This is a genomic window from Streptomyces sp. NPDC047085 (assembly GCF_040643735.1).
Lineage (GTDB): Bacteria > Actinomycetota > Actinomycetes > Streptomycetales > Streptomycetaceae > Streptomyces.
This window is the reverse complement of record NZ_JBEYUW010000001.1, coordinates 311,198-368,868: the sequence shown is the minus strand read 5'-3', so window position 1 is coordinate 368,868 and position 57,671 is coordinate 311,198. Positions and strand designations below refer to the sequence as shown.

General features: G+C 70.7%; 44 protein-coding genes and 2 tRNA genes (2 of these 46 running past the window's edge). 16 read left to right on the top strand and 30 right to left on the bottom strand.

From position 1 onward, the window contains the following. The 3 genes from ABZ865_RS01415 to ABZ865_RS01405 form a co-directional block, all read right to left on the bottom strand. Window positions 1-2,475, bottom strand: the 5' portion of a protein-coding gene (locus ABZ865_RS01415; protein ID WP_361222259.1) for an Rne/Rng family ribonuclease. Its footprint begins 1,872 nt before the window's first position; only the first 2,475 of its 4,347 coding nucleotides appear in the window; the start codon lies at window positions 2,473-2,475; its stop codon lies beyond the left edge, outside the window. Between the two features lie 262 nt (window positions 2,476-2,737). Continuing rightward, complete coding sequence (locus tag ABZ865_RS01410; protein ID WP_361222257.1) at window positions 2,738-3,523, bottom strand: TIGR03936 family radical SAM-associated protein; 786 nt, start codon at window positions 3,521-3,523, stop codon at window positions 2,738-2,740. A 48-nt stretch (window positions 3,524-3,571) separates the two neighbouring features. Beyond that, window positions 3,572-4,645: a hypothetical protein gene (locus ABZ865_RS01405; protein WP_361222255.1), complete on the bottom strand. Its 1,074-nt coding sequence runs from the start codon at window positions 4,643-4,645 to the stop codon at window positions 3,572-3,574. A 275-nt stretch (window positions 4,646-4,920) separates the two neighbouring features. Between ABZ865_RS01405 and ABZ865_RS01400 the strand changes: the two genes are divergently transcribed. After that, window positions 4,921-5,832, top strand: a complete 912-nt coding sequence (locus ABZ865_RS01400) for a hypothetical protein (protein WP_361222253.1) — start codon at window positions 4,921-4,923, stop codon at window positions 5,830-5,832. 111 nt (window positions 5,833-5,943) lie between these two features. Here the strand turns inward: ABZ865_RS01400 and ABZ865_RS01395 are convergent, their stop codons facing one another. Next, window positions 5,944-7,377: a glycosyltransferase family 39 protein gene (locus tag ABZ865_RS01395; RefSeq protein ID WP_361222251.1), complete on the bottom strand. Its 1,434-nt coding sequence runs from the start codon at window positions 7,375-7,377 to the stop codon at window positions 5,944-5,946. Window positions 7,378-7,643: 266 nt separating this feature from the next. Between ABZ865_RS01395 and ABZ865_RS01390 the strand changes: the two genes are divergently transcribed. Next, window positions 7,644-8,771 carry a glycosyltransferase gene (locus tag ABZ865_RS01390; protein ID WP_361222250.1) on the top strand — a complete coding sequence of 376 codons (1,128 nt, stop codon included), beginning with the start codon at window positions 7,644-7,646 and terminating at the stop codon, window positions 8,769-8,771. Window positions 8,772-8,804: 33 nt separating this feature from the next. On the opposite strand, the gene ABZ865_RS01385 is transcribed toward ABZ865_RS01390, so the two are convergent. Next, entirely contained in the window at window positions 8,805-11,453 is a 2,649-nt protein-coding gene (locus tag ABZ865_RS01385; RefSeq protein ID WP_361222248.1) for an amino acid permease, read from the bottom strand. A 45-nt stretch (window positions 11,454-11,498) separates the two neighbouring features. After that, window positions 11,499-13,073, bottom strand: a complete 1,575-nt coding sequence (locus ABZ865_RS01380) for a DUF1254 domain-containing protein (RefSeq protein WP_361222246.1) — start codon at window positions 13,071-13,073, stop codon at window positions 11,499-11,501. Between the two features lie 290 nt (window positions 13,074-13,363). Between ABZ865_RS01380 and ABZ865_RS01375 the strand changes: the two genes are divergently transcribed. Beyond that, window positions 13,364-13,834, top strand: a complete 471-nt coding sequence (locus tag ABZ865_RS01375; RefSeq protein WP_361222244.1) for a VOC family protein — start codon at window positions 13,364-13,366, stop codon at window positions 13,832-13,834. Window positions 13,835-14,422: 588 nt separating this feature from the next. Here ABZ865_RS01375 and ABZ865_RS01370 read toward each other — a convergent pair. Beyond that, window positions 14,423-15,031, bottom strand: coding sequence for a helix-turn-helix domain-containing protein (locus ABZ865_RS01370; protein WP_361222241.1), 609 nt, complete (start codon window positions 15,029-15,031; stop codon window positions 14,423-14,425). Window positions 15,032-15,159: 128 nt separating this feature from the next. Here ABZ865_RS01370 and ABZ865_RS01365 point away from each other — a divergent pair, with 128 nt between their 5' ends. After that, a complete protein-coding gene (locus ABZ865_RS01365; RefSeq protein WP_361222239.1) occupies window positions 15,160-15,921 on the top strand; it encodes an SDR family NAD(P)-dependent oxidoreductase in 762 nt (253 codons plus the stop codon). Between the two features lie 251 nt (window positions 15,922-16,172). Continuing rightward, a complete protein-coding gene (locus ABZ865_RS01360; protein ID WP_361222237.1) occupies window positions 16,173-16,556 on the top strand; it encodes a PPOX class F420-dependent oxidoreductase in 384 nt (127 codons plus the stop codon). Between the two features lie 60 nt (window positions 16,557-16,616). On the opposite strand, the gene ABZ865_RS01355 is transcribed toward ABZ865_RS01360, so the two are convergent. The 11 genes from ABZ865_RS01355 to ABZ865_RS01305 form a co-directional block, all read right to left on the bottom strand. Further along, on the bottom strand, window positions 16,617-18,578 hold the full coding sequence (locus tag ABZ865_RS01355) for a TIGR03960 family B12-binding radical SAM protein (protein WP_361222235.1): 1,962 nt from the start codon (window positions 18,576-18,578) through the stop codon (window positions 16,617-16,619). Window positions 18,579-18,648: 70 nt separating this feature from the next. Beyond that, window positions 18,649-20,148, bottom strand: a complete 1,500-nt coding sequence (locus ABZ865_RS01350; protein ID WP_361222233.1) for a CYTH and CHAD domain-containing protein — start codon at window positions 20,146-20,148, stop codon at window positions 18,649-18,651. Between the two features lie 157 nt (window positions 20,149-20,305). Next, window positions 20,306-21,502, bottom strand: coding sequence for a rod shape-determining protein RodA (gene rodA, locus ABZ865_RS01345; RefSeq protein WP_361222232.1), 1,197 nt, complete (start codon window positions 21,500-21,502; stop codon window positions 20,306-20,308). Continuing rightward, entirely contained in the window at window positions 21,499-23,760 is a 2,262-nt protein-coding gene (gene mrdA / locus ABZ865_RS01340; protein WP_361222230.1) for a penicillin-binding protein 2, read from the bottom strand. The genes rodA and mrdA overlap by 4 nt, the downstream gene beginning before the upstream one ends. 140 nt (window positions 23,761-23,900) lie before the next feature. Then, window positions 23,901-24,578 carry a rod shape-determining protein MreD gene (gene mreD / locus ABZ865_RS01335; RefSeq protein WP_361222228.1) on the bottom strand — a complete coding sequence of 226 codons (678 nt, stop codon included), beginning with the start codon at window positions 24,576-24,578 and terminating at the stop codon, window positions 23,901-23,903. Window positions 24,579-24,591: 13 nt separating this feature from the next. Next, window positions 24,592-25,545 (bottom strand): rod shape-determining protein MreC, encoded by a 954-nt coding sequence (gene mreC, locus ABZ865_RS01330; protein ID WP_361222226.1) that lies wholly within the window; start codon window positions 25,543-25,545, stop codon window positions 24,592-24,594. A gap of 159 nt (window positions 25,546-25,704) precedes the next feature. Continuing rightward, a complete protein-coding gene (locus ABZ865_RS01325; RefSeq protein WP_020940056.1) occupies window positions 25,705-26,724 on the bottom strand; it encodes a rod shape-determining protein in 1,020 nt (339 codons plus the stop codon). A 415-nt stretch (window positions 26,725-27,139) separates the two neighbouring features. Next, window positions 27,140-27,553, bottom strand: a complete 414-nt coding sequence (ndk, locus tag ABZ865_RS01320) for a nucleoside-diphosphate kinase (protein WP_361222224.1) — start codon at window positions 27,551-27,553, stop codon at window positions 27,140-27,142. A 63-nt stretch (window positions 27,554-27,616) separates the two neighbouring features. After that, window positions 27,617-27,976 carry a DUF4233 domain-containing protein gene (locus ABZ865_RS01315; RefSeq protein WP_361222223.1) on the bottom strand — a complete coding sequence of 120 codons (360 nt, stop codon included), beginning with the start codon at window positions 27,974-27,976 and terminating at the stop codon, window positions 27,617-27,619. A 10-nt stretch (window positions 27,977-27,986) separates the two neighbouring features. Then, a complete protein-coding gene (locus tag ABZ865_RS01310) occupies window positions 27,987-29,501 on the bottom strand; it encodes a folylpolyglutamate synthase/dihydrofolate synthase family protein (RefSeq protein WP_361222221.1) in 1,515 nt (504 codons plus the stop codon). Window positions 29,502-29,591: 90 nt separating this feature from the next. Further along, on the bottom strand, window positions 29,592-32,216 hold the full coding sequence (locus tag ABZ865_RS01305; RefSeq protein WP_361222219.1) for a valine--tRNA ligase: 2,625 nt from the start codon (window positions 32,214-32,216) through the stop codon (window positions 29,592-29,594). A gap of 137 nt (window positions 32,217-32,353) precedes the next feature. Here ABZ865_RS01305 and ABZ865_RS01300 point away from each other — a divergent pair, with 137 nt between their 5' ends. After that, window positions 32,354-33,337, top strand: coding sequence for a hypothetical protein (locus ABZ865_RS01300; protein WP_361222217.1), 984 nt, complete (start codon window positions 32,354-32,356; stop codon window positions 33,335-33,337). Between the two features lie 73 nt (window positions 33,338-33,410). Here the strand turns inward: ABZ865_RS01300 and clpX are convergent, their stop codons facing one another. From clpX to ABZ865_RS01275, 5 genes are all read right to left on the bottom strand, one after another. Beyond that, window positions 33,411-34,697 (bottom strand): ATP-dependent Clp protease ATP-binding subunit ClpX, encoded by a 1,287-nt coding sequence (gene clpX, locus ABZ865_RS01295; RefSeq protein WP_361222215.1) that lies wholly within the window; start codon window positions 34,695-34,697, stop codon window positions 33,411-33,413. 170 nt (window positions 34,698-34,867) lie between these two features. Continuing rightward, window positions 34,868-35,533, bottom strand: coding sequence for an ATP-dependent Clp protease proteolytic subunit (locus ABZ865_RS01290; protein ID WP_361224291.1), 666 nt, complete (start codon window positions 35,531-35,533; stop codon window positions 34,868-34,870). A 70-nt stretch (window positions 35,534-35,603) separates the two neighbouring features. Beyond that, a complete protein-coding gene (locus ABZ865_RS01285; RefSeq protein WP_361224288.1) occupies window positions 35,604-36,209 on the bottom strand; it encodes an ATP-dependent Clp protease proteolytic subunit in 606 nt (201 codons plus the stop codon). A 292-nt stretch (window positions 36,210-36,501) separates the two neighbouring features. After that, the gene (tig, locus tag ABZ865_RS01280) at window positions 36,502-37,890 is read right to left on the bottom strand and encodes a trigger factor (RefSeq protein WP_361222213.1); all 1,389 of its coding nucleotides are present in this window, start codon (window positions 37,888-37,890) and stop codon (window positions 36,502-36,504) included. A gap of 190 nt (window positions 37,891-38,080) precedes the next feature. Beyond that, window positions 38,081-38,157 (bottom strand) — tRNA-Pro (locus tag ABZ865_RS01275). 174 nt (window positions 38,158-38,331) lie between these two features. Here ABZ865_RS01275 and ABZ865_RS01270 point away from each other — a divergent pair. Next, a tRNA-Gly gene (locus ABZ865_RS01270) sits at window positions 38,332-38,402 on the top strand. 126 nt (window positions 38,403-38,528) lie between these two features. Here the strand turns inward: ABZ865_RS01270 and ABZ865_RS01265 are convergent. Then, window positions 38,529-38,723, bottom strand: coding sequence for a hypothetical protein (locus tag ABZ865_RS01265; protein ID WP_361222211.1), 195 nt, complete (start codon window positions 38,721-38,723; stop codon window positions 38,529-38,531). Between the two features lie 436 nt (window positions 38,724-39,159). On the opposite strand from ABZ865_RS01265, the gene ABZ865_RS01260 reads away from it, so the two are divergent. Beyond that, window positions 39,160-40,371: an acyltransferase family protein gene (locus ABZ865_RS01260; protein WP_361224285.1), complete on the top strand. Its 1,212-nt coding sequence runs from the start codon at window positions 39,160-39,162 to the stop codon at window positions 40,369-40,371. Window positions 40,372-40,383: 12 nt separating this feature from the next. Here the strand turns inward: ABZ865_RS01260 and ABZ865_RS01255 are convergent, their stop codons facing one another. Next, a complete protein-coding gene (locus ABZ865_RS01255) occupies window positions 40,384-40,869 on the bottom strand; it encodes an HD domain-containing protein (RefSeq protein WP_361222210.1) in 486 nt (161 codons plus the stop codon). A gap of 12 nt (window positions 40,870-40,881) precedes the next feature. Beyond that, window positions 40,882-42,060: a PP2C family protein-serine/threonine phosphatase gene (locus tag ABZ865_RS01250; protein ID WP_361222208.1), complete on the bottom strand. Its 1,179-nt coding sequence runs from the start codon at window positions 42,058-42,060 to the stop codon at window positions 40,882-40,884. 175 nt (window positions 42,061-42,235) lie between these two features. Here ABZ865_RS01250 and ABZ865_RS01245 point away from each other — a divergent pair, with 175 nt between their 5' ends. Beyond that, window positions 42,236-43,477 (top strand): GNAT family N-acetyltransferase, encoded by a 1,242-nt coding sequence (locus tag ABZ865_RS01245; protein ID WP_361222207.1) that lies wholly within the window; start codon window positions 42,236-42,238, stop codon window positions 43,475-43,477. 219 nt (window positions 43,478-43,696) lie between these two features. Here the strand turns inward: ABZ865_RS01245 and ABZ865_RS01240 are convergent, their stop codons facing one another. Both ABZ865_RS01240 and ABZ865_RS01235 read right to left on the bottom strand, forming a co-directional pair. After that, a complete protein-coding gene (locus ABZ865_RS01240) occupies window positions 43,697-44,383 on the bottom strand; it encodes a helix-turn-helix domain-containing protein (RefSeq protein ID WP_361222205.1) in 687 nt (228 codons plus the stop codon). 94 nt (window positions 44,384-44,477) lie between these two features. Continuing rightward, window positions 44,478-45,413: an AraC family transcriptional regulator gene (locus tag ABZ865_RS01235; protein WP_361222203.1), complete on the bottom strand. Its 936-nt coding sequence runs from the start codon at window positions 45,411-45,413 to the stop codon at window positions 44,478-44,480. A gap of 93 nt (window positions 45,414-45,506) precedes the next feature. On the opposite strand from ABZ865_RS01235, the gene ABZ865_RS01230 reads away from it, so the two are divergent. Then, the gene (locus ABZ865_RS01230) at window positions 45,507-46,385 is read left to right on the top strand and encodes an NAD(P)H-binding protein (RefSeq protein WP_361224282.1); all 879 of its coding nucleotides are present in this window, start codon (window positions 45,507-45,509) and stop codon (window positions 46,383-46,385) included. Between the two features lie 62 nt (window positions 46,386-46,447). On the opposite strand, the gene ABZ865_RS01225 is transcribed toward ABZ865_RS01230, so the two are convergent. Further along, the gene (locus tag ABZ865_RS01225) at window positions 46,448-47,629 is read right to left on the bottom strand and encodes a YihY/virulence factor BrkB family protein (protein WP_361222201.1); all 1,182 of its coding nucleotides are present in this window, start codon (window positions 47,627-47,629) and stop codon (window positions 46,448-46,450) included. Window positions 47,630-47,760: 131 nt separating this feature from the next. On the opposite strand from ABZ865_RS01225, the gene ABZ865_RS01220 reads away from it, so the two are divergent. The 4 genes from ABZ865_RS01220 (at window position 47,761) to ABZ865_RS01205 (ending at window position 53,257) form a co-directional block, all read left to right on the top strand. Then, on the top strand, window positions 47,761-49,398 hold the full coding sequence (locus ABZ865_RS01220) for an acyl-CoA dehydrogenase family protein (protein ID WP_361222199.1): 1,638 nt from the start codon (window positions 47,761-47,763) through the stop codon (window positions 49,396-49,398). Between the two features lie 444 nt (window positions 49,399-49,842). Then, window positions 49,843-51,117 carry a GAF domain-containing protein gene (locus ABZ865_RS01215; protein ID WP_361222197.1) on the top strand — a complete coding sequence of 425 codons (1,275 nt, stop codon included), beginning with the start codon at window positions 49,843-49,845 and terminating at the stop codon, window positions 51,115-51,117. A gap of 157 nt (window positions 51,118-51,274) precedes the next feature. Further along, window positions 51,275-52,612 carry a hypothetical protein gene (locus ABZ865_RS01210; protein ID WP_361222195.1) on the top strand — a complete coding sequence of 446 codons (1,338 nt, stop codon included), beginning with the start codon at window positions 51,275-51,277 and terminating at the stop codon, window positions 52,610-52,612. 78 nt (window positions 52,613-52,690) lie between these two features. After that, window positions 52,691-53,257: a GNAT family N-acetyltransferase gene (locus tag ABZ865_RS01205; RefSeq protein WP_361222193.1), complete on the top strand. Its 567-nt coding sequence runs from the start codon at window positions 52,691-52,693 to the stop codon at window positions 53,255-53,257. Here ABZ865_RS01205 and ABZ865_RS01200 read toward each other — a convergent pair. Beyond that, window positions 53,170-56,178, bottom strand: coding sequence for an NACHT domain-containing protein (locus ABZ865_RS01200; protein WP_361222191.1), 3,009 nt, complete (start codon window positions 56,176-56,178; stop codon window positions 53,170-53,172). The two genes, ABZ865_RS01205 and ABZ865_RS01200, sit on opposite strands and share 88 nt — an antisense overlap. A 207-nt stretch (window positions 56,179-56,385) precedes the next feature. Between ABZ865_RS01200 and ABZ865_RS01195 the strand changes: the two genes are divergently transcribed. Further along, entirely contained in the window at window positions 56,386-56,469 is an 84-nt protein-coding gene (locus tag ABZ865_RS01195; protein ID WP_309486338.1) for a putative leader peptide, read from the top strand. A 134-nt stretch (window positions 56,470-56,603) separates the two neighbouring features. Next, window positions 56,604-57,671, top strand: the 5' portion of a protein-coding gene (locus ABZ865_RS01190) for a nitrite/sulfite reductase (RefSeq protein ID WP_361222189.1). It continues 633 nt past the right edge of the window; the window shows 1,068 of its 1,701 coding nt (coding positions 1-1,068); it begins with the start codon at window positions 56,604-56,606; its stop codon lies off the right edge, out of view.

Below are 57,671 nucleotides of genomic sequence, written 5' to 3'. Positions count from 1 at the left end.
CGCGCGCTCGGTGTCGGGCAGCTTGCGGCTGATGCCGGTCATGGAGCCCTCGGGGACGTACACGAGGTAACGGCCCGGCAGGGAGACCTGGCTGGTCAGACGGGCGCCCTTGTGACCGATCGGGTCCTTCGTCACCTGGACGAGCACCGACTGGCCGGACTTCAGGGCGGACTCGATACGGCGCGGGCCGTTGGCCATGCCCAGCGCCTCGAAGTTGACCTCACCGGCGTACAGGACGGCGTTGCGGCCCTTGCCGATGTCGATGAAGGCGGCCTCCATCGACGGCAGCACGTTCTGGACCTTGCCCAGGTAGACGTTGCCGACGTACGAGGTGGCCTGCTCCTTGTTGACGTAATGCTCGACGAGCACGCCGTCCTCGAGGACGCCGATCTGGGTGCGCTCGCCGTGCTGGCGCACGACCATCACGCGCTCGACGGCCTCGCGGCGGGCCAGGAACTCGGCCTCGGTGATGATCGGGACGCGACGGCGGCCCTGCTCACGGCCTTCCCGGCGGCGCTGCTTCTTCGCCTCCAGACGGGTCGAGCCCTTGATGGACTGCACCTCGTCGGACGGCTCGGCGGGCTTGCGGGGCTCGCGGACCTTGACGACCGTGCGCTCCGGGTCGCCCTCACCGGGCTCGGTGTCGACGCCGGTGTCACCGGCACGACGACGGCGACGACGACGGCGACGGCTGCCGGCGGAGCCGGCCTCGTCGCGCGCCTCCTCGGCGTCCTCTTCCTCCTGCTCGGCGGTGTCCTCGGCGTCCTGCTCGGCCTGCTCGGCGGCCAGCTCCTCGGCCTCGGCGTCCGCGCCCTCACCGGCCTCGCCCTCGGCGACGTCACCCCGGCGACGGCGACGGCCGCCCCGGCGACGACGGCGGCGGGCGCCGGACTCCTCCGAGCCCTCGGCCTCCTCGCCCTCGGCGCCTTCCTCGTCCTCCTCCGGCTCCTCGGCCTCGGCGGCCTCAGCCTCAGCGGCCTGCGGCTCCTCGGCGAAGGCGGCACCCCGGCGGCGACGGCGACGGCGGGCGCCGCTCTCGGCGCGCTCCTCCGCGTACGCCTCGGTCTCCTCGGCCTCTTCGGCCTCCTCCGGCTCCTCCGCCTCGGCGGCCTCGGCGGCGGCCTGGGCCGCGGCCCGCTCCGGGGTCTGGAACATCGGCTCGGTGAACACCGGCGCCTGGAACACGGCCACGGCGGGGCGTGCCGGCCGGCGCGGCGACTCGGCCTCGGCGGCCTCGGCCGGCGCGGCGGCGCGCTGCGCGGGCTCGGAGAAGCCACCGGCGGCCTGTCGCACGACGCGACGGCGGCGACGTGGCGCCGCGCCCTCGGCGGGGGCCTCGGCAGCGGGTGCCTGCGGCGCCTGAGCGGCCTCGGCGGCTTCCGCGGTCTCGGCTACCACGGCGGCCTGCTCGTCGGCCTTGGCCTCGGTGGTGGCGGGTGCCTCGGCCGTCTCGCTCGCGGGAGCGCCGGCGGGCGCGGAGACGCGGCGCGTGGCCCGGCGGCGGGTACGGCGCGGCGCGGCCTCTTCGGCAGCCTCGACGGCCTCGGCAGCTACGGGCTCCGCCACGGCCTCGGCCACGGAAGCGGCCTCGGCCTCGGCTTCGGCGGCAGCCGGTACGACGGATTCGGCGGCAGCCGGGGTTCCGGCGGGCGCGGTCGCGCGACGGGTGGCCCGGCGACGCGTACGACCGGCCGGCGCGGCCTCCGCCTCGACGGCGGGAACGGCTTCTGCGGCCTCAGCGGCCTCTGCGGCTTCCTCGGCGACCGGGGTCTCCTCGGCAGCCGCGACCTCCGGCGCCTCGGCGGCCTCCGGCGCACCGGCCGGGGCGGAGGCACGCCGGGTGGCGCGGCGACGCGGACGGCTCGGGGCCTCGGCCTCGGCGACCACCTCGGCCTCGGCCTGCACGGCCGCCGCCTCCGGCTGCTCCACCTTCTCCTCGGCCTTCTCCTCCGGGCTCTCGGCCGAGGCCGAAGCCGGGGTTCCGGCGGGTGCGGACACCCGGCGCGTGGCCCGGCGGCGGGTACGGCGGGGAGCGGCTTCCTCGGCGGCCTCAGCGGCCTCCGCCTCAGCAGCCTCAGTGGCCTCAGCCTCAGCAGGCTCGACAGTCTCGGCGGGCTCGACGGCGGCGGTCGTCGCCGGAACGACCGTTTCCGCGGCCTCCGCGGACGCGGGCGAACCGGTCGGCGCGGCGGCGCGGCGGGTGGCCCGGCGGCGGGTGCGGCCTGCGGGTGCGGGCTCCTCGGCGGCGGGTGCCGCCACGGCCGCGCCCTCGGCCTGGGCCTTCTCCTCGGCGACGAGGACCTCGTCGTCCGGCGCGGCGGCCGGTATGGCCGGCGCGGTGACCTCGGCGGCCGCCGACGCCTCGGCGGGCGGGCCCGCCGGGCGGGATGCGGCACGGCGACGCCTGCGCGGCGGCAGGGTGTCGCTGGGCGTGTTCAGTTCGGAACCCTCGTTGGGTTCGATCGGCTCGAGCATGCGGGCGTTTCTCCCGTCAGGCTCCCGGGCGCCGCGCCTGGTCCGGCGCCGGTCACGATGGACCGTCCGCCGTTGACGTCCGCGGCCCGCGCGATGCGCGATGGCCGCCGTCCGGGGCGCGGGCGCCACACGGGAGCACTCTGTGTCCTGTCTCGCCGGTTCCGTACGCCTTGTCGGTACGGCCTGGCGAAAGTCTTCTGGTCGGTGCGCTGCCCGACCCAGGTGGCTCCCGAGTACGAGGGCGGCGCTACGACGTCCGTCCTTACGCGGCACCTTCCGGCGTCGGCGCCGCCGCGGCGGCGGCCGGTACGGCCTCCTGGGCCTCGGCTGCCTCGCGGTCGGGCGCGAGCGGGTCGGTCACCGTGCCGGTCTCTTCATCGAGCAGCCCCTGCGCCAGCCTGGTCACCGCTGCGGGGACCGGCGGCGCCAGGTCGGCCACGGCGCGGAGACCGGACAGGACGTCGTCGGGTCGCACGGCAGGCGTCACGTGCCGAACAACCAGCCGCAGTATCGCACAGGGCTGGTCGGTCGGCCTATCAGCCTGCGAACTGTGCGCTCTCAGGCATTCCAGGGATGCGACGGCCGAGCGGGCGTCGAAGGTGCGGACGCCGTTCTTGGTCATGCGCTGGACCTCGACGGTGTCGGCCTTGGTGAAGGCCTCCACCGCACGCTCGGCGTCGACCGGGTCGACACCGTCCAGCCGCAGCTCCCACACGGACGCCGTGAGCCGGTCGGCGAGGCCCGAGGTCCGTGCCTCGACCGCGTCGACGATGTCGAGCCCGGCGGGCAGCGACTCGTCGAGGAGGACGCGCAGGGTCTCGGGGTCGCGCGACGCGGTCAGCGCGATCTCCAGGTACTCCGCCTCACTGCCCGTGCCGGTGGGTGCGGCATTGGCGTACGACACCTTCGGGTGCGGCGTGAATCCGGCCGAGTACGCCATGGGCACCTCGGCACGGCGCAGCGCACGCTCGAAGGCGCGCTGGAAGTCACGGTGGCTGGTGAACCGGAGGCGGCCGCGCTTGGTGTAGCGCAGTCGGATGCGCTGCACCGCGGGTGCGGGCGGCGGGCCTTCGGGCTGTCGCTTGCCCAGTGTCGTTCAGTCCTTCGTGAGAGCGGTCGTACTGCTACCAAGAGTACGTGTCTCGCGCCCCGAGGGTTCCCCTCGGTCCACCGCGACCGGCTGCCGGGGCTCGCCGAAGAGCACCCTCCTGAAGTCGGCGCGGGCCTGCCGTACGGTGTCGCGGGCGGTGGCCAGCGCCTGCCGTACGACCCGGCCCACCCCGCGCACGGCCTCGGCGGACGGCCGCAGGACGTAGTCCCGTACGACGTGTCCGACAGGGGTCAGGACCGTGCGGTACACCCAGCGCAGCGGCTCCACGAAGACCCACCGGAAGAGGGTCGCCAGCGCCCGCCCGACGGCAAGGGAGATCCGTCCGGCGATCCGCCAGGCGTGCCCGAGGGCCTCCCCGATCTCCCGCACGACGACGGCGAGGGCCCGGCCGACGGGTGCGAGCACCCAGCGCCACAGGGCGAGGGCGGGCAGGACGAACAGGACACGGGCCGTCCAGTACAGGACCACGCCGATCCCGGTGACGACGGCACCGACGAACCACGCCACGGCCCGCCCGACAGGGACGAGGACCCAGTCATACACCCATCGCGCGGGCACGACGACCAGATACCGCACCAGCCAGGCGACGGCGGCGGCGAACAGGAGGCCAACACCCTTCAGCAGCCAGGCGATCCCCCGTCCGATCGGCGCGAGCACGCGCGCGTACAACCCCTCCAGGCCCGCCCCGACCCCGCGCGCGAGCCAGGCGAGTCCGTGTCCGACCGGGGCCAGTACATACATGTACAGCAACCGCAGCGGTACGACGAGGAGGACGTGACCGAGCCATCCGAGCGCCTTCCCGACGGGTACGACGACATACCGCCACAGTGCGACGAACGGCCGGACGAACACCGCCCGGCCGAGCCACGACAACGCGCGCCCCACCGGCCGCAACACGGTGCCGTACAGGAACCGGCCGACGACGACCAGCGCGTCCCACACCATCCGCACCGGCACCACCAGCACAAGTACGACGATACGTATGGGAATGCGGAGCGCAACGACCAGGCACCCCTCCGGTTCCGGCCGCCGCGGCTCGGGCGTCTTCTCGAACTCCATGTCCACGTAGACGCCTCGGTCCCCCGTCCGGATCCAATACCGCAGCTTCCTGGCGCGTTCGCCCTCGAACGGCCGCGCCGCGCACAGTCCCGGACATGACCCCAAAGAGATGCCGCAGAATGACAAATGAGCCACCAGAGGGCACCAATTAGTCCAATATGTGGATAAAAAAGGCGTGTTTCGACCAACTTGACCGCTCAACCCGTCGCTCAAGCGTCAAGCTCGCAATCGGATTCGGGAGTTCGCCCGGACCTGTTGACGCAAGGAGCACGCAGATGAGTCCTGAGTACAGGACGACTTCGCCACTCGGGCCGCTGGCACGAGAGCGGTTCAAGAAGGCCGGCATGGTGGCCTCGCTCACACTGGTCCTCGCCACCGGCGTGGTCAGCCCCGCCGCGATGGCAGCGGACGTCATGCACGGCCGCGCTGCCGTGACGAGCCGCGGTGGCGGCGGCGACGACCGCTGCAAGGAGGAGAACAACCAGCACAAGTCGGTCTCTGGCAAGGGCGGCGGCAAGAACGAGTGCAAGGGTGCGACCGGCGCCACCGGAGCCACCGGGGCGACCGGCCCGAGGGGCAACACCGGCGCGACCGGGGCGACCGGCGCCACCGGAGCCACCGGGGCGACCGGTGCGACCGGTGCGACGGGCGAGGCCGGCACTCCCGGGGCGACCGGCGCCACGGGCAACACCGGCGCCACCGGAGCCACCGGAGCGACGGGCGAGCCCGGCAAGGGCGGCGAGCCCGGCGCCACCGGGGCGACGGGCAACACCGGCGCCACCGGTGCCACGGGCAACACGGGCGCGACAGGGCCGTGCACCGACATCGACGCACAGCAGGACTCGGGCAACTTCGAACTCCGCGCCGCACTGACCCCCTCCGGCACGACGTTCGCGGGCATCCGGGACCTCCGAGGCAGCGACCCGATCCACGCCCTGCGTTGGACGGACATCAGCACCGGTGTGGCGGGTTACCCCCAGGGCCTCGCCTGTGGGGTCTCCATCAACGCGCACGACATGGGCTCTGGTATGACCGATCCCGAGACCGGCACTCACAGCCCCGTCCACATCGACGTCATCACGACCACGGGGGCTGTCTACGAGCGGACCTGTGACGTGAGCACCATGGACCACCCTGCCACCATCACCTGCACCGGCCCCTGGCTACTCACGGTCCAGCAGCCCTAACCAGGGTGTCGCGGCCGGCTCGCACGGAATGAGGCAAGCCGACCGGCACACCACATGAGGGGCGTCCGGTCTGTCACGGACCGGACGCCCCTCGCGTCATCTTCAGGGAAGTCAGCTCTTCTGCCTGCTGTCCCTGCCGCCCCCGCGCACGAGCAGGCTCACCGTCATCCCCGTCACCGGCCGGCTCATGGAAACCGTGTACCGGCTCTGCAAGGCCATCGACTCCCCGGGATCGAGGGCGTTGAAGGGAAAGTCGGTGCCCTGCGTCACCAGCCAGATGCGCCGCTCGTCCTTGAGGCACTGGACCGGGACGGAGCACTGGAGCGGGTAGAGCTCGTTGATCTCGGCGGGGGTCCTGGCCAGGAAGACATCACGCATCTTCAAGTCGCTCGGCAGGTAGTACTGGACTCCGCCGTCGAGCTTCCAGGTGTTCGCACGGTCGTAGATGACAGCGTCCCCGGGCCGGTAGCCGCTCGCGATCACCTCCGCCGCCGCCGCGTAGTCGAGCGGCACCGGGACGTCGTGCTCGAACGGCTGTCGCATCTGCTTCTGATCGGGCAGCGCGAGGACGGCCAGCGCCGCTAGGAGGGCCGCGGTCGCCTTCCAGGACCGGCACACCCGTGCGAGACCCGCGCCGGCCAGGAGCACCCAGGCCGGGAGGGTGAAGAGGACGTAGACCTGGCGGTAGTAGGAGACCGCGCCTTGGGAGGCGGCCCAGACGAGGACGGCGGGCAGCAGGGCCCAGGCTCCGCACAGGAACAGCGGAGCCCTGCGCGGCGAGCGGGCGAAGAGCGCCAGGGCGATCAGCGCTCCGGCGCACAGGGTGGACGCGCAGACGTCATGCAGGAGGGACAGCAGGTCCCAGCCGCCGGGCTTCGGGACCCACCACAGCTGCCGTTGGACCTGGGAGCGGCCGAGCAGGGCGACGGGGGTCACGCAGGCACCGACCGCCATGAGGGCAAGGGCGGACTTCCACCACAGGGAGCGGTTCTGTCGCGCGTGGGCGGCGAGCATGCAGGCGTGGGCGAGTACGACGGACAGCGCGATCAGGTGGAGGAGTCCGACGAAGGTCAGCGCGAGGGAGTAGGCGGCCCATCGCCACAAGCCGCTCGGTTTGTCCAGCACCCGCAGCAGCAGGAGCGTGGCGAGGGCGACGGCGAGGACCACCAGCGCGTAGCTTCGGGCTTCCTGGCCGTAGCGGCTCACCGCCGGCACGAACGCGAAGAGAAGTCCGGCGAGAATTCCGGCACGATATCCGAAGAGCCGGTTCCCGATGAGACCGACGACGGACGCGGCTGCGGAAACGGCCAATACCGTGGGGAGCCGCATGGAAACGACAGAATCCCCGAAGATGCCCACCCACATGTGCATCAGCAAGTAATACGTGCCGTGCACGGCATCGACGTTCTGAAGGGTGGCGAGAATCTGGCCGGTGCTGCGGTTCACCATGTCCCAGGTGACCAGTTCGTCACGGCCCAGCAGAGAGCCGGCCATTCCGAACCCGCTCACCACGAAGGTGACGGCGAACGGCCACAGCCACAGCACCGCCGGGCGCCTTTCGGACTCGGGCGCCGCGACACTCCTCGTTTCCTCGCGAGGCGGCGGCAACTGCGCGGTGATTACCATAAAAATCTCCGATGTTCTGCGGCAGGAACGGCCCCACTTATACACAGACACCGAGAGCCGGGACGACAAGCGCTGGAAATCGTCACCTGTATGGATGCCGAGACGCAGGTGGCGCTGCTTGTGCCGACCTTGACGAAACTGTAAATTCAGCGACCGATCCTTTTCATCACAGAAAAGAAGACGTCATGAAAACGGTCTGCCTTAATATGATTGTCAAGGACGAGGCACATGTGATCCGGCGCTGCCTCGAATCCGTGCGGCCACTGATCGACACCTGGGTGATCCTTGATACGGGCTCGACCGACGGGACCCAGGACGTCATCCGCGAAACCCTTGCCGACCTGCCCGGAGAGCTGCACGAAAGCCCCTGGAAGGGCTTCGATCTGAGCCGCACCGAGGCGATCGACCTGGCGCGCGATCGCGCGGACTACCTCTTGTTCATCGACGCCGACGACGTGATGGACACCGACGCCGGCTTCACCATGCCGGAGCTCTCGCACGACTGCTACGACTTCGAAGTGCGCCACGGTCCCATCGTCCACTGGCGCTCGACGATGGTGTCGACCCGCCTGCCCTGGCGATACGTCGGCGTGCTGCACGAATACCTGGAGTGCGGTACTCAGTTCAGCCGGGCGACCTTCGAGGGCGCGCGCATGGTCATCATGGGCGGCGGCGGCCGCCTCCAGGGCAGTCAGCGGGAGAAGTACCTCCGCGATGCCGCCATCCTCAAGGACGGCCTCGCCAAGGAGCCCGGCAACGCCCGTTACGTCTTCTACCTCGCCCAGAGCTGGCGCGACGCCGGCGAACCCGCGAAGGCGCTCACCCAGTACGACCGGCGCGCCGACATGGGCGGCTTCGCCGAGGAGGTGTTCTGCGCCCGGCTCTACGCGGCCCGGCTCGCGATGGAACTCAAGCGCCGAGCACCCGAAGTCATGGCGCGTTTCCTGGATGCGCACGAGTGCCGGCCCACCCGGGCCGAACCGCTCGGCGAGCTGGCGCGCCTGTGCCGGGTGAACGGAGAGCGCTGGCCGCTCGCCTACATGTTCGCGCGGCGCGCGGCCGAGCTCCCGCAGCCGAACGACATCCTGTTCGTCGAGCACGCCTGGTACGAGTGGCGGGCCCTGGACGAGCTGGCGGTGTCTTCCTACTGGATGGGCGAGTACCGCGAGTCACTGGAGTGCTGCGAGAAGCTGCTGGACGGCGGCAAGCTGCCCGACGCCCACCGCGAGCGCGTCATCGCCAACAGGGACTTCGCGCGGTCCAAGCTGCGGCTGACCGCGGGAGCGAACGCGCACCCGCTCGTCACCACCTGACCCGCCTCCGGCGCCGCCACGGCCCGGGGGCTGCTACCGCCCGTTCGCCGGCGGGACGTCCTGCTCGGTCCAGATGGTCTTGCCGGTGGACGTGTAGCGGGTGCCCCAGTGGTGGGTCATCTGGGCGATGATGAACAGGCCCCGGCCTCCCTCGTCGTCGCTCGCCGCGTGCCGCAGGTTGGGCGTGGTGTGGCCGGTGTCGGACACCTCGCAGATCAGCGTCTGGTCGCGGATCAGGCGTACCTGGATCGGGCCGCCGACGTAGCGGATGGCGTTGGTGACCAGTTCGCTGACGATGAGCTCGGTGGTGAACACCAGGTCGTCCAGCTCCCAGTCGCCGAGCTGCTTGCTGACGGCGGTGCGGATGGTGGCCACGCCAGCCGGGTCCGGGGACAGCTCCCACTGGGCGAACCGGTTCCGGTCGAGCAGGCGGGTGCGGACCAGGAGCAGCGTCGCGTCCTCGTCCACCGCCCCCGGCAGCAGGGTGGCCACCGCCCGGTCGCACAGATCGTCCAGGGAACGTCCACCGTCCGCGAGGACCGGTGAGAGCTTCGCGAGCCCGGCCTCACGGTCGTCGGCCGCCTGGAGGAGGCCACCGGTGAACAGGGCGACGAGGCTGCCCGGCGCAAGCTCCAGTTCCGTGCCCTGGTAGGGCAGACCGCCGACGCCCAGCGCCGGGCCGGGGGGCAGCGCCGGATAGTCGACGACGCCGGTGCGCGGATCGACCACCGCCGGCGTCAGCTCCCCGGCCCGCGCCATGCTGCACTTCCCCGAGATGGGGTCGTACACCGCGTACAGGCAGGTCACCCCCATGGCGTCGTCGACCCACGGCCTCAGATGACCCGGGCCGTGACCGGCACCGCCCTCGTGCGCCGTCTGCTCGACCAGGTCGTCCAGGCGGGACAGGAGCTCGTCCGGGCTCAGGTCCAACCGGGCCAGGACGCGCACACCCGTGCGCAGGCGACCCATGGTGGCGACGGCGCGCAGGCCGTGACCGAGCACGTCCCCGACGACCAGGCCGACCCGGCTGCCCGACAGAGGGATGACGTCGTACCAGTCGCCGCCCACCCCGGAGCCGCTGTCGGCGGGCAGGTAGCGGCTCGCCGACTCGACGGAGGCATGCCGCGGCAGGCAGCCCGGGAGCAGGCTCCGCTGAAGTTTGAGGGCCACACTGTGACCGCGGGTGACCAGCGGCATCAGCAGGAAACCGATCAGCAGGGCGCCCAGGCCCAGGACGGTGACGCCGCCCGTCCTTCCGATCAGCGGCAGGTCGACACTGGTCGTGCCGTACCGGGGGTCCGCGTAGACGACGAAGGTGGCGTACAGGAACAGCGCGAGCATGATCAGCCCGCCCAGCGCCGGCAGCACGCCCTTGAAGACCAGGTCCCGGGTGCTGCGGGTGAGGAACTTGCGGTGGTACCAGACGCAGGCGAAGCCGGTCAGCCCGTACTGGAACGCGATCGCGAGACCGACCGATTCGACCGAGTCGGCCAGGATGTTCTGGCTGAACGACGACAGCAGGACCAGCAGGGCGATCGAGGCGGCGCCCATGCCGACGGTCCCCCAGGTCGGAGTGAGGAACCTGCGGTGGACCCGGGCGAACCGGGCGGGGACGGCCTTGTGGACCGCCATGGAGAAGACGGTCCTGGCCAGGGGCAGGATGGTGGTCTGGGCGGAGGCCGCCGCGGAGGTCAGCACCATCAGCACCAGCAGTCTCGTCAGCAGCAGCCCCGTGCCGCCGGGCCCGAACACTGCCTGGCCCAGCACGGAGAACACGTCGTCCGAGTTGTCCGGGTTGCCGAGCCCGATGCCCGACGTGCCGACACCCGCGAACGCCTGCGCCGACGTGGACACCAGCCCGTACATGACCAGGAGCAGCACGATGGACAGGACCGCGGCGCGCCCGGGGACGCGCGCGCTGTCGATGGTCTCCTCGTTGACCGAGAACGCGGTGTCCCAGCCCCAGTAGAGGAAGACCCCCGCGAGGAGGCCGGAAGTCAGGGCCGTCATCGAGGGCACCTCGAAGGGGTTGAACCAGGAGGCGGTGACGTGGATCGCCGTCGGGGGAGGGTGGGTGTAGACCCTGACCAGCGCGGCGACGGCGAAAAGGACCAGCACCACCACTTCCAGGCACAGCAGCCAGCGCTGCACGGTCGCCGAGACCTCGATGCCGACATAGCAGATCGCGGTCAGCACGGCGATCCAGACGACGCCCGCCACGGTGACCCACAGCCGGTTCTCCCCCAGTTCGTCCAGGCCCACCAACCGGAAGCCGTAGATGGCGGCGATCTCGGCGAGGTTCGCCATGACGAGGACGTCGGCGACGACGATGCCCCAACCGCCCATCCAGCCGGTGCGCGGTCCGAAGGTGCGGGTGGTCCAGGCGAACGTGGTCCCGCAGTCGGCGTTGCTCGCGTTGAGCTCCCGGAAGGCGTACGCGACCAGCAGCATCGGGACGAACGCCAGCATGGTGACGATCGGCGCCTGCAGTCCGACTCCGGCCACGATGATGCCCAGCGTGGCGGCGAGGCTGTACGCCGGGCCGGTGGAGGCGAGGCCCATGACGACCGAGGAGAACAAGCCCAGGGCGTCGTTCTTGAGCCCCTTCCGGCCGGGCCCTGTGCCCGGAGCGGGGCGACCGGCCGAGACGGCACTGCCGAAGAGCCTCACACTTGATTCCAACGCCGGGCCGCTCCCTCTCGCAACAGCGCGGGGGCCGCGGGCAGGTCAGGGGAGTCTGCGTACGACGGGGGGTTCCCAGCTGCCGTCGAGTGCCTCGGGGCGGGGCGCGTACAGGCGCATGGTGATGCCGAGGGGGCCCGTGGGGGCGGGAAGCCAGTTCGCCTGGCGGTCGGGACCGGGGTCGGTGTGGCTGATGAGGATGTCGAGGGAGCCGTCGGCGTTGTGGCTCAGCCGGTCGCGGTCGCCGAGGGCGAAGCGGTTCAGCTCGTTCGCGGTCTGGAAACCGGTGGCGTCGTACATGGTGACCGACCAGAAGGCGGAGACGGGGGGCAGCGCGTCGGCGTCGAAGTGCAGCACGTAGTCGCGCTCGCCCACCAGGGGCTCTCCGTCCGCGTCGACCGCGAGAACGGGATAGACGGCGTCCTCGGGCGGGTTGGCGCCGAGCCCCGCCACGGTGACGACGGCTCGCCGGAAGTAGTCGTTGCCGTAGACGCCGATGCTCTCGTCGATGATGGACCAGCCGTTCACCCGCCGGCCCATGGAGGTGCGGGCGGCCAGAATCTGTTCCAGGGCTTCGGTGGCGCCCGCCTGGATATCGCCGAGTTGCTGCTGTGTGAAGCCGCTGTACTCGAAGGGTCGTCCGGGGACGAGACCGAGATCGGCGATACGGGCCAGGACGGAGAAGTCCGTGGCGTGCGGCGGGTGCACGCTCATCAGTTCGGCACCGCGGCGGAAGAACTCGACGGCGCTGAGTCCGTTGACGAAACTGAGGGGCTCGTCGGTCTCGCCCTGGACGCTCGGGGCGGCCTTTCCGGCGGCCGGCGTGCGCGGGGTGATCGTGTAGCCGTCCTGGATCTCGTTGACGAACTTGTAGTCGTCCGGGCCGTTGGTCTGCGTCCGGCCGATGATCCACACATAGGGCGTGGGTGCCTGGATGACCGTGGAGTCTCCGGGGTCCTCGATCCGTTCGCCGGGGCCGACGAGGGTGTAGTTCTGCGTGCCGGTGCCGGTGGTGCGCTTGCCCGGCGAGGCGAAGACGTCCGTCCACATGTCGAGCATCGGCATCAGGAAGTACCTGTCCCCGGTGTCCTTGATGGACACGTCGACCGGTCCGTCGGTCAGGTCCAGCCACGCCGTCGAATACAGGGTGTCGAAGTTCGGGCGCACCACGAGGCGGAAGTCCGCCGGCGGGAATTCGCGGATGTGGTGGAACTGGTTGGGCGGCCCGAACCCGGGTTTCACATCGGCCGGGAGGCTCACCAGCCGCCGACGCGTGACGTCCATCGTCACCAGCGGATACAAGTAGATGAAGGCCTCACGCCCCAGAGTCCTCAGGTCATCAGCCAGCTTCGCCATGGCGGCCGCTCCTGTCCCAAGAGTGAGCAGATGCACCCCCTTCCACAGGCTGACACGATCCCCGGTCGGCGGCGACGCGTGGCGGACCGGTGTGGGGTGCACGGCGAGCACGGCGATGCCGTCGGTGCTGTCGGCGCCGAACCTGAGGATCAGTTCGTCGCAGAAGACGTCGAGGGGTGCGGGGTGGAGCGTGCGCGGGTGGCGGTGGTGCGGGCCACAGTTCGAACCAGACCGTCTTGTGATCCCCGCTGCTGTGGACGCCATAGCTGGTGGCCAGCTCCGCCACCAGCGCCAGGCCCCTCCCGGTGCAGGCGTACGGATGGCGGTCGTGCGGCACCAGCCCGCGGTCCGGCCGCTGATCGCCGACCCGGACGTGCACCTGTCCCTCGGAGACCCAGAAGCACACCTCGACCTCGGTGCGCGTGGATCAACAGAAACACCTGCCTGGGCAGGCGTCAGGTGTGCCCGGCCCAGCCGGGATCCACCGATGAGTTCCGTCGCCCGGTCCGGTCTACCGGGACGTATGCCATCGAGCCACCGACTGGAGACCCACCATGACCCGTCCCGCGCACCCCGGCCGCATGCTGTTCGTGAACGTCCCCGTGGCGGACCTCGAGCGCAGCAAGGCGTTCTTCGCCAAGCTCGGGTTCAGCTTCAACCCGCTGTTCACCGACGAGACCGCCGCCTGCATGCTGGTCGGCGAGCACGCCTTCGTCATGCTGCTGACCCGCGAGAAGTTCGCGGAGTTCGCGAAGCTGCCGATGGCCGATCCCACCACACACACGCTGGCGCTGTACTCCTTCAGCGTGTCGTCCCGCGAGGAGGTCGACGCGGTCAGCGCCGCCGCGATCGCGGCGGGCGGCTCCGAGGCGGACGGCGCCGAGGACTACGGCTTCATGTACTCACGCAGCTTCTTCGACCTCGACGGCCACGGCTGGCAGGTCATGTGGATGGACCCGGCGGCGGCGGAGCAGGGCCCCGAGGCCTTCGCGACCTCCACGCAGGACGCCGACACCCCGGCCTGACCATTCAAAAGCCACCCGGGGCGGCCCGGCTGCTGCAAGCGTCGGCCACCGCGTGCCACGACGTCGCACTCGGACTGTCCGGCCGGGGCCCGACGCCTTCCGACGCGCCGTACACCGCCGCCGCGGCGGACTTCGAGGCCCACCGCGTCCACCACCGTCATCGCCGACGTGCTCGCCGCCTCGGGCGGGCGGACTGCAGTGCCGGGTTGACCCGCCAAGATCGTGGTGACGCCCTCGCTGGACACAGTGGCCGTACGAGGCGGCTGCCGCTCCCGAACGGGAAGGGGCTCAGCATTCGACACGAAAGACGGCCCTCTGAGGCAGCGGCGTGAGCCGGCTGCGGACCGGTGAGGGACGCCACAAATGAGGCCGACCAGTGGCGCGCGAACCCCCGAGAGGGCTACCGTCGACAGGGAGAACGACCGGTCTTCCTACCTCTGATCCGGGCGGGACTGCCTCCCTGCAGAGAGCTGCTGGTGGGACCCGGCGCACGCCGAAGAGAGATCAAAAAGTTCTATGAAAGCAACCAGCGCCCCGGCCCGGCCGGGGCCCCGCGGAGGGCCACTGTTTCGCGCGGCCCTGCTGGGATCAGCCGTCCGATCGGATGAGCCGGACCGCGTTCAGCAAGGTCTTGTGGGCGGCCATCGAGTCGTCCAGGTAGCCGGCAGCCATCGCGCCGTCGTACAGCATCAGCAGCGCACCGGCGGCCGACTCCGCATCGGCGTGGCCGAGCCGGGTGAGCAGATCCTGGAAGAGGGTGCGGATCCAGTCCCGATGGGACGTCACCAGGTCACGGACAGGATGGTCGGCGTCCGGGTACTCGGCGGCCGCGTTCATGAACGGCGATCCGCGAAAGCCGCGCTCGCGGGCGTGCTCGGCGATGGCCTCGAAGATCAGGTCGATCGCTTCCGCCGGCGGGTGCCCGGCGGCCAGCGGTTCGGCCACCTCACGGTAGTAGGCGTCCTTGGTCAGCAGATAGGCCGCGACCAAGTCGTCCTTGGAGGCGAAATGCCGGTAGAAGGTCGCCTTCGTCACCCCGGCCTCGGCAATCAGCCGTTCCACGCCGATCGCGCGGACGCCCTCGTAATAGAACAGCCGCGACGCGGCCCGGACCAGGCGTTCGCGAGGCGGTAGCTCTCTCTCAGTCCTGGTCTCTCGGCGCGTGCTGTCGGTGGTCTTCTGCCCAGTGCTGCTCACTTCCCCATTGTGCCCTCGGCTCTGCCTTGAGCGGCCTCTACCCCCGTACGGCCCCCCACCCATAGGGGTCGTCCCTCCATCCCGTACGGCTCGCACCAGCGTTGCCGTTCATCGAAAGGCTTGAACCCATGAATCGTCGTCTTGAAGGAACCGTCGCCCTGGTCACCGGAGCATCCAGCGGTATCGGCCACGCCACCGCGCTGGAGCTTGCCCGCGAGGGCGCCTCCGTGGCCCTGGTGGGCCGGCGTGAGGACCGGCTCACCGACCTCGCTGCGGAAATCTCCGACGCCGGCGGCAAGGCCCTGGTCGTGCCCGCCGACATCACCACCGCCCAGGCCGCCGCGGAAGCAGTGGAGCGGACCGTCGAAAACCTCGGCCGTCTGGACACGCTGGTCAACAACGCCGGCCTCATGCTGCTCGGACCCGCCCCCAGCGCGGACCTGAACGACTGGCGGCGCATGATCGACATCAACCTCATGGGCCTGATGTACACCGCCCACGCGGCCGTCCCCCACCTGGTCAAGGCAGCAGCCGAAGCCCCGCGCCAGGTCGCCGACATCGTCAACATCGGCTCACTCGCCGGCCGCAACGCCTACGCCATGTCCGCCGTGTACAGCGCCACCAAGTTCGGCGTCGGCGCCTTCAGCGAATCCCTGCGCCAGGAACTGGCACGCCAGCACGTCCGCGTCTCCGTCATCGAGCCGGGCAGCGTCGACACCGAACTGCGCACCCACAACCCCGACGTCATCCAGCAGCACATCACCGCCGCTCTGGGCGACATCGAGCGGCTGCAGAGCCAGGACATCGCCGACACCGTCGGCTACATCGTCACCCGCCCCCGGCACGTGGCCGTCGCCGAGCTGCTCGTACGCCCCACCGAGCAGGTCTGAGCGACAAGCCCAACGCCAGCTCCGGCGGGCGGGGCGGACGCGGACAACCTGTACCGCCTCCTGGCGGGCGTCCACCTGTGCTGGGCTCCCCTGTTCTTCTGGGCAGCGGCAACGATTCGCCGGCAGGGAGTACTCGTCCATTTCCTGGCGGCAGACCGGCAAGAGGCTACGGCTGCCTCCGAACTGACGTGGAAGTACGCCACCCAAGAGGCCACGACCTCGAACTCATCAACGAGGAGCAGAAACGCATCATGAACGATGCGCTGCTGGAGCGGCTTGGCTCCGGCAAGTACCTGCTGGTCACCAGCTACCGCAAGAACGGCACCCCGGTCGCCACCCCTGTGTGGGTGGTACGCGACGGTGACACGCTGGGCGTGCGGACCCCCGCCGACTCCTGGAAGGTCAAGCGGATCCGGGCACGCGGCGACATCCTCATCGGCCCCTGCGACCTGCGCGGCAACCCTACGGGCGACCAGGTCCCGGCCACCGCCGATATCGCCGACGCGGCGACCAGCGCCCGCTACCGCTCACTCGTCGCCCGCAAGTACGGCATCCTCGGCCGCCTCATGATCCTCGACAGCAAGCTGCGCCGGGGAGGGGACAGGACGCTGGGCATCCGTGTGCGGCTCGCCTGAAGCGAGTGAAATACCACAGAGCCCCTTCCCTGAGCGGGAAGGGGCTCAGCCGGCCACTGGTCAGTGCGTGTGACCGCTCGCAGCCGGTGTCGGACCCGCGTTCTTGACCGTGAGGGGCAGCAGCTTCTTGCCGGTGGGGCCGATCTGGATGTGGGTGTCCATCTGCGGGCAGACGCCACAGTCGAAGCACGGGGTCCAGCGACAGTCCTCGACCTCGGTCTCGTCGAGGGCGTCCTGCCAGTCCTCCCAGAGCCAGTCCTTGTCGAGGCCGGAGTCGAGGTGGTCCCAGGGGAGGACCTCCTCGTAGGTGCGCTCGCGGGTGGTGTACCAGTCGACGTCCACGCCGAACGGGGCGAGCGCCTTCTCGGAGCACTGCATCCAGCGGTCGTACGAGAAGTGCTCGCGCCAGCCGTCGAAGCGGCCGCCGTCCTCGTAGACGGCGCGGATGACGGCGCCGATGCGGCGGTCGCCGCGGGACAGGAGGCCTTCGACGATGCCGGGCTTGCCGTCGTGGTAGCGGAAGCCGATCGAGCGGCCGTACTTCTTGTCGCCGCGGATCTTGTCGCGGAGCTTCTCCAGGCGGGCGTCCGTCTCCTCGGCGGAGAGCTGCGGGGCCCACTGGAAGGGGGTGTGGGGCTTGGGGACGAAGCCGCCGATCGAGACCGTGCAGCGGATGTCGTTGGACCTCGACACCTCGCGGCCCTTCTGGATCACGTGCGTCGCCATGTCGGCGATCTGGAGGACGTCCTCGTCGGTCTCCGTCGGCAGGCCGCACATGAAGTACAGCTTCACCTGGCGCCAGCCGTTGCCGTAGGCGGTGGCGACCGTCCGGATGAGGTCCTCTTCCGAGACCATCTTGTTGATGACCTTGCGCATGCGCTCGGAGCCGCCCTCGGGGGCGAAGGTCAGGCCGGAGCGGCGGCCGTTGCGGGTCAGCTCGTTCGCCAGGTCGACGTTGAAGGCGTCGACGCGGGTGGAGGGAAGGGAGAGGCCGATCTTGTCGTCCTCGTAGCGGTCGGCCAGGCCCTTGGCGATGTCGCCGATCTCCGAGTGGTCCGCGGAGGAGAGGGAGAGGAGGCCGACCTCTTCGAAGCCGGTCGCCTTCAGGCCCTTGTCGACCATGTCGCCGATGCCGGTGATCGAGCGCTCGCGCACCGGGCGCGTGATCATGCCGGCCTGGCAGAAGCGGCAGCCGCGGGTGCAGCCGCGGAAGATCTCCACCGACATGCGCTCGTGGACGGTCTCGGCGAGCGGCACGAGGGGCTGCTTGGGGTACGGCCACTCGTCCAGGTCCATGACCGTGTGCTTGGAGACGCGCCACGGGACGCCCGACTTGTTGGGGACGACGCGGGCGATGCGGCCGTCGGGGAGGTACTCGACGTCGTAGAACGCCGGGATGTAGACCCCGCCGGTCTTCGCGAGGCGGAAAAGGACCTCCTCGCGGCCGCCGGGGCAGCCTTCCGCCTTCCACTCGCGGATGATCCGCGTCATGTCGAGCACGGCCTGCTCGCCGTCGCCGATGATCGCCGCGTCGATGAAGTCGGCGATCGGCTCGGGGTTGAAGGCGGCGTGGCCGCCGGCGAGGACGATCGGGTCGTCGATCGTGCGGTCCTTGGACTCCAGCGGGATCCCGGCCAGGTCCAGCGCCGTGAGCATGTTGGTGTAGCCCAGCTCCGTGGAGAAGGACAGGCCGAACACGTCGAAGGCCTTCACCGGGCGGTGGCTGTCCACCGTGAACTGCGGGACGGCGTGCTCCCGCATGAGCGCCTCCAGGTCCGGCCACACGCTGTAGGTGCGCTCGGCGAGGACGCCCTCCTGCTCGTTGAGGACCTCGTAGAGAATCATGACGCCCTGGTTGGGCAGGCCGACCTCGTATGCGTCCGGGTACATGAGCGCCCAGCGGACGTCGCACTCGTCCCAGTTCTTGACGGTGGAGTTGAGCTCTCCGCCGACATACTGGATCGGCTTCTGCACATGCGGGAGCAGAGCTTCGAGCTGTGGGAAGACCGACTCGACAGACATCGGGGAAACCTTCGTGAGCTGACAGGGGTGACCATCAAGCGTAACGCGCTCCGAGGACTCCCCCGCACGCTCAGACGGACGCCTTGGACGTGATCTTGTGCCACAGGCCCGGGAGCTCCGCCTCGACCTTCGCCGCTGCGGCCTCTTCCCTGCCGTACAGAAGTCCGTAGGTGAAGGTGCTCTCGCCCGCCGCGTGGGCCACCGCGGACAGTTCGCGCAGGGTGCCGCGGGCCATGACGCTGTCCTGGTGTTCGCCGAGGAGGGTGGTCAGGGACTTCATGGATTTGGTGAGGGAGCGGGCGGGGGCGCCGAGGGCGGGGGTGGCCGCCTCGCCGGCGTAGCGGGTGCGCTTGGCCTTCTTGCGGACCTCGTGGATGGCGAGGTCGCGCTCCTCGCCGGGCGGCTGGTCGAGGGCTTCGGTGACCAGGCGGGAGACCTTGTCGAAGTCCTTGCGCAGGGCCTTGGTGATCACCTTGTCCGGCTTTCCTGTGGCCTTCTTCCTGAGCGGCGGGTCGGCGAGCAGGGCGTCCAGGGTGTCGAGCAGGGCCAGATAGCGGGCGGAGTCCAGGATCGCGACGACGTGGCCCCGGGCGCTGCCGTGCTGGGCGCTCGCCCAGGTGGTGAGTCGTTTCCGCATGGGACCGGCGACCAGGGCGGACGGGATGGTGTCGAGGACGGTGAGCAGGCGTTCGGCCAGCACCTCCTGGTCGCGGCCCACGCCCAGCTCGCCCGCGAGCCACTTCAGCTCGGCGGCGAGGGGGGTGGTGACGACGGGGTCGAGGACCGTGCCGAAGGTGCGGAAGGTGGAGCGCATGCGGCGGGTGGACACGCGCATCTGGTGGACGGAGTCGGGTACCTCCCGGCGGACGGCCGGGTCGTAGGCGAGGATCGCGTCGCGCTGTGCGCGCACGTAGGCGAGGACGTGGTCGCCTGCGGTGGCAGGGGCCGGGCGCTTGGCGGGCCGGATGCGGGGGCCGCCGGTCTGTTCCAGTGCCCGTGCCAGCTTGGACGGCGACGCCGAGGGCCGTACGCCCGCCTTGCGCAGCCGTTTCTCGACCTGGTCGAGGAAGGCCGGGTCGCCGTCGTCGGCCAGCTCCACCTCGATCTCGGTCCACTGGACGGTGCCGCCGTCGCGGTTGAGCCGCTCGGCGGTCACGGCGTCCACGCTCGCCTCGGCCAGCAGTGCGCCCTCGGCGTCGACCAGGTGGCGTACGTCGCGGGCGGAGCGGAGCCGGACGACGGGGACCAGCTCGGCGCCCCGGACGCGGGAGCGGACCAGGGCGGCGATCTCGTCGGGGACGGTGTCCGACAGCGGCGCTCTGATCTCGTCGCGGACGTCGGGGGCGACCGGGAACTTCAGGTGCCAGCCGGCGTCGGAGCCTCCGGTGCGGCGACGCAGGGTGAGGGAAGCGGCCGCCAGGCGTTCGTCGGCGGTGTCGTAGTACGTGGCGTCCAGCTCGACCAGGCCCTTGTCGAGGACGTCTGCCACCCCGCCGACGCCGGTCAGGTCGGGCAGCCCGCTCTCGTCGGATTCGTACTTGCGCTCGATCTCGCGTTTCGCATCCGCCATGAACTGAATCTAGTGGCAGACGGGCCGCGGCGGCAGAGGCCATCCAGGGTGAATGGCGGGAAAACCCCCGCCATACGCCCGGCGAACGCCCTCAGGTCCGGCCGGGGCGGTCGGATGCCGGGCCTCTGCGCAGCTTCGCGCCGGCATCCGAACGCCCTCACGCCGACATCGGGCGCTGCACCTTGATCGATTGCAGCAGTCCGACCGCCACCCACACCGCGAACATCGACGAGCCGCCGTACGACACGAACGGAAGCGGCAGACCGGTGACCGGCATGATGCCGAGGGTCATGCCGATGTTCTCGAAGGACTGGAAGGCGAACCAGGCCACGAGTCCGGCGGCCACGATCGTGCCGTACAGCTCGGTCGAGTCGCGGGCGATGCGGCAGGCGCGCCACAGGACGACGCCGAGGAGGAGGATTATCAGGCCCGCCCCGAGGAAGCCCAGCTCCTCCCCCGCGACCGTGAAGACGAAGTCGGTCTGCTGCTCGGGCACGAACTGGCCGGTGGTCTGCGAGCCGTGGAACAGGCCGGCGCCGGTCAGTCCGCCGGAGCCGATGGCGATGCGGGCCTGGTTGGTGTTGTAGCCGACGCCGGCCGGGTCGAGGTCCGGGTTGGCGAAGGCCGCGAAGCGGTTGATCTGGTACTCGTCCAGGACGTGCAGCTGCCAGATGGCGATGCAGCCGAGCACACCGGCGGTGATCAGGCCGAAGATCCAGCGGTTGGAGGCGCCGGAGGCGAGCAGGACGCCCAGGATGATGGCCACCATGGCCAGGACCGTGCCGAGGTCGGGCATGAGCAGCACGATCAGGATCGGTACGGTGGCCAGGCCGAGGGCCTGCACGACGGTGCGGTGGTCGGGGTACGGCTTGTCCCCGGCGTCGACCCGGGCCGCCAGTATCATCGCCATGCCCAGGGTGATCGTGATCTTCACGAACTCGGCGGGCTGGAGCGAGAAGCCCCCGCCGAGCACGATCCAGTTGCGGCTGCCGTTGATGGTGGCGCCCAGCGGGGTGAGCACCAGCAGCACCCCGAGCAGCGAGATGCCGTAGAGGATCGGCACGGCGTTGCGCAGGGCGCGGTGGCCGAGCCAGATCGTGCCGATCATCAGGGCGAACCCGATGCCCAGGTTCATCAGGTGGCGGATCAGGAAGTAGTACGGGTCGCCCTGGTTGATCTCGGTGCGGTTGCGGGTCGCCGAGTACACCAGCAGCGAGCCGATCAGCGACAGCGCGAGGGCCGCCAGCAGCATCGGCCAGTCGAGCCGGCGGGCCAGCGAGTCGCGGGCGAAGATCCTGGTCCAGCCGGCCCGCTCGGGGCCGTACCCGGAGACGGAGAAGCTGTTGCCGGTCATGCGGGCATCCTCCGGCTTCCCCTCCTGCGCGGCCTGTGCGGCCGTCTGCGGGTGTTGCTGTTGTTCGTGGTCGGCGACGGCGAGGTCGCCGGGGTCTGCTGGTCGTCCCCGTTGGTGGCGTTGTTCTTCTGGGAGGCCTCGACGTCCTTCGCCGGGTCGCCGACGATCTTGGGGGCGGCGATGGTGCCGTCCGTGCGGACCTTCGGCAGGCCCTTCTGCGGCTCGGGGAGCAGGGCCTTCTTCTGGTCGATGGAGCCGTCGCCCTGGACGCCGTAGAGCGCGCTGTAGATGTTGCGCACGGCCTCACCGGAGGAACCGGAACCCGTACCGGCCTGGGCGATCGTCATGATCACCGAGTAGTCCTTGGTGTACGTGGCCAGCCAGCCGGTGGTCTGCTTGCCGTAGACCTCCGCCGTACCGGTCTTGGCGTGCAGCGGGATCTTGTCCTGCGGCCAGCCGCCGAACTTCCAGGCGGCGGTACCGCGGGTGATGACGCCCGCGAAGGCGTCGTCCATGCCCTTGAGGGTGGCCTGGCTGACCGGCAGCCGGCCGGCCTTCCGCGGCGCGATCGGTGTGACGGTCTTGCCGTCGGCACTGATGACCGCCTTGCCGATGGTCGGGTGGTACATCGTGCCGCCGTTGGCGACGGCGCCGTAGATCACGGCCTCCTGGATCGGCGTGACGAGGGTGTCGCCCTGGCCGATGGAGTAGTTGATCTCGTCACCCTCGCGCATCTTGTTGCCCTCGAGGCAGTTCTCGTACGCGATCTTCTCGACGTAGGAGCCGTCCTTCTTGCCGGACTTGCACCAGGCGTCCTTGTTGGCCTTCCAGTAGTCCAGCTTCCACTGGCGGTCGGGGACGCGGCCGGTGACCTCGTTGGGCAGGTCGACGCCGGTCTCCTTGCCGAGGCCGAACTGGTGGGCGGTCTTGAAGAACCAGTCCTTGGGCTGGCCCTTCTTCGGGTTGATGCCGCCGTCCTTCTTCCACTCCCGGTCCGCGAGGCCGTAGAAGACGGTGTCGCAGGAGACCTCCAGGGCGCGGCCGAGGGAGATCGGTCCGAAGCTCTCGCCCTCGAAGTTCTTGAAGACCTGGCCGCCCACCGAGTACGAGCTGGTGCACGGGTAGCCGCCGTCCCATTCGTAGCCGGCCTGGACCGCGGCGGCTGTGGAGACCACCTTGAAGGTCGAGCCGGGCGCCGCCTGACCCTGTATGGCGCGGTTGAGCAGCGGGTAGTCGGAGTTCTTGCCGGTGAGGGCCTTGTAGTCCTTGGCGGAGATGCCGCCGACCCACACGTTCGGGTCGTAGGTGGGTGCCGAGGCCATGGCGACGATCCGGCCGGTCTTGGCCTCCATCACGACGACGGCGCCGGAGTCGGCCTTGTAGTTCTCGCCGGTGATCTTGTCGAACTGCTGGCGGGCGGCCTTCATCGCCTTGTCCAGTTCGTACTCGGCGACCCGCTGGACGCGGGAGTCGATGCTGGTGACGAGGTTGGAGCCGGCCTCGGCGGGGTCCGCCTTGGCCTTGCCGATGACCCGGCCGAGGTTGTCGACCTCGTAGCGGGTGACGCCGGCCTTGCCGCGCAGTTCCTTGTCGTACTGCCGCTCCAGGCCCGAGCGGCCGACCATGTCGGAGCGCAGGTAGGGCGAGTCGGTGTCCTTGGCCTTCTGGATCTCGGCGTCGGTGACCGGCGAGAGATAGCCGAGGACCTGGGCGGCGTTGGACTTGCCTGGGGCCGCATAGCGGCGCACGGCCTCGGGTTCGGCGGTGATGCCGGGGAAGTCCTCGGCGCGCTCGCGGATCTGCAGGGCCTGCTTGGGCGTCGCCTCGTCGGTGATGGGGATCGGCTGGTACGGCGAGCCGTTCCAGCACGGCTGGGGGGTCTTGGCGTCGCACAGCCGGACCTTCTGCTCGACCTCCTCGGGCTTCATGCCGAGGACGTCGGCCAGCTTGGCGAGGACGGCCTTGCCGTCGTCCTTCTGCTTGAGCAGGTCGGTGCGGGAGGCGGAGACGACCAGGCGGGTCTCGTTGTCGGCCAGCGGAACGCCCCGGGCGTCCAGGATGTCGCCGCGCACGGCGGGCTCGACGACCTGCTGGACGTGGTTCCCGGAGGCCTCCTTCTGGTACTCCGCGCCCTCCCGGATCTGCAGGTACCACAGGCGGCCGCCGAGGGTGCCGAGGAGGGAGAGGACGAGGATCTGGATCACGACGAGGCGGGTCTGGACCCGTGGGGTCCGTCCGGTCTCGGGAATGTTGGTCACTGCGGCTGTCTCCCCCTCTCAGTGCGCGGATGTCCGTGCGTGTACGGATGATGAACGACCGGCCGGTGAGCCCGCGTTCCGCGAAAGCTGACCCGTTCGGGTGAACTCACCGCAGTTCTCTGTGCGGTTCACGCTGCTGCTCACAGCCGCTTGACCCCCTTGATGCGGCCGACCCGGGCCGAGCGGGTGCGGGCCTTGGCCTTCAGCCCGCCGAGACCGCCGCGCTGGCTGCCGATGCGCAGTCCGGTACCGGAGGAGAGCCAGCCGGAGGAGATGTCACCGGCCTTGGCGGCGGGGCTGGTCTCGGTCAGCGGGTCGTTGTCGGCGCGGCGCGCCAGCCACATGACCCCGGGGACCACGAACGGCGCGAGCAACAGGTCGTACAGGGCGGCCGAGAACAGCAGCCCGGTCAGGCCGACATGGCGCGCGGCGGTGTCGCCGACCAGGGCGCCGACGCCCGCGTACAGCAGGGTGGAGCCGACGGCGGCGGCGACCACGACGGCCATCGGGCCGGTCGCCGACTTCAGCCGGCCGTTCTCCGGCTTGATGAGCCCGGCGAAGTAGCCGATGACGGAGAGGACGAGGGCGTAGCGGCCGGCCGCGTGGTCGGCGGGCGGGGCGAGGTCGGCGAGCAGGCCGGCGCCGAACCCGACGAGGGCGCCGCCCACATGGCCGTACACCATGGCGAGGCCGAGGACGGTGAGCAGCAGCAGGTCGGGGACGGCGCCCGGCAGGTGCAGGCGGGCGAGCACGCTCACCTGGACCACCAGGGCGACGACGACCAGCGCGCTGGAGAGCAGGATCCGGTTGACACGCATGGGGATTCAGCTCCTACTGCTGCTGCTCGTCGGTGGCGGACGGGTCGGCGGACGCGTCGGCGGACGGGGTGACCGTGACGGTCACCGTGGGCGTCGGGACCGGTTTGGGCTTGACCGGCAGGACCTCGTCGCGCGGGTCCTTCTTCGGCGCCTCGACGACGACTCCGACGATGTCGAGCTTGCTGAAGGCGACGTACGGCGTGACGTAGAGCGTGCGCGTCAGGCCGCCGCCGGAGGGGTCGACGCGGGAGACCACGCCGACCGGGACGCCCGGCACGAAGGGCTTGTCGGCCTGGGAGCCGAAGGTGACGAGCCGGTCGCCCTTCTTCACCTCGGCCTTGCCGTTGAGGAGTTCGACGCGTAGCGGGCGGTCGCCCTGCCCGGAGGCGAAGCCCAGTTCGTCGCTGCCCTCCATGCGGGTGCCGACGGTGAAGTCGGGGTCGTTGGCGAGGAGCACGGTGGAGGTGTCCGGGCCGACGGTGGTGACGCGGCCGACGAGTCCGTCGCCGTTCAGCACGGTCATGTCCCGCTTGATGCCGTCGTTCGCGCCGACGTCGATGGTGATGGTCCAGGAGAAGCCCTGCGCCGACCCTATGGCGATGACCTGGGCGCCCTTGATGCCGTACTGGCCCTCGCCGGCGATCTTCAGCATCTTGTCGAGCTGCGCCAGGCGGCTGCGGTTGCGGTCGTCGCTGCCGAGCTTCGCCTTGAGGGCCGCGTTCTCCTTCTCCAGGAGGGTGAGCCGGTCGTGCCGGCTGCCGGAGTCGCGGACGGCGGAGACGGCGTCGCCGACCGGATCGACGGCGGAGGACAGCCCGTTCTCGATCGGACCGAACACCGTGGCCGCAGCCTCTCGGGCCCCCTCCACCGGCGAGTTCCGTCCTCCGCGGATGTCCACCGTGATCAGCGCGAACGCGATGGCGACCAGCAGGACCAGGAGCAGCCGGCTCTCTTTCGTGTCCCTCACGTGCGGCGGCCGTGCCCTTCCTCAATCGGAATTCGGGGACCCCCCGAGCGCGTGGGCGAGGCGCCGGCCCATGGGGTCCATTTGTGGGAGCTTATGCCTCAATCAACGATCCGCCGCACGAGAGGAGATCGTCTCGTACGGCGGAATCGAAGCGTTACGTCATCTGCGCGGCTGGGCGTCCAGGACCTGCTGGAGCGCCTCGAACTCCTCGACGCACTTGCCGGATCCGAGCGCCACGCTGTCCAGCGGGTCCTCGGCGATGTGGATCGGCATGCCGGTCTCGCGCCGCAGGCGTTCGTCGAGCCCGCGCAGCAGGGCTCCGCCGCCGGTCAGAACGATTCCTCTGTCCATGATGTCGCCGGACAGCTCCGGCGGACACTTGTCGAGGGTCGTCTTGACGGCGTCGACGATCGCGTTGACCGGCTCCTCGATCGCCTTGCGCACCTCGGCGGCGGAGATGACGACGGTCTTGGGCAGTCCGGAGACGAGGTCCCGTCCGCGGACTTCGGTGTGCTCGTCGGAGTCGAGGTCGTACGCCGAACCGATCGTGATCTTGATCTGCTCGGCCGTCCGCTCACCCAGCAGAAGGCTGTACTCCTTCTTGATGTACTGGATGATCGCGTTGTCCAGTTCGTCGCCCGCGACGCGGATGGACTGGGCGGTGACGATGCCGCCGAGCGAGATGACCGCGACCTCCGTGGTGCCGCCGCCGATGTCCACCACCATGTTGCCGGTGGCCTCGTGGACCGGCAGGCCGGAGCCGATGGCGGCGGCCATCGGCTCCTCGATGATGTGCACTTGGCGGGCACCGGCCTGGGAGGACGCCTCGATGACCGCGCGGCGCTCGACGCCGGTGATGCCCGAGGGCACACAGACGACGACACGCGGCCGGGCGAGATAGCGCCGCTTGTGGATCTTCAGGATGAAGTAGCGGAGCATCCGCTCGGTGATCTCGAAGTCCGCGATCACGCCGTCCTTCAGGGGACGCACGGCGACGATGTTGCCCGGCGTCCGGCCGATCATCTTCTTCGCTTCGGCACCGACCGCGAGGATGCCACCGGTATTGGTGTTGATCGCGACGACGGACGGCTCGTTGAGTACGATCCCACGACCCCTGACGTACACCAGCGTGTTGGCGGTCCCGAGGTCGACAGCCATGTCACGGCCGATGAACGACATTGAGTTCCCCATCAGGATTCGTCTGGCCTTCCCACGAGCTTTTGAGGGCTTTTCAGGTCGGCGAGGTGGGTGCTGTGACGTGAAGGCTTCCATCGTAGACGCGCCTGCACGAACACTGCGCGAGGGTCTTCGCCATTGTCAGCAGATGGCGTGCCGCCTCGCCTGTGGAGACGGCCCATCGGAGGCACGCGTTCCCCCGATCGGCGAGGCATATGCCAAAGGACGGCCGAAAACGTACGGCCGCCCCAGGTCAGGGTTCCCAAGGGAACTGACGGTCTCTCAGAAAATTTATCGGAAATCCTGCCCGGCGCGACCCTGCCACGCCGTCGGAGTGGTGGCCGCGCCGTCGGCGTGGTAGGGCGCCGCCGGCGTGCCAGCGCACCGTCGGCATGACAGCGCGCCGTCGGCGCACCGGTCAGCCGCGACCCGGGAAGAAGATCTTCACCTCGCGCTCGGCCGACTCCTCCGAGTCGGACGCGTGGATCAGGTTCTCGCGGACGATCACGCCGTAGTCGCCGCGGATGGAGCCGGGCTGGGCGGCGATCGGGTCGGTCGGGCCGGCCAGCTGCCGGACACCCTCGATGACCCGCTCGCCCTCGACGATCAGGGCGACGACCGGACCGGAGGACATGAACTCCACCAGCGGCTCGTAGAAGGGCTTGCCGACGTGCTCGGCGTAGTGCTGCTCCAGCGTGCCGCGGTCCAGGGTGCGCAGCTCCAGCGCGGTGATCTGCCAGCCGGCCTTGCGCTCGATACGGCCGATGATCTCGCCGGTCAGCCCGCGACGGACGGCGTCGGGCTTGAGCAGGACGAGGGTGCGCTGGGTCACGGAAGGCTCCTTACGACTGACATGTGCGGTGGGACGAGGTTACAGGGCGTGTCCGTGTTGCTGTCACGCAGCGTCAGGTGTAGAGGACGACTCCGCCTGCGCCGCGAAACGGGCCTTCGCCTCGTCGATCTTTCTTCCGTAGCGCACCGACGCCCACCACAGGGCGGCGAACACCACGCCCAGGATGTACATCATCGGGACGAAGACGCCGGAGGCGATCAGGGCGAGCTGCAGGGCCCAGCCGAGGGCGACGCCGCCCGGCCGGGTCACCATGCCGCACAGCAGCACGCTCAGGGCCATGGCGATGCCGCTGACCAGCCACACCGTCGAGGTGGACAGGTCGGGATCCTTCATGGCCACGAGCCCGGCGAACCCGATGACGAAGAACTCGCCGATCAGCGTCGATGAACAGAGCGTACGCACGACGGAACCCTCAGCCCTTTCCCAGGAGCAGGCGGGCCTCGCCCACCGTGATGACCGAGCCGGTGACCAGCACCCCGCCGCCCGCGAACTCGCCCTCCTCCTCGGCCAGCGTGATCGCGGCCTCCAGGGCATCGGGCAGCCGGGGCTCGACCTGGACCCGCTCCTCGCCGAACACCTCGACGGCGATCGCCGCCAGCTCGTCCGCGTCCATGGCGCGGTGGCTGGAGTTCTGGGTGACGACGACCTCGGCGAAGATCGGCTCGAAGGCCTCCAGCAGGCCGCGCACGTTCTTGTCGCCGCTCGCCCCGACCACGCCGATCAGCCGGCTGAAGTCGAACGCCTCCCGCACGGCCTCGGCGGTGACCTCGGCGCCCGCCGGGTTGTGCGCGGCGTCCAGCACGACCGTGGGAGAGCGCCGTACGACCTCCAGGCGTCCCGGCGAGGAGACGGCGGCGAAGGCCTTGCGCACGGTGTCGATGTCCAGCCGCTCCGCGCGCAGCGCGCCGACGCCGAAGAACGCCTCGACGGCGGCGAGCGCGACGGCCGCGTTGTGCGCCTGGTGGGCGCCGTGCAGCGGCAGGTACACCTCCGTGTACTCGCCGCCCAGGCCGCGCAGGGTGAGCAGCTGCCCGCCGACGGCGATCTGCCGGTCCACGACGCCGAACTCCAGGCCCTCGCGGGCCACCGTGGCGTTCTCCTCGACGGCCTTCTTCAGCAGCACCTGTGCCGCTTCCACCGGCTGCTGCGCCATGATCACGGTCGCGTCCCGCTTGATGACGCCGGACTTCTCGCCGGCGATCTCGGCGGGCGACGCGCCGAGGCGGTCGGTGTGGTCGAGCGCGATGGGGGTGACCACCGCGACATCGCCGTCGATCACGTTCGTCGCGTCCCAGCTGCCGCCCATGCCGACCTCGACGACGGCGACGTCGACGGGGGCGTCCGCGAAGGCCGCGTACGCCATGCCGGTCAGCACCTCGAAGAAGGACAGGCGGTACTCCTGGGCGGAGTCGACCATCTCGATGTACGGCTTGATGTCCTGGTACGTCTCGATGAAGCGCTCGGCGGAGATCGGGGCGCCGTCCAGGCTGATCCGCTCGGTGATCGACTGGACGTGGGGGCTCGTGTAGCGGCCCGTGCGCAGTTCGAAGGCGCCGAGGAGGGCCTCGATCATGCGGGCGGTGGAGGTCTTGCCGTTCGTGCCCGTGATGTGGATGGAGGGGTACGACCGCTGCGGCTCGCCCAGCACGTCCATCAGCGCGGCGATGCGGGTGACGGAGGGCTCCAGCTTGGTCTCGCCCCAGCGGGTGGCCAGCTCCGCCTCGACCTCGCGCAGCGCCTTGTCCACCTCGGGGTCCTCGGGCCGCGTGGGCACGTCGGCCCCCGGGGGGCCGCCCTGCGTGCGCAGGGTGCGGCTGCCCGCCTCGATCACCGCGAGGTCGGGGTCGCGGCTCGTCTCGGCTTCGATGATCTCTTCGAAGGAGTCGAGGGGGTCGGGCGTGTCACTGGTACCGGGCACTTCGCTCACGAGGCCCAGTCTACGGAGGGGTGGTGACATAGGTAGCCGAAGGCCCCCGGAGCCTCGCGGTTCCGGGGGCCTTCCTGGACGTACGAGCCCTTACGCCTGCGGGAGGCGGTCCAGCTGGGACTGGATGCGGGTGATGTCCTCGTCCGCCTTGGACAGGCGGGTGCGGATCTTGTCGACCACGTGGTCCGGGGCCTTGGCGAGGAACGCCTCGTTGCCCAGCTTGGCCTCGGCCTGCTGGCGCTCCTTCTGCGCCGCCGCCAGGTCCTTCGCGAGGCGCTTGCGCTCGGCGGCCACGTCGATCGTGCCGGAGAGGTCGAGGGCGACCTCGGCACCGGCGACCGGGAGGGTCGCCGTGGCGGTGAAGGACTCGCCCTCCGGCTGCAGGCGCAGCAGCTGGCGGATGGCGGCCTCGTGCGGTGCCAGGGCCGTACCGTCCAGCGTCAGGCGGGCCGGGACGCGCTGGCCGGGCTGGAGGCCCTGGTCGGCGCGGAAGCGGCGGACCTCGGTGATGACGGACTGGAGGGTCTCGATCTCCCGCTCGGCGGCCGCGTCACGGAAGCCACTGTCCTTGGGCCAGTCGGCGATGACGAGGGACTCGCCGCCGGTCAGCGTCGTCCAGAGGGTCTCGGTGACGAACGGGACCACCGGGTGCAGCAGCTTGAGGGTGACGTCGAGGACCTCGCCGAGGACCCGCTTGCTGACCTCGGCCGGCTCGCCGCCCGCCTGGAACGTCGTCTTGGACAGCTCGACGTACCAGTCGAAGACCTCGTCCCACGCGAAGTGGAACAGGGAGTCGGAGAGCTTGGCGAACTGGAAGTCCTCGTAGTGCGCGTCGACTTCGGCGACCACCGAGTTCAGCCGGGAGAGGATCCAGCGGTCCGTGGCCGACATCGCCGACGGCTCGGGCAGCGGGCCGTCCACCGTCGCGCCGTTCATCAGCGCGAAGCGGGTCGCGTTCCAGATCTTGTTGGCGAAGTTGCGGGAGCCCTGGACCCAGTCCTCGCCGATCGGCACGTCGACGCCGGGGTTGGCGCCGCGCGCGAGGGTGAAGCGGAGGGCGTCGCTGCCGTACTTGTCCATCCAGTCCAGCGGGTTGACCGCGTTGCCGAAGGACTTCGACATCTTCTTGCCGAACTGGTCGCGGACCATGCCATGCAGGGCGATGGTGTGGAACGGCGGGGTGCCGTCCATCGCGTACAGGCCGAACATCATCATCCGGGCGACCCAGAAGAAGAGGATGTCGTAGCCGGTGACCAGGACGGAGTTCGGGTAGAACTTCGCGAGCGACTCGGTCTGTTCGGGCCAGCCGAGGGTCGAGAAGGGCCACAGGCCGGAGGAGAACCAGGTGTCGAGGACGTCGGTGTCCTGGTGCCAGCCCTCGCCGGTCGGGGCCTCGTCGTTCGGGCCGACGCAGACGACCTCGCCGTTCGGGCCGTACCAGACGGGGATCCGGTGGCCCCACCACAACTGCCGCGAGATGCACCAGTCGTGGAGGTTGTCGACCCAGTCGAAGTACCGCTTCTCCATCTCCTGCGGGTGGATCTTGACGCGGCCGTCACGGACGGCGTCACCGGCGGCCTTGGCGAGCGGGCCGACCTTGACCCACCACTGCATGGACAGGCGCGGCTCGATGGTGGTCTTGCAGCGCGAGCAGTGGCCGACGGAGTGGACGTAGGGCCGCTTCTCGGCGACGATCCGGCCCTCGGCGCGCAGCGCGGCGACGATGGCGGAGCGGGCCTCCAGGCGGTCCAGGCCCTGGAACGGGCCGTGGGCGGTGATGACCGCGTGCTCGTCCATGATCGTGATGGACGGCAGGTCGTGGCGCTGGCCGATCTCGAAGTCGTTCGGGTCGTGCGCCGGCGTCACCTTGACGGCGCCGGTGCCGAACTCGGGGTCGACGTGCTCGTCGGCGACGACCGGGATGGAGCGGTCGGTCAGCGGGAGCCGGATGAGCTTGCCGATCAGGTGCTTGTAGCGCTCGTCCGAGGGGTGAACGGCGACGGCCGTGTCACCGAGCATGGTCTCGGCGCGGGTGGTGGCGACGACGATGGTGTCGTCCCCCTCGCCGTACTTCATGGAGACGAGCTCGCCGTCGTCGTCCTGGTACTCGACCTCGATGTCGGAGATGGCCGTCAGACAGCGAGGGCACCAGTTGATGATGCGCTCGGCGCGGTAGATCAGCTCGTCGTCGTACAGGCGCTTGAAGATGGTCTGGACGGCCTGGGAGAGGCCCTCGTCCATGGTGAAGCGCTCACGCGACCAGGCGACGCCGTCGCCCAGGCGGCGCATCTGGCCGCTGATCTGGCCGCCGGACTCGGCCTTCCACTGCCAGACGCGCTCGACGAAGGCCTCGCGGCCCAGGTCGTGGCGGGACTTGCCCTCCTTGCCCAGCTCGCGCTCGACGACGTTCTGCGTCGCGATGCCGGCGTGGTCCATGCCGGGCTGCCACAGGGTCTCGTAACCCTGCATGCGCTTACGACGGGTCAGGGCGTCGATGAGGGTGTGCTCGAAGGCGTGGCCCAGGTGGAGGCTGCCGGTGACGTTCGGCGGCGGGATGACGATCGTGTACGGCGGCTTGTCGCTCTTCTCGTCCGCCTCGAAGTAACCGCGCTCTACCCAGCGCTCGTACAGCGGCCCCTCTACATCGGCCGGCGCGTACTGGGTCGGCAGTTCGGTGTCGGGCGCGGGTGGCTGCTGCTGAGCGTTCTCGGTCACGGGGGTCAGTTTAGAGGTGTCACGGGGTGGTCCCGAAACACGATTGTTCTGTAACGGTGCGACCCCCGGTGCCGTGTGGTTCCCGGGCCTGAGCCAGGATGTCAGGAACACATAAGCATCTGGAGGGGAACCCAGGAATGAGCAACAACCAGCCGGGCCCGTACGGCGGCGCGCCCCAGCAGCCGGGTCCGTACGGCCAGCAGGGGCAGCCGGGTCCTTACGGTCAGCCGGGACCCTACGGCCAGCAGCCGCAGGCACCCCAGCCCGGCTACGGCTACCCCCAGCAGGCTCCTCCGGCCCAGCCGCAGCAGGGCTACGGCTACCCGCAGCAGGGGGGCGTGCCGCCCCAGCAGCCCTACGGCCAGCAGCCGGGCTACGGGCAGCAGCAGCCCTACGGCCAGGCCCCCTACGGCGCCCCGCAGCCCCCGGCCCCGGCCGACGGCAAGAAGAAGACGGGCCTGATCATCGGCGCGGTCGCGGTCGTGGCGGCGATCGCGGTGGGCGCCTACTTCGTGCTCGGCGGAAGCGGGAGCGGCGACGTGGCGGACGACGGCCCGCACAAGCTGACGACTCCGGCGACGGTCCTGGGTGATTACAAGAAGGACGCCAGTGACAGCGACTCCATGACGAAGGACGACGTCAAGGACGCCGAGAAGTGGGGGGTCGAGAACCCCACGGACGTCAGCGCCTCGTACATGTCGGGCAACAAGGACAACCCGCTGTCCCAGAAGATGATCAAGTTCGGCGGGGTCTACGGCACGATCAAGGACCCCGAGAAGGTCGTCGACGCCTTCCTGGCCAAGATGAAGAGCGAGTCGGGCAAGAGCTCCGGGGACGACGACGTGAAGGTCACCATGCTCGGTGAGCCCAAGTCGTACGACAACGCCGACGGCGCCGTCCTGAAGTGCCAGGAGGCCAAGATGGAGCCCACCGACTCCTCCTCTTCCGAGCAGGGGCCGAAGGTGATGAACGTGACCTACTGCGCCTGGGGCGACCACAGCACCCTGGGCCTGGTCATGCCGATGAACCTGGCCGACATGATGGCGGAGAAGAAGTCCGACCCCGCGAACGCGGCGGAGATCACCGCGAAGTTCCGCGAGGCGGTCCGCGTCAAGGCCTGACGCCAACGCCGGCACAACGGCGAGGGGCCCCGGTCGGTCGACCGGGGCCCCTCGCTGTGTCGCTGGGCGGGTGCTACGCCGTCTTCTGCTCGCCCGTGCCCCGGCCGCGGGCGTCGCGCGGGATCAGGGTGGGGTTGACGTTGGAGTGGACGACCTCGGCCGTGATGACGACGCGGGCCACGTCCTTGCGGGAGGGGACCTCGTACATCACGGACATGAGGACTTCCTCCATGATGGCGCGCAGGCCGCGGGCGCCGGTCTGGCGGAGGATGGCCTGGTCGGCGATGGCCTCCAGGGCCTCGCGCTCGAAGTCCAGCTCCACGCCGTCGAGTTCGAAGAGGCGCTGGTACTGCTTGACGAGCGCGTTGCGGGGCTCGACGAGGATCTTGAGGAGCGCCTCGCGGTCGAGGTTGTGGACCGAGGTGATGACCGGCAGACGGCCGATGAACTCGGGGATCATGCCGAACTTGACGAGGTCCTCCGGCATGACGTCCTCGAAGACGTCCTTGGCCTCCAGCTCGCGCTTGGAGAGGATCGTCGCGCCGAAGCCGATGCCCTTCGCGCCGGCCCGGGCCTCGATGATCTTCTCCAGGCCCGAAAAGGCACCGCCCACGATGAACAGGACGTTCGTCGTGTCGATCTGGATGAACTCCTGGTGCGGGTGCTTGCGGCCGCCCTGGGGCGGGACCGAGGCCGTGGTGCCCTCGAGGATCTTGAGGAGCGCCTGCTGGACGCCCTCGCCGGAGACATCGCGGGTGATCGACGGGTTCTCGCTCTTGCGGGCGACCTTGTCGATCTCGTCGATGTAGATGATCCCGGTCTCGGCCTTCTTGACGTCGTAGTCGGCGGCCTGGATGAGCTTCAGGAGGATGTTCTCGACGTCCTCGCCGACGTATCCCGCCTCCGTGAGCGCCGTGGCGTCGGCGATGGCGAAGGGCACGTTCAGCATGCGGGCCAGGGTCTGGGCGAGCAGCGTCTTGCCGGAGCCCGTGGGGCCGAGCAGCAGGATGTTGGACTTGGCCAGCTCGATGGCGTCGTCACGGCTGCCCGCGCCGCCGTTCTCGCCGGCCTGGACGCGCTTGTAGTGGTTGTACACCGCGACCGACAGGGCCTTCTTGGCGGCCTCCTGGCCGACCACGTAGCCCTCGAGGAACTCGTAGATCTCGCGGGGCTTGGGAAGTTCCTCCCAGCGCACCTCGCTGGTCTCCGCGAGCTCTTCCTCGATGATCTCGTTGCAGAGATCGATGCACTCGTCGCAGATGTACACACCGGGCCCTGCGATGAGCTTCTTGACCTGCTTCTGGCTCTTGCCGCAGAACGAGCACTTGAGCAGATCGCCGCCGTCACCGATGCGTGCCACGGTGTGCTTCCCCTTCGCCTGGGAGACGACCGGACGCTTCCGAGTCCAGCGGCTCCTGGTGCTGCCTTATGTCCGACGGTACCTTGCCGGGCCCTGTGTTCGGGTCCCCCTTGGCAGGGTTCACTTTGACGTGAATCCTGCCAAGGGGGCCAGAGAGTGTGCTGCCCGGATCAGCGGACCGACGCGTTGTTCATCTTGCGGGTGGAGATGATCTGGTCGACGAGGCCGTACTGCAGCGCCTCCTCGGCCGTGAGGATCTTGTCGCGCTCGATGTCCTCGCGGATCTTCTCGATCGGCTGGTTCGAGTGCTTCGCCAGCATGTCCTCCAGCTGCTCACGCATCCGGGTGAACTCGTTGGCGATGATCTCCAGGTCGGAGAGCTGACCGCGGCCGGTGGAACCCGCCGGCTGGTGGATCAGCACACGCGAGTTCGGCAGGGCCATGCGCTTGCCGGGCGTACCGGCGGCGAGCAGGATCGCCGCCGCGGAGGCCGCCTGGCCCATGCAGACCGTCTGGATGTCGGGCTTCACGAACTGCATCGTGTCGTAGATCGCCGTGAGGGCGGTCATGTCGCCACCGGGGCTGTTGATGTAGATCGAGATGTCCCGGTCGGGGTCCATCGACTCCAGGCACAGCAGCTGCGCCATGACGTCGTTGGCGGAGGCGTCGTCGATCTGGACGCCCAGGAAGATCACGCGCTCCTCGAAGAGCTTCGCGTACGGGTCGTACTCGCGGATGCCCTGGGAGGTGCGCTCGACGAAGCGCGGGATGACGTAGCGGCTGTCGGGGCGGGGCCCCTCGTACATGCCGCTCGCGGCGCCGGGGAAGTTGCTCATGAGGAAGTTCACCGTCCTGGTGGCGTTCTGGGGGCTGGGTGCGTGGCGGTGCGTGGCGTGGCCGGGCCGGTCAGGCACCGGTGCCGCCGCCTCCCGGAACACCCGAGGCGTGCGTGATGATCTCGTCAATGAGACCGTACTCCACGGCCTCTTCCGGGGTGAACCAGCGGTCGCGGTCCCCGTCGCGGATGATCTGCTCGACCGTCTGGCCGGAGTGGAGCGCGGTCAGCTCGGCCATGCGCTTCTTGGTGCGCAGCAGGTACTCGGCCTGGATCTTGATGTCCGAGACCGTGCCGCCCAGGCCCGCGGAGCCCTGGTGCATCATGATGTCCGCGTGCGGCAGCGCGAAGCGCTTGCCCGCGGCGCCGCCGGTGAGCAGGAACTGGCCCATCGAGGCCGCCATGCCCATGGCGATCGTGACCACGTCGTTCGGGATGTACTGCATGGTGTCGTAGATCGCCATGCCGGCCGTCACCGAGCCGCCGGGGCTGTTGATGTAGAGGTAGACGTCCTTTGTCGGGTCCGCGGCGAGGAGCAGCAGCTGTGCGGTGATCTTGTTGGCGATGTCGTCGTCAACCTGCTGGCCGAGGAAGATGATCCGCTCGTTGAGCAGCCGGTTGTAGACCTGGTCGCCGAGGCCACCACCGATGGAAGGCTCGCCGGCGGCGGAGGGCATCAGATTCGTCACGTATCCACCTGCTCGTCTTACGACGGCGCCGGGCCGTCTCACGTCGTCCTGCCGGAGGCTTGGCTGGGGGTTTCAGGAGACTCCCCTGCCCCCGTACTCATGGACCCTAACGCTCTGGTCCCCTCGGGGAATCCCGGAGATGAGGGTGTTCGCCGGGGGCGTAGCGGCAGGCTCCGTCGGGGGGACGGGATTCGGCCGGTGGGGGCCGGTACGACGAGCGGGCCCCGGGGAGAGTCCCCAGGGCCCGCTGTACGTGCCTCAATGGCGCCGCAGGGCCGGCTCAGCCCTCGGTCTGCTCCTCGGCGTCCTCGGAGCCCTCAGCGGCCTCGACCGTCTCGACGGCGGCCTCGATCTCGTCCTCGTCGTCCAGGTCGACGACCTCGCCGTTGGTGTCCTTCACCGTGGCGGCCTCGACCACGAGGGCCAGGGCCTTGCCGCGGGCGACCTCGCCGACGAGCAGCGGCACCTGGCCGCCCTCGACGACGGCCTGGGCGAACTGGTCGGGGGACATGCCGGAGGAGGCCGCACGCCGCATGAGGTGCTCGGTGAGCTCCTCCTGGTTGACGTTGAGGTTCTCCTTCTTGACCAGCTCGTCGAGGACGAACTGGGTCTTGATGCCCTTGACCGCGGCCTCGCGGGTCTCGGTGTCGAACTCCTCGGCGGTCTTGCCCTGGATCTCCAGGTACTTGTCGAGGGTGAGACCCATCTGGCCGAGCTGGTGGTGCTCCAGGTTGTGCTTGCGGGTGTTGATCTCGTCCTCGAGCAGCTTCTCGGGGACCGGGACCTCGACCAGCTCGAGGAGCTTCTCCAGGACGCGCTCCTGGGCCTGGGTGGCCTGGTCGTACTGCTTCATGTTGGCCAGGCGCTTGCGGCTGTCGGCCTTGAGCTCGTCGAGGGTGTCGAACTCCGAGGCGAGCTGTGCGAACTCGTCGTCCAGCTCGGGCAGTTCACGCTTGGCGACCTGGGTGACCTTGACGGAGACCTCGGCCTCCCGGCCCGCGGCGGAGCCGCCCTTCAGCTCGGAGGTGAAGGTGGCCTCGCCACCGGCCTCCAGGCCCTTCACGGCGTCGTCGATGCCGTCCAGCAGCTCGCCGGAGCCGATGGTGTACGAGACACCCTTGGCGATGCCGTCCTCCAGGACCTCGCCGTCGACCTTGGCCTCCAGGTCCACGGTGACGACGTCGCCGTCCTCGGCGGCGCGCTCGACCGGGGAGGTCGACGCGAAGCGCTCGCGGAGCTGCTCGACCGACTTCTCGACGTCCTCGTCGGTGACCTCGACGGCGTCGACCTCGACCTCGATGCCGGAGTAGTCCGGGATCTCCAGGGCCGGGCGGATGTCGACCTCGGCGGTGAAGTTCAGCGTCTCGCCGTCCTTCAGCTCGGTGATGTCGACCTCGGGCTGGCCCAGCGGGCTGAGCTCGGCCTCGTTGACCGCCTCGGTGTAGAACTTCGGAAGCGCGTCGTTGACGGCCTCCTCCAGCACGGCGCCACGACCGAACCGCTGGTCGATGACGCGGGCCGGGATCTTGCCCTTGCGGAAGCCCTTCACCGTGACCTGCTGGTTGATCTTCTTGTACGCCGCGTCGAGGCTGTCCTTGAGCTCCTCGAAGGGCACCTCGACAGTGAGCCGAACCCGGGTCGGGTTCAGGGTCTCCACGGCGCTCTTCACGGTTCGGTCTCCTTGTGGCTGACTTCTTGGATTCTGCCGGAGCCAGACAGGTCCGGCGGATTCGCCGCCCGGAGGAGTACGTAGGCCAGGAGGGCCGGGGCACACGGGCGCGCAGCTTGCATAGTAACCGCAGCCGGTCAGCGCCCCAAAAGGCGATCATCACAACGCGTGAGGCGAACGCGTGAGGCGGTGGTCGGGGTGGCGGGATTTGAACCCACGGCCTTCCGCTCCCAAAGCGGACGCGCTACCAAGCTGCGCCACACCCCGTCTGGTGCGAGACGTAGGGTACATGCCCTGGCCGGATACGTCGGCCGTAATACCCGCGGCCGCCCCACCTGCGGCGGCGCGCGGCATCGGCGCGGCACAACACGTTGGCCTCCGCGGCGGCGGACCCGCTACGATGCCTGCAGTGCCGCGGTCACCGACCTGCGGCGCAGCGCTGCGGGCGTAGCTCAATGGTAGAGCCCTAGTCTTCCAAACTAGCTACGCGGGTTCGATTCCCGTCGCCCGCTCTGTACGGCTCAGGGCCAGGTGGAGATCTTTTCTCTACCTGGCCCTGATCGTTTTCCCGGTCGGAACCCGGTCGCCGGAGCCGGTCAGAATCCGATCATCAGAACCCGATCACCGGAGCCTGATCGTCAGAACCTGATCGAGTTGATCGTCTCCGCTATCGAGTTCAGGAAGCGGTTGATCGACGGCGCCATGCCGGTCGAGGCGAGGAAGAAGCCGAAGAGGACCGCGACGATGGCGGGGCCGGGCTTGATGCTCCCCCCTCGGATCAGCACCACCAGGATGATCGCCAACAGCAGCACCACAGACAGTGAAATGGCCACAACTGATCACACCCTCGGTCGGTCCGCTCTCCCGGCCCGGAGGTGCGGCCCGCACCCCCGCCAGAACCATCGTGCCACCAACCCGGCCCCCGTATGCGGCTCGTGACGCATCGTCGGACGCGGCGCCGGCCCGGACGATGCGCCGCGCAGTAATTCGAGGGACTTCCGCGCACGACTCCGCGAGGAATTACGCAGGTTCGTTTCCGCATCCACACATCTCGCCCGCAGCGAATTCGAATTGATGACGCCGAGGCGACATATGCCCTAATTAGTAGGGATGAATCGGGACATCACGGTGTGAACGGATGGCCGGGACATGTCCACGATCATGTAAGTCGGGGCAGGCACCCGGGTAAATCGGGGGCACCGAAGGCGATAAGCAGGAATGACGGCAGGGGTTTTACGAAATCCCACAGTCGACGCTAGGGTGCCAGAGATGTTTGCCGCCGCCTCGTCCCCCGGCCAGAGCCGCAACCCGCTCCCCCCGGCATCGCCGCCGGCCGAGGGAGGGTCCGGTCCCCCTGCCCCGTCGCACCCGCCGGAACGGCGGTCGACGGCGAACAGAACGGACAAACGGCCCGATCAGGGCGGCCAGCGCGATCCCTTCTTCGACAACGCCAAGTACCTGGCGATCGTGCTGGTCGCGATGGGCCACACCTGGTCGGCGATCATGAGCGACAGCCGCGTCGTGGAGAGCGTGTACCGGGTCGTGTACACCTTCCACATGCCGGCGTTCATCCTCGTCTCCGGCTTCTTCTCGCGCAGCTTCGACATGCGCCCGGACCGGCTGAAGCGGCTGCTCACCGGCGTCGTCGTGCCGTACCTCGTCTTCGAGGTCGCGTACTCGCTCTTCAGGAACGCCGTGGGCGGCTCCGACGAGGACATCACCCTGCTCGATCCCTGGTACCTGACCTGGTTCCTGGCGGCCCTCTTCGTCTGGCGGCTCACGGCACCCGTCTGGAAGGTCGTGCGCTGGCCGGTGCCGCTGGCCGTCGCCATCGCGATGCTGGCGACCGTCACCCCGGGCATAGGCAAGGACCTCGACTTCCAGCGCGTTCTGCAGTTCCTGCCGTACTTCGTGCTCGGCCTGTGCATGAAGCCCGAGCACTTCCGGCTGGTGCGCCGGCGCGCGGCGCGGATCGCCGCGGTTCCGGTCTTCGCCTTCGCCCTCGCGTTCGCCTGGTGGTCGGTGCCGCGCATGAACGGCGGCTGGTTCTACCGTCAGAACTCCGCGCAGGAGCTGGGCGCCCCGTGGTGGTGCGGCCCGGTGATGGTGCTCGCGATGATGGGCTGCACGCTGCTGCTGACGGCCTGCTTCTTCGCCTGGGTGCCGGGCCGCAGGACGTGGTTCACGGCCCTCGGCGCCGGCACCCTGTACGGCTATCTGCTGCACGGCTTCTTCGTGAAGCTCGCCGGCTACCGGGGCTGGTTCGACCTGCCCGCCGTGCACCGCCCGCTCGGCGAGATCGCGGTGACGGTCGTCGCCGCCGTCGCGGTGACCGCGCTGTGCACCCGGCCCGTGCAGCGGGTCTTCCGGTTCGCGATGGAGCCGAAGATGGAGTGGGCGTTCAAGCAGGACGCCGCCGAACTGGCCCGGGAACGGCAGAAGAAGGAGAGCGAGCGGGAACGCGAGAAGGTCAGCGCCTAGCCCTCTCTCCCGTCACCCCTCCGCCAGTTCCCCCGGCTCCCCCTGCGGGTGCTCCAGACCGAGAAGTGCGCGCATCCGTGCGTACTTCTCGGTCAGTCGTTTCCGGGTCGGCTCGTCGAGGACCGCCAGCCGCGCCGGATCGGCGTTGTGCGCGAGGTCGGCCCGCTTCACCAGCAGCGCGCCCGGGGTGGCGAGGATCCGGCGCGCGTACGCCTCCGGCGCCTCCCCGGCCCGCTTGGTGACGGCGCGCACGATCGCCTTGGTGCGCTCGCTCAGGGCGGCCGCCTCCAGCCACCGCTCGCTCAGCGCGTCGTCCTCGACCGCGTCGTGCAGCCAGGCCGCCGCGATCTGCTCCGCGTCCCCGCCGCGGGCGCGCACACCGTGCGCCACGGCCGCGAGGTGTTCGGCGTACGGCCGTCCGGCCTTGTCGGTCTGCCCGGCGTGGGCGGCGCGCGCGAGGTCCTCGACCTCGTCCAGGGTGAGGTGCGTTTCGGTCACCCCCGCAGTGTCTCAGCGGGCGGCGGTGACCGCCGATGCCTCGCGGCAGATCAGCAGGAGCGCGCGGTCGTCGTTGACGTCCTTCGCGACCGCCTCGATGAGGTGCCAGGCGGCGCCGTGGAAGCCGCCGGCGACATAGCGGTCGGCCTCGCCGGTGAGCCGGTCGATGCCCTCGACGATGTCGCGGTCGGAGGTTTCCACCAGACCGTCTGTGAACAGCATCAACACGTCACCGGGCCGCAGCGAGCCCTTCACGGGGTCGAACTGGGCACCGTCGTACACACCGAGCAGCGGGCCCTCGGCGGCTTTCTCCTCCCAGCGGCCGCTGCCCGCGCTCAGCTGCAGCCCCGGCGGATGGCCCGCGGAGTACAGCTCGTAGTCCCCGGAGTCCAGGTCCAGCACCAGGTGGATGGAGGTGGCGAAGCCTTCGTCCCAGTCCTGGCGGAGCAGATAGCCGTTGGCGGCCGGGAGGAAGGCGTGCGGGGGCAGGGAGCCCAGCAGGCCCCCGAACGCCCCCGACAGCAGCAGCGCCCGGGAGCCCGCGTCCATGCCCTTGCCGGACACGTCCGTGAGCACGACCTCCAGGGTGCGGCCGCCGTTCGTCCGGGACGCCACGACGAAGTCGCCCGAGAAGGACTGGCCGCCCGCCGGGCGCAGCGCCATCTCGTGGTGCCAGCCCTGCGGCAGCTTCGGCAGCGTGCTCTGCACCCGGATCCGCTCGCGCAGGTCGAACAGCATGGTGCCGCCGCGCCGCCAGGGCACGCCGACCCGGCTGCGGAACTGCGCGGTCAGCAGCCCGAAGAAGCCGCACGCGGCGACCACCAGGACCACGCCCGGGGTCACCCGCGAGGGCCCCTCCGTGTACGGGCCGAGCCGCACCGACTCCACGATCAGCGCGGTGGCCGCGGCCGCGTACAGGCCGAGCAGGCTCGCCGGGCGCAGCAGCAGGCCGCCCGCGACGATCGGCAGGACCAGGGTGGCCGGGGAGCACCACACCGAGTTGGCGAGGGTGATGGCCGCGAGGACGGGGACGGTGAGCAGCAGACCGGCGAGCGCGATCCAGTCGGAGCCGTCGCCGCGGAAGTAGTCGACGGCGCTTCTGCGCAGGCCGACGCGGGCCCGGTGCCACTGCATCTTCCACCGGGCCGTGAACGTCTCGGCCTTCGCGCGCCGCTCTCGTCCTGCTGCCATTAGTTCGGGACCCTATCGATCGGACCAGCCGCTTGGCACGGGAGGTCCCACTTGTCCCCCGTGAGAGCCTCAACTTCGCGGTTCAACTTCACAGTGAACGGCACGGACGGCCATCGCGCCGCCGCCCGGGAGAAATTCGCTGGCTCGTCCCGCAATGCCCTGATAGTCATGGCTCATGGGGACTGACCGTGCGACCGAGTTGAGGGTGCTGCGCCCGCAGGAGTTCGACGAGTACTGGGACGGCCTGGTGCGCGCCTTCGGCGGCGGCTCGGCGCCCGCCGAGGAGCGGGAACTGGACCGCTCCGTCACGGAGTTCGAGCGTTCCATGGCCGTCTGGGACGGGGACGCGCTCGTCGGTACGTCGGGGGCGTTCAGCTTCCGCATGACCGTGCCGGGCGGGTCCCAGGTGCCCGCCGCCGGCGTCACCATGGTGAGCGTGGCCGCCACGCACCGGCGGCGCGGGGTGCTGACCTCGATGATGCGGCGCCAGCTGGACGACGTGCACGCCCTGGGCGAGCCGCTGGCGGTGCTGACCGCCTCCGAGCCGGCGATCTACGGCCGCTTCGGGTACGGCGCCGGGACCTTCCAGCTGAACGCCGAGATCGACACCGCCCGCACGTCCCTGACCCTGCCCGCCGGCGCCGACGGGGTGCGGCTGCGGTACGCGAAGCCGGCCGACGTGCTCGACGCCTGCGAGGCGGTGTACGCGGCCCTGGTGCCGCTGCGGCCCGGGATGCTGGCCCGGCAGCCCGGCTGGGAGCGGATGGCCCTGTTCGACCCGGAGAGCGAGCGGGACGGGGCGTCGGCGCTGCAGTGCGTGGTCGCCGAGCGGGACGGGGAGATCACCGGGTACGCGCGGTTCCGCACCAAGATGGGCTGGGGCCCGAGCGGGCACGACGGCACGGTGACGCTGGAGGACCTGGCCGCGCTGGACCCCGCGACCGACGCCGCGCTGTGGCGGTTCCTGTTCGACATCGACCTCATGACGACCCTCAAGCTGCGGGCGCGTCCGGTCGACGACGCCTGGCAGTACCTGGTCTCCGACATCCGGCGCTGCCTGCCGCGACTGAGGGACGGCCTGTACGTGCGTCTCGTGGACGTCGGTTCGGCACTGGCGGCCCGGACCTACCAGGCGCCGGTGGACGTCGTGTTCGAGGTGGAGGACGCCTTCTGCCCCTGGAACGCGGGGCGGTGGCGGCTGACGGGGGACGCCAAGGGGGCGTCCTGCGAGCGGACCTCTGACGCGGCCGATCTCGCCCTGTCCGTACGAGAGTTGGGGGCGGCCTACCTCGGTGGCGTGTCCCTGCTGTCGCTGGCGCGGGCCGGGCGGGTACGGGAGCTGCGGTCCGGGGCGCTGCCGGAGGCGTCGGTGGCGTTCGGCTCGGCCGTGGTGCCGTGGCTGCCGCACGGGTTCTAGGGCCTGTCCGGCGGATCAGGTCGCAGGAAAGCAACGGCGCCTCATAAGCGCTGGTGAGCGGGGCCTGGTGCGTGCAGCTGCAAGGCGGAGGAGGGAGTCGACGCGTGGGGGTCCCCCCGCGCGAGCCCCATTCGAGCGTGGGGGAGTCGGCGACCGACGACAACGCCGCAGATGTGCGTGCCAGACCCCGCGTCTGCGACAGGATCCGCCGGACAGGCCCTACCGTCCGAGTAGCTCGCCGAGGGTCGTCCCCGCCAACTCCCGTACGTCACGGGCGAGGTGCGGCTGGTCCGCGTATCCGGCGCGGGCCGCCGTCTCGGCGTAGGGCACTCCGGCGCGAGCGAGGGACAGCGCGCGTTGCAGGCGCAGGATGCGGGTCAGGGTCTTGGGCCCGTAGCCGAAGGCGGTGAGGCTGCGGCGGTGCAACTGGCGGGCACCGATGCCCAGTTCGTCGGCCGTCGCCGCGACCGAGCGGCCCGCGTCCAGGCTCTCCACCAGGCGGTGCAGCAGCGGGTCGGGGGCCGACGCCGGCTGTGCGGCCCGGTCGAGGGCGATGTCCTCCAGGCCCGTCGCCGGGTCGGGTGCCGCTTCGACGCGGCCGAGCAGCCGTCGTACCCGGTCGGCGGGCCACAGGTCGGCCAAGTCGACGCGGCTGTCGCGCAGTTCGTGGGCGGGCACGCCGAGCAGGGCGGGCGCGGTGCCGGGGTGGAAGCGGACGCCCGCCCAGGAGCGGGGCGGGCCCTCGGGAACGTAGGCGCGGGTGTCGGGGCCGGCGACGAGCAGACTGCCCTCGCTGTACAGCAGGTCCATGCAGCCGTCGGGCAGCACCGGCCGGGCTTCGGGCCCGTCGGGGGTGTTCGTCCACACGACCGCGCCGGTCAGCCGGGACGCCCGCTCGGTGTACACGTACGCCAGGGTACGTCGGCGTCGGTGGGCGGATGCGTGGGTGCGCCGGAGCCCCGTGGCACGCGGCGCTGGGCGGTAGGCGCTGGGCATTGCGTCAGGCGCTTCGGGCGCGGTGTTCCTGGGGGCTGACGCCGTAGACCCGCTTGAAGGCGTTGGAGAGGGCGAACGCGCTGCCGTAGCCGACCTGGCGGGCGAGGGCGTCGAGGGTGGCGTCCGTGTCGCGCAGACGGTCGGCGGCCAGGGCGAGGCGCCAGCCGGTGAGGTAGGTCATCGGCGGCTCGCCGACGAGGTCGGTGAAGCGGCGGGCGAGGGCGGCGCGGGAGACGCCGGTCTTGGCGGCGAGGGAGGTCACGGTCCACGGGTGCGCCGGGTCGTCCTGCAGCAGGCGCAGGGCGCGGCCGACGACCGGGTCGGCCATGGCCCGGTACCAGGCGGGTGCCTCGGCCTCGGGCCGGGAGAACCAGGCGCGCAGCGCGGAGATGACGAGCAGGTCCAGCAGCCGGTCGAGGACGACCTCCTGGCCGGGCTCGTCGCGGACGATCTCCTCCATGAGCAGGGGGGTGAGCGGACACGGCCACAGATCGGCGGTGAGGGTGAGCAGCGGGGGCAGCGCGGCCAGCAGCCGGCCGCCGATCTCGCCCCGCATCGGGTAGGTGCCGATCAGCATGACCGTGGAGCCGTCGAGGCGGTCGCCCCACGTGCGCACGCCGAGGTCCATCGAGCCCTGCAGGGAACTGCCGTCGGGGTAACGGCACTCGCCGCCCGGGAGGATCAGTGCCTGGGGAGCGGTGTCGGGGGCGTCGGCGCAGGTGTACGGGTCCGGGCCGCGGGCGATGGCGAGGTCGCCGGCCGCCAGGTGGACGGGGTCGCCGCCGTCCGGCAGCACCCAGGACTCGCCGCGGGCCTGGAGCATCACCGTCAGCGGGGCGTGGTCCTCCACCCGCACGGCCCAGGGCGGGTCGAAGCACGCCCGGATCATGAAGGCGCCCCGGGCTCGGGGGCCTTCCAGGAGGCCTGCGAGTGGGTCCATGGGGTCAGCGTAGACGGGCGCGTATGGGAATGAGCCGTTCAGCGATGGGACCGTGCGCGGAGCGGCAGTTGACTGGCCGGCATGACGGAGAACATGGAGAACACGGACTGCACGGCGTGCACGAACAGCTCGCGCCACGGCGCCGACGGGACGACGACCGTGGTGGTGACCGGTGCGTCCGGTCGTACGGGGAGCCGGGTGGCGCGGGCCGCGCGGGCGGCGGGGCTGGAGGTCCGGGAGGCGTCCCGGGCGCGGGGCTTCGACTGGCGGGACCCCTCGACGTGGGCGCGGGTGCTGCGCGGTGCGGACGCGGCGTATGTCGTGTACCCCTCCGACGTGGGTGCGCCGGACGCGGCGCCGGCGGTGGGACGGTTCGCCCGGGAGGCGGTCGGGCTCGGGGTACGGCGGGTGGTGCTGCTGTCCGCGCGGGGCGAGGAGCAGGCGCGGGCGACGGAGGAGGCGCTGCGGGAGTCCGGTGCGGACTGGACCGTCGTACGGGCCGCGTGGTTCGCGCAGAACTTCAGCGAGGGTCCGCTCGTGGCGGAGCTGCGGGAGAGCGGGGAGCTGGTCTTCCCGGCCGGGGAGGTGCGCGAGCCGTTCGTCGACGTGCGGGACATCGCGGACGTGGTGGTGGCGGCGCTGACGGCGGACGACGGCCGGTACGCCGGCCGGACCCTGGAGGTGTCCGGGCCTCGGCTGCTGACCTTCGGCGAGGCGGTCGCGGAGATCTCGGCGGCGGCCGGGCGGGAGCTGGCGTACCGGGCGGTGCCGGCCCGCGCGTACGGGGAGCGGCTGGCCGGCATCGGGGTGCCGCCCGAGGAGTCGGCGTTCCTGGTCGGCCTCTTCGAGTCCCTCCTCGACGGCCGGAACGCGCACCTGTCGGAGGGGGTGCGCGAGGTCCTGGGGAGGGCCCCGAGGGACTTCACCGCGTTCGCGAAGGAGGCTGCGGCGGCGGGTGCGTGGAAGCGGTGAGAGAGGCGCGCGGGGCGTGGGGGCACACCGTGAACGAGGGGTGAGGCCTCTGCCCCTGTCCGTCACTTGTCCGGACCGGTCGTCTCCGTGCCCTTCTTGTGGGCCGGGCCCTTGCTGCCGTTGTGGCTGTGGTGGTGGGGGTTCTTCGCGTGCGTCCTGAGGCGGGCGGTGACGTCCTCCGGGGGGAGGAAGCGGGACCAGCGCTCCGGGAATTCGGAGGGCATGTCGGGGTCGTCGGGGTCGGACTCGCGGGCGGCGGCGACCCGGGCGACGTATTCGACGACCTCCGCCTGGCGGAGCCGCTCGTTGGCCGCGCGGGCGGCGGCCGTGGCGGCGGCCGGCCAGACGCGGTCGATGGCGGCGTTGACCGCCGCCCCGACGAGCACGGCGAACGCGGCCACGCCGATCCAGAGGAGCACGGCGACGGCGGCGGCGAGGGAGCCGTAGATGGTGGCGCCCTCGATGGTGTTGGTGAGGTAGATGCGCAGCAGGAAGCTGCCGAGGACCCACATGGCGAGGGCGACCAGGGCGCCGGGCACGTCCTCGATCCAGGGGGATCGGACGGGCACGGAGACGTGGTAGAGGGTGGTCAGGAAGACGATGGACAGGACCATGACGACCGGCCAGTACAGGACCTGGACGACCGTCTCCGACCAGGGCACGACCCGGACCACCGCGTCCGGACCGGCCACCATCAGCGGCAGCGCGACCGAGCCGATCAGCAGGGCCACGATGAACAGCAGGAAGGACATCATCCGGGTCTTGACGATGCCGCGGACGCCGTCGAGGCCGTACATGACGGTGATGGTGTCGATGAAGACGTTCACCGCGCGGGAGCCCGACCACAGGGCGAACAGGAAGCCGATGGAGATGACGTCGGGCCGGCCGCCGCGCATCACGTCGTGCAGGATCGGCTCGGCGATCTCCTTGACGCCCTTGTCCGACAGGACCGTGCGGGCGGCGTCGAGGATGTTGGTCTGCAGGCTCTGGATGGTGTCGGCGCCGGTCCAGGCGTCGACGTAGGCGAGGAGGCCGATGAGGCTCAGCAGCAGGGGCGGCACGGACAGCAGCGTGAAGAACGCGGCCTCGGCCGCCAGGCCCAGGATGCGGTACTCCATGCAGGAGTTGACGGTGTCCTTGAGCAGCAGCCAGGCGGTCCTGCGCTTGGAGACGTTCCGGTAGAGGGCTCTGGCGCGGTGGAGTCGGCCGGCCTGCCGTTCGGGGGATTCACTTGCTGGCTGCACGACCTAACGGTATCCGCCGTACGGGACCGCCCTCACCTTCCGGGGCGGGGTGACCGGCTTCGACGCGCTGGCGGGCCCTGGTGTGCCACTCTGGGGCCATCATGGCCGCCGTCCCGGGTAGGTTCGCAACCATGGCAGGCATCTCCACCCATACCGTGACGAACCAGCCGCCCCCGCTGGTCGGGTACGACGTCTTCACCGCCGACCGCGCTCTCGTCGAGGCCGTGGAGCGGTACACCGGGCCCGGGCCACGGGACGAGGTGCTGGCCGAGCTGTCCGCGCTGGGCCGGGCCGCGGGCTCGGCGCAGGTGCAGGAGTGGGGGATACAGGCGAACGAGCATCCACCGCGGCTGCGGACGTACGACCGGTACGGCCACCGGATCGACGAGGTGGAGTTCCACCCGGCCTGGCACCGGCTGCTCGGCAAGGGGGTCGGGGCGGGGCTGACCGGCGCCTGGACCCGGCCGGCCGGGCATGTGCGCAGGGCGGCCGGGTTCCTGGTGTGGACCCAGGTGGAGGCGGGCAACTGCTGCCCGCTGTCGATGACCCACGCGGCGGTGCCCGCGCTGCGGACCGACCCGGAGCTGGCCGCCGAGTGGGAGCCACGGCTGACGTCCACGGTCTACGAGCGTGAGCTGCGGCCGGCCGGACAGAAACCCGGCGCCGTCTTCGGCATGGGCATGACGGAGAAGCAGGGCGGCAGCGACGTACGGGCGAACACCACCGAGGCCCGGTCGCTCGCCGAGGAGGGGACGTACACCCTCAGAGGGCACAAGTGGTTCTGCTCGGCGCCGATGTCGGACGGCTTCCTCGTGCTGGCCCAGGCCCCCGCGGGGCTCACTTGCTTCCTCGTCCCGCGCGTCCTCGCGGACGGCACCCGCAACGTCTTCCTCATCCAGCGCCTCAAGGACAAGCTGGGCAACCGGTCCAACGCCTCCGCCGAGGTCGAGTTCGACGGCACCTGGGCCCGCCGGGTCGGCGAGGAGGGGCGGGGGGTGCGCACCATCATCGAGATGGTCGCCGCGACCCGACTGGACTGCGCGCTCGGCTCGGCCGGCCTGATGCGGCAGGCGGTGGCGCAGGCGATCCACCACTGCGCCCACCGGGAGGCGTTCGGCGGCCCGCTGATCGACAAGCCGCTGATGCGCAACGTGCTGGCCGACCTCGCCCTGGAGTCCGAGGCCGCGACCGCGCTCGCCCTCCGCCTCGCGGCCGCCTACGACGACGACTCCGAGCCGGAACGCGCCTTCCTGCGGCTCGCGGTGCCGGCCGCGAAGTACTGGATCACCAAGCGGTGCGCGCCGGTCGCGGTCGAGGCCTCCGAATGCCTGGGCGGCAATGGGTACGTCGAGGAATCCGGCATGCCCCGGCTCGTCCGCGAGTCACCCCTGAACTCCATCTGGGAGGGCGCCGGCAACGTGCAGGCGCTGGACGTCCTGCGCGCACTGCAGCGCGAACCCGCCGCACTCGACGCCTGCCTCACCGAGATCGGCCGGGCACACGGCGCCGATCACCGTCTCGACCGAGCCGTGAAGGACCTGTTCACCGAACTCGCCGACCTGGACGGCATCGAAGCCCGCGCCCGCCGCCTCGTCGAACGCCTCGCCCTGGTCCTCCAGGGCTCCCTCCTGGTCCGCCACGCCCCACCAGAGGTCGCCGACGCCTTCTGCGCCTCACGCCTGGGCGCAGACCGCGGCGCCAGCTTCGGCACCCTCCCGACAGGCCTGGACCTGGCGTCCGTGGTGGAACGAGCTCGCCCTGTGCATTGAAACGCCGGGAACTGTGCCTACCTAGGGGCGCGGGGCTCTGCTGATATGCGGCTCCGCCGCGTGGGCGCGACCAGCCACGACGAACCCGCAGCCGCCGACGCACCCCAGACCGGCACCCCCTGCCGCACCCGGCCAAACCGCCGGACGGCCGTCGGCAGGGGTGGTGCTGCGCCGACACGGCACCACCCCTGCCTCATGGGCCAGTTGAAGGCCACAAAACGCCGCCCGAGGGCGGCGCCGTGGTCAAGTCTCAGCCACCCTCACACCGTTCACCAGGGTTGCAGGGGGTTGCAACATATTGGTGACTGTGCGCGGACTGTGTGCCTCCGGCATGCGCCAAACGGCAGTATGTGGGGAGCAGTCGGACCGGAATCCGCCGCCCGGACGGCTTGACATGTGTGTTCGACACCCTTTTCCGGGAGGACCCCTGTGGTGAACCCGCCGATGAACCTGACGCGCCTGGCCGCCGTGGACGCGGCGCGGGCGGCGCGGGTGCTGAGCCAGGTGCGCGATGCCACGCTCGCCGGACAGCATGCGCGGATCCAGCCCCGGCCGGTGATCGAGCAGTCCTGGGGACGGATGCTGCGCAGCGGGGTCGATCCCGAACGGGACTTCAGATCGGGCCTGCTGTCCGCCGACGAGGTGCGACGCAGGCGGGAGGAGTCGCCGCTGCGGCACGTCCTGCCGGTGCTGCGGGAGGGCCTGCTTTCGGTCGCGGACGTCGCGCAGCACATCATGGTCGTCGCCGACGCGGACGGGCGCGTGCTCTGGCGGGAGGGCTCCTCGCAGGTGCTGCGCAAGGCCGACGGGCTCGGCTTCGAGCTCGGGGCGGACTGGCGCGAAGACGTCGTCGGCACCAACGGCGTGGGCACCCCGGCGGTCGTACGGCGGCCCGTGCAGGTCTTCGCCTCCGAGCACTTCGTGCGTTCGCACGGCTCCTGGACCTGCTCGGGCGCCCCGATCACCGACCCCAGGGACGGCCGGCTGATCGGCGTGGTGGACGTCAGCGGCCCGCTGGAGACCATGCATCCGGCGACCCTCGCCTGGGTGGACTCGGTGGCCAAGCTGGCCGAGGCCCGGCTGCGCGAGGTGCACCTGACCTCGCTGGAGGGGCTGCGGGCGGTGGCGGCGCCGGTGCTGGCCCGGCTGGACGGGCGGGCGCTGGTGGTGGACCGGGACGGCTGGGTGGCGGCCGTGACCGGGATGCCGTACGTGCGGCGTGTCATGCTGCCCAAGTCCCTGTCGCCGGGCCGCCGGTGGCTGGCGGCGCTGGGTTCGTGCGCGGTGGAGCCGCTGGCCGGGGGCTGGCTGCTGCGGGCCGCCGAGGAGCGGCTGGCCTCCGCCGCCACCCGGATCGTGCTGGACCTGAGCCGGCCGGCCCGCTGCACGGTGACAGTGACGGCGACCGCGGGCTCGTGGTCGCGCGAACTCAGCCCCCGGCACGCCGAGTTGCTGTACCTGCTGGCCGAGCACCGCTCCGGGCGCGGGGCGGCGGGGCTGGCGGAGGATGTTTTCGGCGATCCGTTGAGAACGGTCACGATCCGGGCCGAGATGTCGAGAATTCGCCGATATCTCGGGGATCTTCTGGAACACCGGCCGTATCGTTTCCGCGAGGGCGTGGAGGTCGAGGTGCTGGAGCCCGGCCAACCCCGTGACCTGCTGCCCCAGTCGACGGCCCCGGCGGTGGCACGGCGGCGGGCGGCGGGCGGGGACGCGTAGGGAAATCCCCCTACTCATGGGGGGTCATCCCCCTATTTGCGGGGTCTTCGCCCGCCGGCGCGCCTGGCTGCCGTAGCATCCTCTGACGGGCCTTCCCACCTGCTTCTCGGTCAACCCACGGATCACCAGGCGCAGTTGGCCAGCCTCGGGAGGAGACATGAAGCATCGCGGCAGACACCGCCGGCGCAGGCGGGGCGCGGCGCTGCGTGCGTTCCTGGCCGGAACCGCGCTGGCGCTCACCGCGGCGGCCACGCTGATCAGCGCCTCCCAGGCCACCGGGGGCGGGAACCCCGGCGCGCTCAAGCCCCTGACCTCCCCGGCGGACACCGGCCCGCTGCGCCTCCGGGAGCACCCGGTGCCTGCGCGGACGCTGAACCGGCTCGCCGCGTCCATGGGCCGCCCGGTCGGCGTGGACACCGTGCTGCGCAGCGCCGACCGCACGATGCGCGAGGCCGCCGACTGCGGCTCCGGGGACCGTGAGTCCCTCCCCTCCACGCCCGCCGCCACCCGCGCCTACTGCTGGGACCGGGCCGACACCGCGAGCCCCGCCTGGCGGCCCGCCTCGGTGACGACCTCCGGGGACGCCGACGACGACGGCGTCTGGGGCACCCACCGGGTGATCCTGGCCGGCTGGACGCACAGCACCACCACCGGCCCCGCCACCGAGCGGGGCCTCGCCAAGGTCGCCTTCGTCGACGTGGACGGCCCCGGCCGGCCCGCCTACCGCTGGGTCCTCCTGGTGGTGCCCGTCGACGGCGGCCGCGACTACCGCGGCCTCGCCTCCGGTGTCTCCGGCATGGCCTGGTACCAGGACAAGCTGCTGGTCACCACCAGGGCCGGCAGCGCCGACGCGCTCTACGTCTACGACCTCGACCGCATCCAGCGCACCACGGTGGACGGCCCCGCGATCGGCCGGGTGCCCGGCGGCTGGTCCGCCGACGGCTACGGCTATGTGATGCCCGCCGTAGGCTCCTACCGTCTGCCCGCCGGCCACTGCGCCGCATCCGGCGCGCGCCCCTGCCCCGGGACGCTCTCCCTGGACCGTACGACCGCACCCGCCGGCCTCGTCGCCGCCGAGTGGACCGCCCCCGGCACCGACCGCGGGTCCCGGCTGTGGCGGTACGCGCTCAGCGGCGACCCGGCGCGCGGCGGGCCGCTGGCCACCGACGCCGCCGGGCTGGCGGAGCCGGTCGAGGCGTACCGGACGCGGGCGAGCGGCATCCGGGGTGTGCTGTCGTACCGCGAGGCCGGGGCTTCGCACGCGTCCTGGTACGTGGGACAGCTGCCCGGATCGCTGGACGGCCACGGCCGGCTGTGGCGGCAGGACACCGACGGCGCGAAGGCCGCGCACTGCGGCTCGGACTCCACCCACCACTGCTGGGCGGAATCCACCGGCTCCCTCTCCTACTGGCAGGAGACGGGCGAGGTGTGGTCGCTGTCGGACCGGATGCTGTTCTCGGTCCCCCTGGCGGCGCTCGACCGGTCGCTGGGGTGAGCCCGGCGGTCGCCGGGCGCCCGCCCGCGTGACCCGGCGGATCGACAGACCGGCGGGCGGGATGATTCCCTGGCCCGCATGAGCAGCGTCCCTGTCACCACCTGGTCCCTGGAGCAGACCTCCCCGGCCGATCTTCTGCCGGCCGCCGCGCCCGAGGGCGACGCCGTGCGGATCGTGCGCGCCGAGGTCCCCTCCCCCGAGTTCAGCCGCTTCCTGTACGCCTCGGTCGGCGGCGACATCGGCTGGACGGACCGGCTCGGCTGGAGCTACGCGCGGTGGCAGGAGTACCTGGACCGGCCGGGTGTGGAGACGTGGGTGGCGTACGACCGGGGCACTCCCGCCGGGTACGTCGAGCTGGAGGCGCAGGACGAGGGCGTGGTCGAGATCGTCTACTTCGGTCTGATCCCGGCCTTCCGGGGCCGCCGTATCGGCGGTCACCTGCTGTCGTACGGCACCGCGCGCGCCTGGGACCTGGCCGAGCGGTGGCCGGAGCGGACGCCGACCAAGCGGGTGTGGCTGCACACGTGCAGCAAGGACGGCGAGTTCGCGATGGACAACTACCTGCGGCGGGGGTTCACGCTGTTCGACACCAAGGTGGAGCTTGAGCCGGATGTCGCCACGCCGGGACCCTGGCCGGGGGCGTAGGCGGTGTCCAGGGCGCGGACGAAGCGCTCCAGCTCCCAGTGGATGGTCGTGCGCGCGCTTCGGAGGTCCTTGAGCACGACGAAGCCCATGGCCGCGAACTGAACACCCACCACGGCCCTGGGGGTCCAGTTCGCGAGGGACACCGAAGGGTCGAAGAGCGTGGCGAGGGTGCTGCTGACCACCAGCGTGGGCAGCACCCACTGCTCGACGCGCCGTGCGATCCGGCCGTCCCTGGCCACCCAAGACACAGTGGCCAGGATCAGGCCGGCCAGGGCCGAAGCCAGGGTCAGGCCGACCGTCGGAGCGGCCCAGTCGGCGGCCGGCTTCCACCGATGCCAGCCGAGCAGTGGGGCGATCGAAATGGAGACCATTGCCACCCCGACGATCGCGGCCCCGATGAGCCCCCACCGGCTCGACCTGTCGCGGTCGGCCAGCCGGTCCGCGCACTGGTCCCAGATCGCCTTCGTGACGCAGCCGGAGGTCAGCAGGATCTCCAGGGTCTGCCGGGCCGCCTCGGGCGGCATGCGGCCGATCAGCCACCCTCGCCAGCGAGGCAGCGCACCGGCCGTCGTCATCTCGTGCACGACGTCTCTCTCCGCCTGCCGGCCTTCCCGGACCGACTCCACCGGGTCGTCCAGCTGAGCCACCCACCCGTCGACCGGGCCTTCGATCCGGACGGGTGAGTCGGCGTCCGGGTCCACGAGGGCGAGCGGGACGAGAATCCGGAGGTCGGGCCGGACATCGTCGGGCAGGGTGGCCTGGGGGTCGCGGGCGAGGCCGGACAGAAAGTGCGCCAGCGTGCCGACGGCCCTCGTCATCTGCTCGTCACCACGGCGCGCGAAGGGTTTCCACACCCAGTCACAGGCAGCCCCGTACGGCACCGGGGCGCGCGCGCCGCGGATCACTTCTTCGAGTCCGGGGTCGCGCAGCAGGTCGGCGAGGAACGCGGCCACGACCCGGTCATGGGGAGGGTCGCAGGCCTCCAGGCCGTTCAACAGCGCGAGCGTCGCCTTCTCCGTGCGCACCCGCCACAGCACCCGGGCCACCGGCCCCGGCACGCTGCCCCACTCCCCCTCAAGCGCCGGCACGGCCAGATCCCCCATCGCCACCAGCGCCTCCTCCGCGCCCGGCAGCGCCGGCAGCCCCTCCGCCAGGAAGCGCGCCGCCTTCAGCACGTTCGTCGCCGCCAGCGCCCGTACGGCCATGCGCGCCCGCGCGTCGTTCGCCGTGTCCCGAGCGGCCGCGCACAGCAGTTCGAACACCTCGGCGCCTCGCGCCCGTCGCTGCGCCGCCACCACCCCGAACGCCGCCACCACCGCCTCCTGCTCCAGGGCGGCCGAGTTGTCACCCAGCAGGGCGTGGAAGTGGGCGATGATCTCGTCCGCCAGGGCGTCGTCGATCAGCTGGGCGTCGGCGAGGCACTGGAAGGCCAGCAGGGGGTCGACGGCGAGGATCTCCCGGACCAGCGGTGTGCCGTCGCGGGGTTCGGCCCCGCACCACAGGCGGACGACCTCGCGCCAGACGTGGGGGTCCCCGCGGTACCGGTCCAGCAGGACGTCGGCCTGGAGGGCCGTCGCCGCGAGGTACTCCTGGAGGGTCAGGTGGGCGAACTGGTAGCGCTCGCCGTTGTCGATGGCCAGCAGGAGGCCGCTGCGGTCGACGATCTCCGCCAGGATCTCGTCCGTCTCCTCCAGGGGACGCCCGAGGCGTTCCAGGACCGTGCCGGTCTCCCGCCGTACCTTCTCGTACGGCATCGCCAGCCGGTCGTACGCGTCCGACGGGACGCTCTGCGCGGCCAGCGCGAGCTGTTGCAGGACCGCCCGCTTCAGCGTGGGCGGGAAGCGCCGCACCTTGTCGCGGTCGCGGTCGCGCAGCAGGCTGACGGTGACCTCGTTGTAGAAGTCGGCGCGGTTGTGCGGGAGGACCTGGTCGGTGCCGGCGTACTCGTAGCTGTAGAGGTGGGCGATCATCGTCAGGAGCAGCGGGTTGCGGGCCAGCGGCATCAGCTGGGGCGTGTCCCGCAGGGCGCCCAGCAGCTGTTCGACCGTGTCCGGCGCCAGGTTCCGCGGCCAGGGCCAGCCGTGCAGGAAGCGCTGGATGAGGCGGTCGTCGAACTCCTCGACCACGAGGACCGGGACGGCCTCCTCCGCGAACTCGCCCCGGTACACGGCAACCCGGCAGGTGACCACCGCACGGCAGCGGTCGTGCACCTTCATGAAGCGTCTGATCTCGGCGGCGACCCTCGGCCGCTGGGCGGTGGGGACCTCGTCCAGGCCGTCGAAGTACACCGCCAGACGGCCTTCGGTGAGGGCCCGCTCCACCCAGCTGCGGGCGTTCGGGAAGTCGTGGTCGGCGAAGTGGCCGACGATGTGCGTGGTGATGTCGCCCGCGTCCAGGTCGACGGAGTGGAGTGAGAGCAGCACCGGGATGTCGGTCAGCGGGCCCAGGTCGACCCGGTGTCGGCGCCGCGGGTCGTACCAGGTGCGGCGCGGGGGCCGGTCAGGGCGGTAGCGCTCGCGCGCCCAGGCCAGCACGGTGTGCCGCAGGAGCATCGTCTTGCCCGCGCCGGGTACGCCGAGCACCACCGCCTGGCGGGACTCGTGCAGCGAGGCCGCGGCCTCCCGCTGTTCGGTCCCTGACCCGGTGGCGGTGCGCAGCGGGACGTAGACGGACTCCATCTTCATGGCCTGGTTCTCGTCGGGCCGGAAGGAGACGGAGAAGGTGCGGTGCCGTTCATACATCTTGACCGTGTAGCGGCGCAGTGCCGTGCGGCGGAGCAGGGCACTGCCGGCCAGGCGGCGGTAGAGTGCGGCGCCCACCTTGTCCACCAGGCGTTTGAGCCAGTCCTTGAGTTTGAGGACCAGGACCCCCAGGACGAAGGCGCCCACCGCCGGCAGCCACTGCCGCACCTGGTCCCCCACGGCCGCTCCCCCGCTCGCCGTCTCACTCCCTGGACCGGCAGGATAGGGGCGGGGTGGTCGGGGTGTCCCCGGTTCGGACACAGGCCGCGGGGCGGTTCTGACACTCCCTACGAGACCCACGTCACAGCGTCTCGGAATGCGAGACATGGCCGTCCAGTATACGGATAACAGTGGACTGGCCAGAGATCCGCGTGACACGCTTCCGTCATGTCTGGAACTGGAATTGCCTTGGTGAGTCGGCGGCACGTCGACCTCGGCCGCATGTCCAGCGCCATCTGTCCGGCGAGCTGACCTCCCCAGCACCGCCGTTCTCCCAGCACTTCGCCTCCTGCCGCGCAATGACGCGCACTCATGCCCGCATGCGCTCATGTGCGCAGGTCAGAGCCGCTTTTCACCTGTCCCGATGTCCCGAAGGACGTAGAACCATGGCCGCCACCCCACAGAACCCTGCCGCCTCCGCGCCCCGTCGCAAGGTGAGCCGTCACCGCGGTGAGGGTCAGTGGGCCGTGGGTCACCTCACCCCGCTCAACGGCAACGAACAGTTCAAGAAGGACGACGACGGTCTCAACGTGCGGACACGCATTGAGACGATCTACTCCAAGCGCGGGTTCGACTCGATCGACCCGAACGACCTGCGCGGCCGTATGCGCTGGTGGGGGCTCTACACCCAGCGCAAGCCCGGGATCGACGGCGGCAAGACGGCGATCCTGGAGCCGGAGGAGCTGGACGACGAGTACTTCATGCTGCGGGTCCGCATCGACGGCGGCGCGCTGACCACGCGGCAGCTGCGGGTGATCGGTGAGATCTCGCAGGAGTTCGCGCGGGGCACCGCGGACATCACCGACCGGCAGAACGTCCAGTACCACTGGATCCGGATCGAGGACGTCCCCGCGATCTGGGAGCGCCTTGAGGGCGTGGGCCTGTCGACCGTCACCGCCTGCGGCGACACGCCGCGCGTGATGATCGGCTCGCCGGTCGCGGGCATCGCCGAGGACGAGATCATCGACGCCACCCCCGCGCTGGAGGAGATGAAGCGGCGCGTCCTGAACAACAAGGCGTACTCGAACCTCCCCCGCAAGTTCAAGACGGCCATCTCGGGTTCGCCGCTGCTGGACGTGGTGCACGAGATCAACGACGTCGCGTTCGTCGGCGTACGCCACCCCGAGCACGGACCGGGCTTCGACGTGTGGGTCGGCGGCGGCCTGTCCACCAACCCCAAGCTCGGTGTGCGGCTCGGCGCGTGGGTGCCCATCGACGAGGTCCCGGACGTCTACGAGGGCGTCATCTCGATCTTCCGTGACTACGGTTACCGCCGGCTGCGCAACCGGGCTCGTCTGAAGTTCCTCGTCGCCGACTGGGGCGCGGAGAAGTTCCGGCAGGTGCTGGAGGACGAGTACCTGGGCGGCCGCAAGCTGATCGACGGGCCCGCCCCAGAGCAGCCGGTCCAGCAGTGGCGCGACCACATCGGCGTGCACCGGCAGAAGGACGGCCGG

Excerpts from the sequence above, each read along its gene's own strand:
- ABZ865_RS01205 (WP_361222193.1), top strand. The coding sequence starts at position 52,691 with ATGAGCAGCGTCCCTGTCACCACCTGGTCCCTGGAGCAGACCTCCCCG.
- ABZ865_RS01380 (WP_361222246.1), bottom strand. The coding sequence starts at position 13,073 with ATGGCGTCCACAGCAGCGGGGATCACAAGACGGTCTGGTTCGAACTGT.
- ABZ865_RS01235 (WP_361222203.1), bottom strand. The coding sequence starts at position 45,413 with ATGGACCCACTCGCAGGCCTCCTGGAAGGCCCCCGAGCCCGGGGCGCC.
- ABZ865_RS01250 (WP_361222208.1), bottom strand. The coding sequence starts at position 42,060 with ATGGCAGCAGGACGAGAGCGGCGCGCGAAGGCCGAGACGTTCACGGCC.
- ABZ865_RS01400 (WP_361222253.1), top strand. The coding sequence starts at position 4,921 with ATGAGTCCTGAGTACAGGACGACTTCGCCACTCGGGCCGCTGGCACGA.
- ABZ865_RS01210 (WP_361222195.1), top strand. The coding sequence starts at position 51,275 with ATGAAGCATCGCGGCAGACACCGCCGGCGCAGGCGGGGCGCGGCGCTG.
- ABZ865_RS01220 (WP_361222199.1), top strand. The coding sequence starts at position 47,761 with ATGGCAGGCATCTCCACCCATACCGTGACGAACCAGCCGCCCCCGCTG.
- ABZ865_RS01390 (WP_361222250.1), top strand. The coding sequence starts at position 7,644 with ATGAAAACGGTCTGCCTTAATATGATTGTCAAGGACGAGGCACATGTG.
- ABZ865_RS01195 (WP_309486338.1), top strand. The coding sequence starts at position 56,386 with ATGTCTGGAACTGGAATTGCCTTGGTGAGTCGGCGGCACGTCGACCTC.
- ABZ865_RS01325 (WP_020940056.1), bottom strand. The coding sequence starts at position 26,724 with ATGTCGTTCATCGGCCGTGACATGGCTGTCGACCTCGGGACCGCCAAC.
- ABZ865_RS01285 (WP_361224288.1), bottom strand. The coding sequence starts at position 36,209 with ATGCCCTCCGCCGCCGGCGAGCCTTCCATCGGTGGTGGCCTCGGCGAC.
- ABZ865_RS01355 (WP_361222235.1), bottom strand. The coding sequence starts at position 18,578 with ATGTCTGTCGAGTCGGTCTTCCCACAGCTCGAAGCTCTGCTCCCGCAT.
- ABZ865_RS01260 (WP_361224285.1), top strand. The coding sequence starts at position 39,160 with ATGTTTGCCGCCGCCTCGTCCCCCGGCCAGAGCCGCAACCCGCTCCCC.
- mreD (WP_361222228.1), bottom strand. The coding sequence starts at position 24,578 with ATGCGTGTCAACCGGATCCTGCTCTCCAGCGCGCTGGTCGTCGTCGCC.
- ABZ865_RS01245 (WP_361222207.1), top strand. The coding sequence starts at position 42,236 with ATGGGGACTGACCGTGCGACCGAGTTGAGGGTGCTGCGCCCGCAGGAG.
- rodA (WP_361222232.1), bottom strand. The coding sequence starts at position 21,502 with ATGACCGGCAACAGCTTCTCCGTCTCCGGGTACGGCCCCGAGCGGGCC.
- ABZ865_RS01230 (WP_361224282.1), top strand. The coding sequence starts at position 45,507 with ATGGAGAACACGGACTGCACGGCGTGCACGAACAGCTCGCGCCACGGC.
- ABZ865_RS01360 (WP_361222237.1), top strand. The coding sequence starts at position 16,173 with ATGAACGATGCGCTGCTGGAGCGGCTTGGCTCCGGCAAGTACCTGCTG.
- ABZ865_RS01365 (WP_361222239.1), top strand. The coding sequence starts at position 15,160 with ATGAATCGTCGTCTTGAAGGAACCGTCGCCCTGGTCACCGGAGCATCC.
- ABZ865_RS01375 (WP_361222244.1), top strand. The coding sequence starts at position 13,364 with ATGACCCGTCCCGCGCACCCCGGCCGCATGCTGTTCGTGAACGTCCCC.
- ABZ865_RS01300 (WP_361222217.1), top strand. The coding sequence starts at position 32,354 with ATGAGCAACAACCAGCCGGGCCCGTACGGCGGCGCGCCCCAGCAGCCG.
- ABZ865_RS01405 (WP_361222255.1), bottom strand. The coding sequence starts at position 4,645 with ATGGAGTTCGAGAAGACGCCCGAGCCGCGGCGGCCGGAACCGGAGGGG.
- ABZ865_RS01350 (WP_361222233.1), bottom strand. The coding sequence starts at position 20,148 with ATGGCGGATGCGAAACGCGAGATCGAGCGCAAGTACGAATCCGACGAG.
- ABZ865_RS01290 (WP_361224291.1), bottom strand. The coding sequence starts at position 35,533 with ATGAGCAACTTCCCCGGCGCCGCGAGCGGCATGTACGAGGGGCCCCGC.
- ABZ865_RS01215 (WP_361222197.1), top strand. The coding sequence starts at position 49,843 with ATGAACCTGACGCGCCTGGCCGCCGTGGACGCGGCGCGGGCGGCGCGG.